The 57,671-nt window shown below is 33.8% G+C and carries 52 protein-coding genes and 1 other RNA gene (2 of these 53 only partly in view); 28 read left to right on the forward strand and 25 right to left on the reverse strand.

The genetic code is table 11. The annotated features are described in order from the left end of the window. The 3 genes in view from BTM29_RS09685 to mvk are tightly spaced (at most 25 nt apart) and all read right to left on the reverse strand, a layout consistent with a single transcriptional unit that may run on beyond the window. Window positions 1-23, reverse strand: the start of a protein-coding gene (locus BTM29_RS09685; RefSeq protein WP_076616783.1) for a phosphomevalonate kinase. It extends 1,057 nt beyond the left edge of the window; 23 of the gene's 1,080 nt are visible here — the first part of the coding sequence; its start codon is at window positions 21-23; its stop codon lies off the left edge, out of view. A gap of 25 nt (window positions 24-48) precedes the next feature. Further along, window positions 49-1,014 (reverse strand): diphosphomevalonate decarboxylase, encoded by a 966-nt coding sequence (gene mvaD / locus BTM29_RS09690; RefSeq protein WP_076616787.1) that lies wholly within the window; start codon window positions 1,012-1,014, stop codon window positions 49-51. Next, window positions 1,007-1,957: a mevalonate kinase gene (mvk, locus tag BTM29_RS09695; RefSeq protein ID WP_076616790.1), complete on the reverse strand. Its 951-nt coding sequence runs from the start codon at window positions 1,955-1,957 to the stop codon at window positions 1,007-1,009. The genes mvaD and mvk overlap by 8 nt, the downstream gene beginning before the upstream one ends. A gap of 113 nt (window positions 1,958-2,070) precedes the next feature. Between mvk and BTM29_RS09700 the strand changes: the two genes are divergently transcribed. The 7 genes from BTM29_RS09700 (at window position 2,071) to BTM29_RS09730 (ending at window position 15,410) form a co-directional block, all read left to right on the forward strand. Continuing rightward, window positions 2,071-5,583 (forward strand): PD-(D/E)XK nuclease family protein, encoded by a 3,513-nt coding sequence (locus BTM29_RS09700; protein WP_076616793.1) that lies wholly within the window; start codon window positions 2,071-2,073, stop codon window positions 5,581-5,583. Further along, the gene (gene addA / locus BTM29_RS09705; protein ID WP_076616797.1) at window positions 5,576-9,202 is read left to right on the forward strand and encodes a helicase-exonuclease AddAB subunit AddA; all 3,627 of its coding nucleotides are present in this window, start codon (window positions 5,576-5,578) and stop codon (window positions 9,200-9,202) included. The genes BTM29_RS09700 and addA overlap by 8 nt, the downstream gene beginning before the upstream one ends. A 17-nt stretch (window positions 9,203-9,219) precedes the next feature. Then, on the forward strand, window positions 9,220-12,024 hold the full coding sequence (locus tag BTM29_RS09710; protein ID WP_076616802.1) for a helicase C-terminal domain-containing protein: 2,805 nt from the start codon (window positions 9,220-9,222) through the stop codon (window positions 12,022-12,024). Between the two features lie 62 nt (window positions 12,025-12,086). Next, the gene (locus BTM29_RS09715; RefSeq protein WP_076616805.1) at window positions 12,087-12,566 is read left to right on the forward strand and encodes a cell wall elongation regulator TseB-like domain-containing protein; all 480 of its coding nucleotides are present in this window, start codon (window positions 12,087-12,089) and stop codon (window positions 12,564-12,566) included. Window positions 12,567-12,586: 20 nt separating this feature from the next. After that, on the forward strand, window positions 12,587-13,885 hold the full coding sequence (asnS, locus tag BTM29_RS09720; RefSeq protein ID WP_076616809.1) for an asparagine--tRNA ligase: 1,299 nt from the start codon (window positions 12,587-12,589) through the stop codon (window positions 13,883-13,885). A gap of 251 nt (window positions 13,886-14,136) precedes the next feature. Next, window positions 14,137-14,760 (forward strand): DnaD domain protein, encoded by a 624-nt coding sequence (locus BTM29_RS09725; RefSeq protein WP_076616812.1) that lies wholly within the window; start codon window positions 14,137-14,139, stop codon window positions 14,758-14,760. Continuing rightward, window positions 14,760-15,410 carry an endonuclease III domain-containing protein gene (locus BTM29_RS09730; RefSeq protein ID WP_076616815.1) on the forward strand — a complete coding sequence of 217 codons (651 nt, stop codon included), beginning with the start codon at window positions 14,760-14,762 and terminating at the stop codon, window positions 15,408-15,410. The genes BTM29_RS09725 and BTM29_RS09730 overlap by 1 nt, the downstream gene beginning before the upstream one ends. A gap of 56 nt (window positions 15,411-15,466) precedes the next feature. Here the strand turns inward: BTM29_RS09730 and BTM29_RS09735 are convergent, their stop codons facing one another. Continuing rightward, entirely contained in the window at window positions 15,467-17,908 is a 2,442-nt protein-coding gene (locus BTM29_RS09735; RefSeq protein ID WP_076616818.1) for a transglycosylase domain-containing protein, read from the reverse strand. Then, window positions 17,905-18,534: a Holliday junction resolvase RecU gene (gene recU, locus BTM29_RS09740; RefSeq protein ID WP_076616822.1), complete on the reverse strand. Its 630-nt coding sequence runs from the start codon at window positions 18,532-18,534 to the stop codon at window positions 17,905-17,907. Before recU ends, BTM29_RS09735 begins: the two co-directional genes overlap by 4 nt. A 140-nt stretch (window positions 18,535-18,674) precedes the next feature. On the opposite strand from recU, the gene BTM29_RS09745 reads away from it, so the two are divergent. From BTM29_RS09745 to BTM29_RS09760, 4 genes are all read left to right on the forward strand, one after another. Beyond that, entirely contained in the window at window positions 18,675-19,226 is a 552-nt protein-coding gene (locus tag BTM29_RS09745) for an SLOG family protein (protein WP_076616825.1), read from the forward strand. Window positions 19,227-19,280: 54 nt separating this feature from the next. Continuing rightward, a complete protein-coding gene (gene gpsB / locus BTM29_RS09750) occupies window positions 19,281-19,976 on the forward strand; it encodes a cell division regulator GpsB (protein ID WP_076616828.1) in 696 nt (231 codons plus the stop codon). A gap of 21 nt (window positions 19,977-19,997) precedes the next feature. Then, window positions 19,998-20,353: RNase P RNA component class B (gene rnpB, locus BTM29_RS09755), an RNA gene on the forward strand. A gap of 72 nt (window positions 20,354-20,425) precedes the next feature. Next, window positions 20,426-21,544: a THUMP domain-containing class I SAM-dependent RNA methyltransferase gene (locus BTM29_RS09760; RefSeq protein WP_076616832.1), complete on the forward strand. Its 1,119-nt coding sequence runs from the start codon at window positions 20,426-20,428 to the stop codon at window positions 21,542-21,544. Here BTM29_RS09760 and BTM29_RS09765 read toward each other — a convergent pair whose 3' ends face one another. The 3 genes from BTM29_RS09765 to BTM29_RS09775 form a co-directional block, all read right to left on the reverse strand. Next, window positions 21,545-22,489, reverse strand: a complete 945-nt coding sequence (locus BTM29_RS09765) for a magnesium transporter CorA family protein (RefSeq protein WP_076616835.1) — start codon at window positions 22,487-22,489, stop codon at window positions 21,545-21,547. A gap of 95 nt (window positions 22,490-22,584) precedes the next feature. Further along, a complete protein-coding gene (locus tag BTM29_RS09770) occupies window positions 22,585-23,598 on the reverse strand; it encodes a lipoate--protein ligase (RefSeq protein WP_076616838.1) in 1,014 nt (337 codons plus the stop codon). 75 nt (window positions 23,599-23,673) lie between these two features. Continuing rightward, window positions 23,674-24,066, reverse strand: coding sequence for a reverse transcriptase-like protein (locus BTM29_RS09775; protein ID WP_076616841.1), 393 nt, complete (start codon window positions 24,064-24,066; stop codon window positions 23,674-23,676). A gap of 27 nt (window positions 24,067-24,093) precedes the next feature. Between BTM29_RS09775 and BTM29_RS09780 the strand changes: the two genes are divergently transcribed. From BTM29_RS09780 to BTM29_RS09810, 7 genes are all read left to right on the forward strand, one after another. Continuing rightward, a complete protein-coding gene (locus tag BTM29_RS09780; RefSeq protein ID WP_076616845.1) occupies window positions 24,094-24,495 on the forward strand; it encodes an EbsA family protein in 402 nt (133 codons plus the stop codon). Then, entirely contained in the window at window positions 24,479-26,161 is a 1,683-nt protein-coding gene (locus BTM29_RS09785) for a formate--tetrahydrofolate ligase (protein WP_076616849.1), read from the forward strand. Before BTM29_RS09780 ends, BTM29_RS09785 begins: the two co-directional genes overlap by 17 nt. Then, complete coding sequence (gene lspA, locus BTM29_RS09790) at window positions 26,161-26,622, forward strand: signal peptidase II (protein ID WP_083685977.1); 462 nt, start codon at window positions 26,161-26,163, stop codon at window positions 26,620-26,622. The genes BTM29_RS09785 and lspA overlap by 1 nt, the downstream gene beginning before the upstream one ends. Then, on the forward strand, window positions 26,606-27,520 hold the full coding sequence (locus tag BTM29_RS09795; RefSeq protein WP_083685978.1) for an RluA family pseudouridine synthase: 915 nt from the start codon (window positions 26,606-26,608) through the stop codon (window positions 27,518-27,520). The genes lspA and BTM29_RS09795 overlap by 17 nt, the downstream gene beginning before the upstream one ends. A 108-nt stretch (window positions 27,521-27,628) precedes the next feature. Continuing rightward, on the forward strand, window positions 27,629-28,156 hold the full coding sequence (pyrR, locus tag BTM29_RS09800; RefSeq protein ID WP_076616852.1) for a bifunctional pyr operon transcriptional regulator/uracil phosphoribosyltransferase PyrR: 528 nt from the start codon (window positions 27,629-27,631) through the stop codon (window positions 28,154-28,156). Window positions 28,157-28,181: 25 nt separating this feature from the next. Continuing rightward, window positions 28,182-29,270 (forward strand): carbamoyl phosphate synthase small subunit, encoded by a 1,089-nt coding sequence (locus BTM29_RS09805; RefSeq protein ID WP_076616855.1) that lies wholly within the window; start codon window positions 28,182-28,184, stop codon window positions 29,268-29,270. Beyond that, the gene (locus BTM29_RS09810; RefSeq protein WP_076616858.1) at window positions 29,264-31,666 is read left to right on the forward strand and encodes an ATP-binding protein; all 2,403 of its coding nucleotides are present in this window, start codon (window positions 29,264-29,266) and stop codon (window positions 31,664-31,666) included. The genes BTM29_RS09805 and BTM29_RS09810 overlap by 7 nt, the downstream gene beginning before the upstream one ends. 7 nt (window positions 31,667-31,673) lie before the next feature. Here BTM29_RS09810 and BTM29_RS09815 read toward each other — a convergent pair whose 3' ends face one another. Then, a complete protein-coding gene (locus tag BTM29_RS09815; RefSeq protein WP_076616861.1) occupies window positions 31,674-33,326 on the reverse strand; it encodes an Rqc2 family fibronectin-binding protein in 1,653 nt (550 codons plus the stop codon). 192 nt (window positions 33,327-33,518) lie between these two features. Between BTM29_RS09815 and BTM29_RS09820 the strand changes: the two genes are divergently transcribed. Beyond that, window positions 33,519-34,385, forward strand: a complete 867-nt coding sequence (locus BTM29_RS09820) for a DegV family protein (RefSeq protein ID WP_076618887.1) — start codon at window positions 33,519-33,521, stop codon at window positions 34,383-34,385. A 126-nt stretch (window positions 34,386-34,511) separates the two neighbouring features. Continuing rightward, window positions 34,512-35,714 (forward strand): CAP domain-containing protein, encoded by a 1,203-nt coding sequence (locus BTM29_RS09825; protein ID WP_076616864.1) that lies wholly within the window; start codon window positions 34,512-34,514, stop codon window positions 35,712-35,714. 676 nt (window positions 35,715-36,390) lie between these two features. Here BTM29_RS09825 and BTM29_RS09830 read toward each other — a convergent pair. The 5 genes from BTM29_RS09830 to BTM29_RS09850 all read right to left on the reverse strand — a co-directional run bounded on the left by BTM29_RS09830 (window position 36,391) and on the right by BTM29_RS09850 (window position 41,490). Next, entirely contained in the window at window positions 36,391-37,251 is an 861-nt protein-coding gene (locus BTM29_RS09830; RefSeq protein ID WP_076616867.1) for a metallophosphoesterase family protein, read from the reverse strand. Between the two features lie 141 nt (window positions 37,252-37,392). Further along, window positions 37,393-39,201: a DNA helicase RecQ gene (gene recQ / locus BTM29_RS09835; RefSeq protein ID WP_083685979.1), complete on the reverse strand. Its 1,809-nt coding sequence runs from the start codon at window positions 39,199-39,201 to the stop codon at window positions 37,393-37,395. 227 nt (window positions 39,202-39,428) lie between these two features. Then, window positions 39,429-40,079, reverse strand: a complete 651-nt coding sequence (locus BTM29_RS09840; protein WP_076616873.1) for a TetR/AcrR family transcriptional regulator — start codon at window positions 40,077-40,079, stop codon at window positions 39,429-39,431. 135 nt (window positions 40,080-40,214) lie between these two features. Continuing rightward, a complete protein-coding gene (locus BTM29_RS09845; protein WP_076616877.1) occupies window positions 40,215-40,991 on the reverse strand; it encodes a Cof-type HAD-IIB family hydrolase in 777 nt (258 codons plus the stop codon). Beyond that, on the reverse strand, window positions 40,978-41,490 hold the full coding sequence (locus tag BTM29_RS09850; RefSeq protein ID WP_076616880.1) for a methylated-DNA--[protein]-cysteine S-methyltransferase: 513 nt from the start codon (window positions 41,488-41,490) through the stop codon (window positions 40,978-40,980). Before BTM29_RS09850 ends, BTM29_RS09845 begins: the two co-directional genes overlap by 14 nt. 77 nt (window positions 41,491-41,567) lie before the next feature. Between BTM29_RS09850 and BTM29_RS09855 the strand changes: the two genes are divergently transcribed. The 7 genes from BTM29_RS09855 (at window position 41,568) to BTM29_RS09885 (ending at window position 46,292) form a co-directional block, all read left to right on the forward strand. Further along, window positions 41,568-42,128: an Ada metal-binding domain-containing protein gene (locus tag BTM29_RS09855; RefSeq protein WP_076616884.1), complete on the forward strand. Its 561-nt coding sequence runs from the start codon at window positions 41,568-41,570 to the stop codon at window positions 42,126-42,128. Between the two features lie 85 nt (window positions 42,129-42,213). Then, window positions 42,214-43,242 (forward strand): MupG family TIM beta-alpha barrel fold protein, encoded by a 1,029-nt coding sequence (locus tag BTM29_RS09860; RefSeq protein WP_076616888.1) that lies wholly within the window; start codon window positions 42,214-42,216, stop codon window positions 43,240-43,242. Window positions 43,243-43,263: 21 nt separating this feature from the next. After that, window positions 43,264-43,740 (forward strand): PTS sugar transporter subunit IIA, encoded by a 477-nt coding sequence (locus BTM29_RS09865; RefSeq protein ID WP_076616892.1) that lies wholly within the window; start codon window positions 43,264-43,266, stop codon window positions 43,738-43,740. A 68-nt stretch (window positions 43,741-43,808) separates the two neighbouring features. Continuing rightward, complete coding sequence (locus BTM29_RS09870) at window positions 43,809-44,648, forward strand: phage integrase N-terminal SAM-like domain-containing protein (protein ID WP_076616896.1); 840 nt, start codon at window positions 43,809-43,811, stop codon at window positions 44,646-44,648. Then, complete coding sequence (locus BTM29_RS09875; RefSeq protein ID WP_335582994.1) at window positions 44,641-45,216, forward strand: LOG family protein; 576 nt, start codon at window positions 44,641-44,643, stop codon at window positions 45,214-45,216. The genes BTM29_RS09870 and BTM29_RS09875 overlap by 8 nt, the downstream gene beginning before the upstream one ends. 268 nt (window positions 45,217-45,484) lie before the next feature. Next, window positions 45,485-45,850 (forward strand): MarR family winged helix-turn-helix transcriptional regulator, encoded by a 366-nt coding sequence (locus BTM29_RS09880; protein WP_125673040.1) that lies wholly within the window; start codon window positions 45,485-45,487, stop codon window positions 45,848-45,850. Beyond that, a complete protein-coding gene (locus BTM29_RS09885) occupies window positions 45,837-46,292 on the forward strand; it encodes a GNAT family N-acetyltransferase (RefSeq protein WP_418236006.1) in 456 nt (151 codons plus the stop codon). Before BTM29_RS09880 ends, BTM29_RS09885 begins: the two co-directional genes overlap by 14 nt. 266 nt (window positions 46,293-46,558) lie before the next feature. On the opposite strand, the gene rbsU is transcribed toward BTM29_RS09885, so the two are convergent. The 5 genes from rbsU to parE all read right to left on the reverse strand — a co-directional run bounded on the left by rbsU (window position 46,559) and on the right by parE (window position 54,096). After that, window positions 46,559-47,452 (reverse strand): ribose/proton symporter RbsU, encoded by an 894-nt coding sequence (rbsU, locus tag BTM29_RS09890; protein WP_076616907.1) that lies wholly within the window; start codon window positions 47,450-47,452, stop codon window positions 46,559-46,561. Between the two features lie 182 nt (window positions 47,453-47,634). Beyond that, complete coding sequence (locus BTM29_RS09895) at window positions 47,635-48,570, reverse strand: manganese-dependent inorganic pyrophosphatase (RefSeq protein ID WP_076616911.1); 936 nt, start codon at window positions 48,568-48,570, stop codon at window positions 47,635-47,637. A 22-nt stretch (window positions 48,571-48,592) separates the two neighbouring features. Next, window positions 48,593-49,552, reverse strand: coding sequence for a LysR family transcriptional regulator (locus BTM29_RS09900; RefSeq protein WP_076616915.1), 960 nt, complete (start codon window positions 49,550-49,552; stop codon window positions 48,593-48,595). A gap of 91 nt (window positions 49,553-49,643) precedes the next feature. Next, entirely contained in the window at window positions 49,644-52,085 is a 2,442-nt protein-coding gene (gene parC, locus BTM29_RS09905; RefSeq protein ID WP_120270393.1) for a DNA topoisomerase IV subunit A, read from the reverse strand. A gap of 10 nt (window positions 52,086-52,095) precedes the next feature. After that, window positions 52,096-54,096, reverse strand: a complete 2,001-nt coding sequence (gene parE, locus BTM29_RS09910) for a DNA topoisomerase IV subunit B (protein WP_076616922.1) — start codon at window positions 54,094-54,096, stop codon at window positions 52,096-52,098. A 220-nt stretch (window positions 54,097-54,316) separates the two neighbouring features. Here parE and plsY point away from each other — a divergent pair, with 220 nt between their 5' ends. Further along, window positions 54,317-54,934 carry a glycerol-3-phosphate 1-O-acyltransferase PlsY gene (plsY, locus tag BTM29_RS09915; RefSeq protein ID WP_076616925.1) on the forward strand — a complete coding sequence of 206 codons (618 nt, stop codon included), beginning with the start codon at window positions 54,317-54,319 and terminating at the stop codon, window positions 54,932-54,934. Between the two features lie 185 nt (window positions 54,935-55,119). Here plsY and BTM29_RS09920 read toward each other — a convergent pair whose 3' ends face one another. The 6 genes in view from BTM29_RS09920 to BTM29_RS09945 are tightly spaced (at most 37 nt apart) and all read right to left on the reverse strand, a layout consistent with a single transcriptional unit that may run on beyond the window. Beyond that, window positions 55,120-56,139 carry a GH25 family lysozyme gene (locus BTM29_RS09920; RefSeq protein ID WP_076616929.1) on the reverse strand — a complete coding sequence of 340 codons (1,020 nt, stop codon included), beginning with the start codon at window positions 56,137-56,139 and terminating at the stop codon, window positions 55,120-55,122. A 1-nt stretch (window position 56,140) separates the two neighbouring features. Next, window positions 56,141-56,503, reverse strand: a complete 363-nt coding sequence (locus BTM29_RS09925; RefSeq protein WP_076616933.1) for a phage holin family protein — start codon at window positions 56,501-56,503, stop codon at window positions 56,141-56,143. Then, window positions 56,503-56,817, reverse strand: a complete 315-nt coding sequence (locus BTM29_RS09930) for a hypothetical protein (protein WP_076616937.1) — start codon at window positions 56,815-56,817, stop codon at window positions 56,503-56,505. The genes BTM29_RS09925 and BTM29_RS09930 overlap by 1 nt, the downstream gene beginning before the upstream one ends. After that, the gene (locus tag BTM29_RS09935; RefSeq protein WP_076616942.1) at window positions 56,814-57,197 is read right to left on the reverse strand and encodes a hypothetical protein; all 384 of its coding nucleotides are present in this window, start codon (window positions 57,195-57,197) and stop codon (window positions 56,814-56,816) included. The genes BTM29_RS09930 and BTM29_RS09935 overlap by 4 nt, the downstream gene beginning before the upstream one ends. Before the next feature lie 37 nt (window positions 57,198-57,234). Beyond that, window positions 57,235-57,366, reverse strand: coding sequence for an XkdX family protein (locus tag BTM29_RS12730; RefSeq protein WP_120270396.1), 132 nt, complete (start codon window positions 57,364-57,366; stop codon window positions 57,235-57,237). 12 nt (window positions 57,367-57,378) lie between these two features. Beyond that, window positions 57,379-57,671, reverse strand: partial view of a hypothetical protein gene (locus BTM29_RS09945; RefSeq protein ID WP_076616946.1) — the 3' portion only. The gene runs 145 nt beyond the window's last position; the window shows 293 of its 438 coding nt (coding positions 146-438); its start codon lies beyond the right edge, outside the window; it ends in the stop codon at window positions 57,379-57,381.

Below are 57,671 nucleotides of genomic sequence, written 5' to 3' on the forward strand. Positions count from 1 at the left end.
CCAGGTGCTTTTCCCGTAGACAAAATATCATACCTTTCAATATAAATATCAGATGTATTGTATACCATTACCGATGTTTGCGACAACTGTGGTGACGGTTGGTAAATTATTTTTAATATACTTTTGAACAATAGGTGCTGATTCTTTTGTACAAATAACTTTTACGTTTGGACCGGCGTCAATCGTTGCATAGGCAAATATGCCTTTGGAACGAAGTTCTTTGATCAATTGAACAACAACCAGTGTTTCAGGAGCAAAATAAGTAAATGATGGATTAGCTGAAAGTGTTAATGCGTGCATACTCATGGCGTTGTGTTCTGACAATTCACCGATCTTTTCTACATCTTTTTTAGCAATTGCTTGCTTAATTTCGTTTATCTCTGAAGACACCAGTGTAACCCAATTTGAATAAAAAGGGGAGGTTTTCACGCTAATTTCCATTCCAGAAGTCGATGAAACCTTTTTCATATCTTGACTGATGACAACCGATAATAATGATAAATCAATATTGGGGTGTTCTTCAATAGGAATAGCATAAGAATTTTTATTATTGTCACCAGCAATCCATTCGACAAAGCCACCATAGATAGATCGACTCGCTGATCCAGAACCATTTCTAGCTAATATTGATAAATGTTTGTTGTCTAAATTTAAATTCATTGTTTGATTAATTGAGGCAGCTAAGGCAGCAAATCCCGATGCACTTGATGCAAATCCGGCAGAAGTAGGTACATGATTTATCGATTTGACCGATAAATGTTCTGAAAAGCCGTAATTCTTTCTTATAAAGTCTAGGTAATTTGTAATTCTTTTACTTTCATTATCATTGAGTAGTTTGCCATTCAGATGAATTTCATCTGAATCTTTATCAATGATTTCTGTTTTTGTATCAGTGTAGAATTTGTCCAATGTTAATGAAAGACTATTTGTATATGGGATTTTTAATTTCGTATCTTTCTTACCCCAATATTTAATTAGTGCAATATTGGTATAAGCACGTGTCGTTTTAGTCAATATCAGGTTCCTCCGAATAAATTGAAAGTGGTTGTAGCCAGGTCTGTTCTGCACCAGATTTAATTAGTGAACGTTGGATCATTTCTGCATTAGTTAAATTTCTAGCAAGGCAGATAATACATCCCCCACGACCACCACCAGTGATCTTACTTCCCAGTGCACCAGAATTGTTCGCAGATTGAATCAGTTTGTCAGTTTTAGGAATAGACAAATTTAATTCTGATAAGAGATTGTTTGCGGTATTAAAGATCTTACCTAATGTTTTTAGGTGATTATCATTCAATGCCATTTTGGTTTGTTTTGTACATTGTCCTAGTTGTTTAAGTATTTCTCCAATATAGTGCGGGTCTTTATCGTACATTTTTTTAACGTCTGAAACAGTTTCCTTCGTTTTTCCTTTAACCCCAGAATCGGCAATTACCAAAAATCCGTCTGAATTAAAATTGAAGTAATTCACTTGCTCTTTTTTGCTATAGTTAACAGGAAAATCAGATATAACTGTCAATGCATCTAGTCCACTAGCTTTTCCATGTGTAACTGTTTCTGATTTGTTTACGTAATGTATTAACGTATCATCATCAAGTGGTTTATCGAAGAAATCAAAAAATGCCCTGGTTAGTGCGCTACCAATAGCAGCAGATGAACCAAGACCTCGTTCTATTGGTAAACTACTATCGATACTGATAGCGTAATTAATATGTTCAGTATTTAGTTTTTCATCTAGTAAATTGATCAAGTATTTAACACCTGATAGTGAATCAGGCAGATTGGATAATTTTCCAACGAAGTATTTTGATGATAAAGTGCTTTCTGGATTGACTTTGATACGAACTATCACAGGTATACTTACAAGAGGGATGGCAATGGCTGGATATCCATAAACTACCGCATGTTCTCCCATGATAATTGTTTTACCATGACTTTTTCCAATTCCTTTAAGCATTATTTTCCACCTATCTTTCTCTATTTATATATTTTATACATCTAATGGCTGGATTTCCACTGTCATCAATTAACTTATGATAGAATTTTTTCATCAGGAGGGATAAATAACATATGACTTTAAACTTTGTGCTCGGCAAAAATCAATTTGATCATCAAAAAAAAATAATGGACTTATTCCAAAAGGATTATAAAAAAAATCCCAATGGACAATTTTTCTTCCTCGTTCCCAATCATATTAAGTTTGAATCTGAAATTAATACACTGAGAAGCTTAGGCAATGATGATGATGAATTGATTGCCACAAGTAATGTTCAGAGCTTTTCATTTTCACGTTTGGCTTGGTACTTTTTACGTGATCAAAGTATTTATAACACTGAATCCTTAACTGAGACTAAATCAGCGATGTTATTACGCAATATTATTTTACAACATGAGTCTGAATTGAAGATATTTTCAGGCATGGTGGGTAAATCGGGATTCATAGACCAGTTGTCTAGTCAGTTCACTGAATTATTAAATGGTAAAGTGCAGCCTGATGATCTTGAATCAGTATTGAATCAAAACAATCCTGATTTATTCATTGATAAGATTGAAGAGTTAAATATTATCTATAGTGATTATTTCAAACAAATTTCAGGATTAGCTACTAATAATTTTGAGCTTGATGCTTTGAGTCAATACTTTGATGAAGATATACATTCAAAAAATTACTATTTCTATATTTCAGGATTTTCTTCATTTACTGCTCAAGAATTGAATTTAGTGAGATCAATGATCATTAATTGTTCAATCGTGGATATTTCATTTTCTATGGATATACAAGCCTCAAATGAAGATGATGAGACTGAATTTTATCAGAGACCATTGAGAACATATAATCAATTAAGTGAAATTGCTAAAACAAATCATATCAATCATCATGATGAATTGGCCGATTCTTTACGAGTTCTTCCAGATATTGCTAATCTTGAAGATTATTGGATTCAATCCAGCGGATATGGAAAGAAACCTGCGGCAAAGTTGGATAATAAAAACTCTGTTCAAATTTGGAAATGTACTAATAAGCAAACAGAAGTATCTTCGACAAGTACTTACATAAGAAATTTGGTGGCAACACAAGGCTATAGGTATAAGGACTTTTTGATTTTAACTAGAGATCTTGGACAATATGGTTCGTTCATTGAATCATTTATGGAAAATAGTGAAGTACCATATTTTGTTGATCTTCAGAATAAAATGGTAGATCATCCTTTTAAAAAGATGATAGATTTGTTATTTGCTATTGTTAACCATGGATTGCAAAGTTCTGATGTGATAGCACTTTTGAGAACAGAACTATTGATACCTGAGGAATTTGTCGATATTGATATTAGTGAATTTCGTTCAGCTATTGATTTGCTTGAGAATTTCGTATTAGCCAATGGATTAACTAAGCGTAATTGGTTGGGTGAAGATTTTGTACCTAATGCAAAACTTGATGAGGAAGTAGACCAGGTCATAATCAACAATTTTCAGGTAATGAATATTGTTAAAAATTATATTGTTAAGCTATATAAAAAATTAGATGCTTTCTTTAAACAAACACATACTAGTATCGAAAGTGTGACATTTTTATATTCATTTTTGAGTAAGTGTGGTGTTTTTGAAAGATTAATAAATTGGCAAAAGCAAGCTATGGAACAAAATGATTTGGCCTTTGCTAATCAACCAGATCAAGTCGTAAGTAAATTCAATGAAATACTAGATGAATATGTTTCAGTTTTCAGTGAAGAAACATTTGATTCAGATGCATTTATTGAAATACTTGATGCAGCCTTTGAAAGTGCTAATTATTCTCAAGTTCCATCGACACTTGATGCGGTCAGTATCTCTGAAATAGGGATGATTCAACCAGAAGATAGAAAAATCGTTATCATCCTTGGTGCGACGGTTAATAATATGCCAGGAAGTTCTGTATCTAATGATATTATCAGTGATGATGAACGACAGATTATTTCAAATGGTCTAGAAGATGGAAAATTTCTAAAGGATACAGATGAAGTCATTAATAATTCTGAACCATTTTTACACGACATTATTTTTACCACTCCCAAACAAAGGTTGATTTTTACGTACCCCAATTTTACAGATGATAATAAGCAACAAGAATTATCTAGTTATGTGACTAGAATCATGAAGTACTTTGATTTAACGGAACAAGTCGTCTTATTAAATCCTGACACTGGAGCTGTTAAAGAGAGTCAAATATTACCGTATATAGGATCTAAGACATCCAGTTTGAATTACTTGATTCGTATTTCTAGATCAGCTAAGGATGAAAAATTAGAGTTATCAGCACCTTGGAAATACGTTCGTAGTGTTTTATTAGATGAAAATAATGATCAAACCAAATTTGCGTTAAATTCACTAGATTATAAGAATGTACCAACTAAATTAGATGGGAACACTGTTGAACAATTGTATGGCGATAATATGAATGTTTCGATCTCCAGATTAGAGACGTTTTATAAGAATGAATATGAGTATTTCTTGAAGTATGGATTGCGTTTACAACCGAGAAAGGTATTTGAAATATCTTCATCTCAAACAGGGTCGTTATTCCATGCTGTACTCGATGGATTAGTAAAATTCACCAATCAGCAACAAGTTAAAATACAGAACCTAACTGATGAACAGATCAACAAAATTGTTGGCGATATTTTCAAAGAGAAAATCACTTATCCCGAGAATAAAATATTCTTATCTTCAGCCAGGATGGAATTTATTGCTCAGCAGATCGAAAAGACATTAAAACAGCTAGTCACAGCAATCAAACGACAACTTTCAAGAAATGACTTCGTGCCACGGGCTAGTGAAGTAACTTTTGGTCGTATTAATGGAGAAGGTAATTTACCTGGAATAGCACTTAAAGTACTAGGTAAACATTGGATAAATGTCCGTGGTAAGATTGATCGAATTGATGAATTGAAATTAGATAATAAGGACTATTTGGCTGTTGTTGACTATAAGTCTAGTGATCGTGACTTTGTTTTTTCTGACTTCTTAGAGGGAATCACAATGCAGATGCCAACATATCTGCAAAGTTTAGTCGAAAATAAAGACTTATTGACGACAGATAATGATGCAAAAATTGCCGGAGCATTTTATTCTCATATTCAAAATCCAAAATTGATCCTAACTAAAAAAGGCTTTACTGATGAGGATTTATTAGGCAAATTCAAGCTTAAGGGATTAGTTTTAGACGATGAAACTTTACTTAAAAACCTTGATACTGAGTTAGTAAATGGACCTTCACCAATTTTGCCAATTAAGATAACTAAAGCACATGGATTAGAGGCAGCTCCTGAGAGTGTGGTTAGTGAGAGTGACTTGTTTAAAATTCTTAATTATAATCGTCACTTAATTACTAAGGCTGGAGAAAAAATCTACTCTGGACAATTGGAACTTAACCCATTTCGAGACCATGAAATGAAGACTGGATTAGAATTCAGCGATTATCGTCCAATTTTTGAATTTGATGCGATGTTACCGGAGAATGATTACCACGAAATAATAAATTATAAAAAAATTGATGTTTTGAAACAAATTGAAGACGTTTTAGAGGGAGGAAATGAGGATGCCTGAATGGACAAATGATCAAAAAAAGGCCATTTTCCATAGTGGTCACGACATATTAGTGTCAGCTGCGGCCGGTTCCGGTAAAACAACAATTCTGATTGAACGTATTGTTGAGATGTTGAAACAAAACAAAAGTATCGACAATTTGCTTGTAGCTACCTTTACAGATGCTGCAGCAAAAGAGATGAAGGATCGACTGGTAGCCAGAATTAAAGAAATAATTAATGATGAAGAAATTGACCATGAATTAAAACGTCATCTTCAGGAACAGATCTTTAAGATTCCCTCAGCTAATATAAGTACGTTGCATGCGTTTTGTTTAAGTATTATTAAGAAGTTTTACTATGTGATCGACCTTGATCCTAATTTCAGATTATTAAGTGATGATACTGAGAGATCAATGATCCAGGAACAAGCTTTTGATAATGTCAGGAACTATTATTATGAAAAAGATGACGAAGATTTTTTAAACTTAACAGAGAATTTTTCTAATGATCGTAGTGACGATGGATTAGTTGAAGTTGTTTTTAATCTGTATAATTTTGCAATTACAAACTCAAAGACGGATGAATGGTTAGATGGATTAAGTTCTAATTATCGAGTAAATAAGCCATTTAGTGAGTCCAAATTTTATCAGAACTACTTTATTCCGCAATTATCAAAATCGTTGCAACAGATAATAGATGAGTCTAAAGGTGCAATCAATATAGCTAATGATGATCAATTGGCAGTTAACTATGTTGTGGTGTTTAAGGATTTAATTGAACAGTTGACTAATATCGAGCTGAATATAAATAAAGTATCATACGATGAGCTTCGTCAAAGTATTTTAGATATTAAGTTAAAACGGGCTAAAGCAATTAAAAAGGCTGATAAGGAGGGGGTCGATACTGATATCCTTGAATCAGTCAAAGCAACTCGTGGACTAATAAGTAAACAATTAACAACAGATCTGATCAATGATTTCTTTTTGCAAAATGAAGATGGAACTATTGAAACAATGAATCTATCAGTCAAATTGATTGAGAAGCTAGTTGAAGTTGAACATCGTTTTATGAAAGAATTTTCAAAACTAAAACTTGATAATCACTCTCTTGATTTCAATGATCTAGAACATAAGGCGGTTTTGATCTTGACCTCAAGTGTTGATGATAAAAAAGTTGCCTTGAACTATTATCAGAATAAATTTTCTGAGATCATGATCGATGAATATCAAGATGTTAATGCGATGCAAGAAGATATTATCCAATTGTTGTCTAATGATGACAATCATATATTCATGGTTGGAGATATTAAGCAATCTATATACGGTTTCCGTCAAGCAGCACCATACATTTTTGCTCAAAAATATGCAGAATTTCAAAAAGATGAGAATCCTAATGAATTGATCAATTTATCGATGAACTTTAGATCTTCAGGATCAGTTGATGATTTTATTAACGCTATATTTATGAAGATTTTTGATAAAAGTATTGGTGATATTGATTATGATGATAATTCAAAGCTGATTGAAGGTACGAATTTTTCAAAAGATGTTGATTCTAATAATGAGATGTATATTGTTAGTCGTGATAAAAATGTCAATGCTGTTACCAAGCGACAAAGTCAAATAGAGTTTGCCGCAACAAGAATTAAAGAATTAGTAGATTCAAAATTTCAAATTTTTGATAACAAACATCAAACAACTCGTGATATTAAGTACTCTGATATTGCTATTTTGTCTAGGACTAAGAATAATAATACTGACTTGATTTCATATTTTGCCAAAGCAGAAATACCACTGATGGTCACTGATGCTCAAAATTATTTTCAAACGACTGAGCTACAAATTATGATGTCAATGCTTCAAATAGTTGATAATCCTAGACAAGATATTCCACTAGTGGCTGTTTTACGATCTCCAATCGTGGGATTAAATGAAGAAGATCTGGCCGAAATAAGACTAGTTGATAAATCTGATGATTATTTAACGGCGATGAAATCCTATCTTGTTAAAAATACTGATGATAATTTGAAAAATAAGATCAAGACATTTTTTATTCAGTTAGAGACATATCGTGATTTTGCTAATAAGAGCAGTATTGCTAGATTGATCTGGAAGATATATCAAGAAACTGGACTTTTGGAGTATGTTTCAGGGATGCCTGGTGGTAAACAGCGTTCAGCTAATTTACATGCGCTATATCAGCGAGCAAGTTCTTATGAAGAAACTAATTTAAAAGGACTTCATCAGTTCATTGATTTTATTCAACGTATGGAAAAGATGAATAAAGATTTAGCGCAACCAAATAGTGTGGAAGCGGTCGATGATACAGTAAAAGTTATGACAGTTCATGCTAGTAAGGGATTGGAATTTCCAGTTGTATTATTTTTAGATGTTAGTCATGGTTTTAACACTTCAGATTACATCGGGGACACGTTATTTGACGTTGATCTTGGAATGGGAGTTACGGTATTAGATACAAATAGCCGGATCGCAATCCATTCTATGCAACGCTCATTGATTGCGGCCAAGAAGAAAGTTTCCACGATATCTGAGGAAATGAGATTATTGTATGTTGCCTTGACTCGTGCTAAACAAAAAATAATTATGATTGGATTTGAAAAAGATCCAGAAAAATTAATGAATAGCTGGGATCAAGCAACTGTTCAAGAAAATGGCGTACTGGATGAAGCCTCAAGACTGAGTTCTAAAAATTATCAAAATTTAGTCGGAATGAGTGTTCTGGATTATAGAGATAGAGTTAATAATGACAGTAAATACGTTAACGAATCAGCTCACGTTACACTGGAAATTATGAATGAAGAGAGTAATTCGATAGAGTCTGTTAAAAGTGATATAGAATCTAGCGCTCCACAAGAAGTTTCAAAGAAATTTAAGGATACAGTAAATAAGCTTATTAATTTCAATTACAAGTATCAAGAATCCGTTGAAACTACAGCTTATCAATCCGTATCTGATATTAAGGGACTGTTCGCTGATCCAGATGATGATAATATGGGCGATGATCTATTATCGGAAAATGGTAAGTATATTAAAGAAAGCTTTTCAAAACCAAAATTTCTCAATGATACTAATAAGGTGTCGTCAGCAGAAGTAGGTAGTGCCACTCATTTACTATTGCAGAAAATAAACATTGAAAGTATTCCAAATGAACAAGCATTCAAAACATTATTGGATACTTCTATAGCTGAGGGTACAATCTCTGATCAAGTAGCAAAAAGAATTGATTTGAATAGTCTGGTGAAGTTTTATCAGAGCGACTTGGGTGAGATCATCTTAAAGAATCATGACGATGTTTCTCGTGAATTTCCATTTTCAGTTTTGATGCCAGCAAAAATGTTATTCAAAAATTCAAGAAATAGTGATTATGATGATGAAAGGATTTTGGTTCATGGTATTATTGATGTAGTGATTGAATTAGAAGACAGTATAATTCTCTTTGACTATAAAACTGACAATGTTAATTCCAAAAGTATTCATCAAGCGATTGATAATTACTCTGGTCAGTTGAATTTATATGCTCAAGCAATTTCGGCCATTCGTCATAAACCCGTTAAAGAAAAATATTTATACTTTTTGAAGATTAATCAGGCAGTAAATTTAAGTAAAAATAATAATTAGATTAGTGGTGAACTATATTGAAAAATTCCTACGCTGTTGTCGACCTTGAGACGACTAATGCCAATTGGCATGACAACGGGCGTATTATTCAATTTGGCTGTGCACTTATTGAGAATGGTGAAATTGTTAAAATTTATAACCAGAAAATCAATCCCGAAGTACCAATTCCAAGCAGAATTACAGCTTTAACTGGATTGAGCGATGGGGATGTTAAGGATTCACCGACTTTTGAAGAAATGGCACCAAAAATTTTTAAGTTACTCAAAAACAAAGTATTTATTGCACATAATGTTAATTTTGATTTAACGTTTTTAAATCGTGAATTCAAACGAATTGGTATGAATGAACTTAATATTAAGGCAATTGATACTGTTGAACTATCACAGATCCTATTTCCAACTATTAGTAGTTATAAGCTACAGGATTTAACGGGATATTTAAGTATTGAACATGACAATCCACATAGTGCAGATAGTGATGCCTTAGTTACAGCCAAGTTGTTTTTGATAATTATTAAGCGTCTGCAAGAACTACCATTACAGACCTTAAAACTTTTGGCTATTTTTGGAAAAGATACTATCCGTGATACTAACTTAGTTTTTAAGTTAGTTGAGCAAGAGGTAGAAAGTAAGAACAACACTTTGCCAGATTATTTGTATGAGAAAAATGGTTTGATATTACGCAAGAAAGATTTCCATGTAGCAGAAGAAATCGATCATAATTCTAAATACCCCAAAACTAAAAAAGAAAAGCAGAATAAGTTAAGTGGAATTTTGGATTATCGTAAGAATCAAGCTTTATTAATGGATGATATTTATCAGACTAGTCAGCATCAAAATAATCATAAAAAATGGAATTTGATCGAAGCACCAACTGGCTCTGGTAAGACACTAGGTTATTTGTTACCACTGTCATATGCAGTGAATAGTGATCAAAAACTAGTTATTGCTACAACTACCAAGGTTCTTCAGCAACAGATCATTGAACAATCCATTCCTTTGCTTAGCCAAGTTACTGGCAATAATTATCATGCAGAAGTTGTTAAAAGTAGTTATAACTTTATCGACTTGGATAGATTTTATGAAGCTTTGGATAATTATAAAATGCATAGTCATACAGCTATATTAAAAATGAAGATTATTGTCTGGCTAACTATGACTACGACTGGTGATTTAAGTGAATTACATTTAACTAATTACAACAGTCCACTATTTACGATAATTAGGCATCGAGGAGAACAAAAAAATAACACTTTATTTAGTGACGATGACTTTTGGAATTATCAACAAAATCGCTATCATGAATCATTGATTTTAGTGACTAATCAATCTTTTCTAGCCAGAAATTTAGATAGTAATATATGGGGAGACAGTTCTTTTCTTGTAGTTGACGAGGCTAATCACTTTGCTGACAGTTTAAGGGATGTAGCTTCACCTAATGTAGATTTCTTGCGATTGAATGAATATGTCAAAAAGATTAGCGATATTTTGTACCAAAATCGAGTTACACTACGTTATGCATTTACTGAAGTAACGACTCAACTTTGGAATTATCAGGATCTTCAGGATATGGAGAGCCATTTTCAAGCAGTTGGTGAGTTAATGCAACGACTTGAATTTAATATTTTTGAAAATTATATTCAAAATAATGTCTCATTAAAAAATAGAGAACAATTCGTTTCAATTATTGATAGTCAACAAAATTTTGGTAAGGATAATTCTGAATTGATAGATTTGTTTTCTGATCTGATTATTGAACTATCATTGATCGTTAATCGAATTGATACATTATTTGATCAATATAATTTTCAGAAGAATTTTATTTCGGTTGAACTATCAAAAGTTATTTCAAATTTAATAATTGAAAATAGTAAGTTACGTGGCACACTTAGTAATTTGGATGAGTTGTTGCAATCGTTACAAGGTAATAAAAAAGAATTTGGACTTCAAATTGAAATGCGTGACTATTATGAACCTAATACCTTAAAGGTAAGTTGGAGACAATTTGATATTAAGGATTTGGTCGATCAAGTTACTGATAGGTTCAATCAAATAATTGCTATTGGTGCTGCTATTACGATTCAAAAAGATTTTTCACATTTCATAATGGATCTGCAATTAGATGAGGAACAAATCAACCAAATGAAGATTCTTCCAGATTCTAACAATATGTCAAAAAATGCTAAAATCTATTTACCATCAGACATTCCAGATATCGGTACACTTAATAATGATGAATATTTTGATATGATAACTAGATATATAGTTGAAGTACTTGATAATATGGATCGTCAAACAATGATCTTGTTCAATTCATTAAATACCTTGAGTAAAGTCTATGAACGGTTGATGGGCACCGATGTTAAGGAAAAATGGGAGATACTTGCCCAAGGTGTGACTGGAACTAATGAAAAAATCAAGAAGCGTTTTGCAATCGGACAAAGATCTGTGCTATTAGGTGCCAATTCTTTTTGGGAGGGTGTAGATTTTCCTAATAAGATGTTGGAAATACTAATTGTCACAAGAATTCCTTTTGAATCGCCTGAACAACCAGATGTAAAAATCAGACAGGATATTTTACGCGAACGTGGTTTGAATATCTTTAAGGCTGATGCATTGCCAAAAGCAATACTTCAGTTGCGCCAAGGATTGGGACGTCTAGTTAGGAGTCCTAATGATAAAGGTGTGATATTATTATTGGATAATCGTATTTTAACTAAAAATTACGGAAAAGAAATTTTGAATTCATTACCAAAAGAATTACCAGTTATTAGTGAAAATATCGATTTAATTAAAAAAGATATAAATGAATTTTTGAATTAGACAAAAAGTTGATATACTATTGTTGCTGTACTATTTAAGTTGACTAAGGTAAAGGAAAAATTATGAATAGAAGCACAAAAATTTTGTTAGCTATATCACTTGTTGCACTAGTAATTGTTTCGGCATTGACTTTTGTTAACATCTCATCGTCTCCTAATACGAGTGCCAGATCTCAAGCAGATGAAATTGCAAAAGAAAAGGCCGGTATAGTCAAAGATGATTACTTTGGAAATTATACTCGTGAGAAACAGTATTATTCTGTTGGTGGTTTAACAAAGAATAATAAATACCGTTACGTGATCATCAATGCCAAAAGTGGTAAAGCAAAAACTATAGATTTGAATAATGCACCTGTTCGTAAGGATGTCGTAAAAGGAGTTGCCGATAGGTATGATGCGGTTAAAATACTGCATATAAACCTTGGGATGTACAAAGGTAAGCCTACTTGGGAAGTTGCCTTTAAGAACAAGGCGGGTAATATCGGTTACAACTTAGTTGATTTTCGCTCGGGCAAGAGTGTTCAGATTATTAATAATATTTAGATAACAAAGGGGAATTATTCATGGTAAAACAGATCAACATTGCTGATGCAAAAAACTATGTAGATCAAGAAGTAAAAATTGGTGTATGGCTTACAGATAAGCGTTCATCAGGTAAAATTGCTTTCTTGCAATTAAGAGATGGGACTGCCTTTTTCCAAGGTGTTGTATTGAAGAATGAAGTTAGTGAAGAAACATTCACTACAGCTAAAGGCCTTCATCAAGAAGCTAGTTTTTGGATAACAGGTACGATTCATAAAGATGATCGTTCACACTTTGGTTATGAAATACAAGTTTCAGATATCGAAGTTATTGACGACAGTGAAGGATATCCAATTGGTAATAAGGAACATGGAATTGATTTCTTGCTTGATGAACGTCATCTTTGGTTAAGATCACGTCGTCCTTTTGCAATTATGCATATTAGAAATGAAATTATTAAAGCAAGTTATGATTTCTTCAATGATAATGGCTTCATTAAAATGGATTCACCAATATTCACAGGTACTGCTCCAGAAGGAACTACAGAATTGTTCCATACAGAATACTTTGATACAGATGCATACTTGTCACAAAGTGGTCAATTATACGCTGAGGCCGGTGCTATGGCGTATGGTAAGGTGTTTACCTTTGGACCAACATTCCGTGCTGAAAAATCAAAGACACGTCGTCATTTAACTGAGTTTTGGATGATTGAACCGGAAATGGCATTCATGCACCAAGAACAAAGTCTTGAAGTTCAAGAAAATTATGTAGCATACTTAGTTCAACGTGTTATTGACAATTGTGCTTATGATTTGAAGTTAATTGATCGTGATATTGAAACACTAAAGAAGTATACTAAGACACCATATCCTAAGATTACTTATGATAAGGCAATTGAGATGCTTCAAGGTGCAGGTATGGATGTTAAATGGGGAGATGACTTTGGTTCTCCTGAGGAATCATATCTATCAGAACAATTTGAACAACCAGTATTTATCTTGAATTATCCTAAAGAAATCAAGTCATTTTATATGTTGCCAGATCCAGATGATGATCGATTGTTTGTCTGCGCTGACTTATTAGCACCAGAAGGATATGGAGAAATAATCGGTGGTTCAGAACGTGAAACAGACTATGATAAGCTTGAAGAAGTTGTTAAAGCAAAGGGATTAAATCCAGAAGATTATTCATGGTACCTAGACCTTAGAAAATACGGTTCAGTTCCTCATTCCGGTTTTGGTATGGGACTAGAACGTGCTATTACTTGGATCTGTCACCTAGATCATTTACGTGAAGCAATTCCATTCCCACGTATGATCAATCGTTTAAGACCATAATTTAATCAAAGAAAGAGAGCGTGGTAGAACACGTTCAGTTTTCGTTTATAAATCTAAAAAGCCGGTATTTACGTAAGTAAATATCGGATTTTTGGACTTATAAGGAGAAAATTGTATTTTGACACGCGTTTTCACTGCAAGTTTGAGTAGAAAAATAGTTATGTCACAACTCCTTCTAAAATTTTAATCAAAAAAAGCATGTTTTGTCATAACTATTTGTAAGTAACGCAATATTGAAAGAAGTGAAATAAATGGACGAATCTATCTTTGAACAGTTTTTATCTAGTGGTAATACTAGTGTTAGTAACTTGATTTTAAGGAATTATAGTAAATTAGGGATGACGGAAAAAGATTTAATAATTTATATGGAATTATCTATGTATGCACAAAAGGGGATACAATTTCCTATGGCACAAACTCTCGGTGAGGACACTGGTATGGATGAATCAACCATTTATACAATTATCCAAGGACTGATAAAATTGGGAATAATAGACTTAGAGACAATAATAGATCATCATCAACAACGTGATATCTATGTATTAACTCCAATTTTCAAAAGATTGGAAGTTTTGTTAAATCAAAAGTCAGAGTCTGATCAAAAATCCAAACTAATGTCAGATACTGAAGAACTGTTTAAAAAGATTGAGGTTGAATTCGGACGTCCAATTTCTCCAATTGAACAAGATCAGGTCCATCAATGGATTGATGATGATCATTACCCAATTAAATTAATTGAGTTAGCACTACGAGAAGCTATTTTGAATCAAGCATATTCCATGAAGTATATGGATCGGATTTTAATAAGTTGGGAAAAGAGTAATATTAAGACAGCTGAGCAACTCCAAGAAAGACGAAAGAAGTTGGGTTATTAATGTTAAAAGATGAGCAGATCGTATGGGCAATTGAGCAAATGGAAGAAGATATTGGACCTGTAGGACCATCACTGGATTCCAGGACGCCATTTCAATATCTTGTATCGGTTATTTTGAGCGCACAAGCCACAGACGTTTCGGTAAATAAAGTTACACCAATTCTATTTTCAAAGTATCCTAATCCACTAGATTTGATGAATGCGGACGTTTCAGATGTTGAACAGATAATTAAGAGTGTTGGTTTGTTTCATAATAAAGCTAGAAATATTATTAAAACTGCAAGAATTGTTCATGAAGAATTGAACGATGTTGTTCCAACGACTAGAAGCGGGATTATGGCTTTGCCAGGGGCTGGTAGAAAAACTGCCAATGTAGTTTTAAGTGATGTATTCAATGAGCCAACTTTTGCCGTAGATACACACGTTTCAGCAATTTCAAAGAGACTACATTTTATTGATGAAAAAGCATCTCCATTACAGGTAGAAAACAAAATTGTTAGTGTAATGAAACCTGATGAGTTGCATAGAGCTCATCATACAATGATTGAATATGGTAGAAAGTATTCAATGAAGTTAACTCCTGATAAGGAAGTTTGCCAGTTGATCATTGATTGCGATAAATTAAATGAAGAAAATGAAGCTCTTATTTAACTAAAAAAAGATTCCAAAACCGATTAATTTCGATTTTGGAATCTTTTTAGTTTAAATTAATTCGATACATTAGTAGAACCACTTTGGGTAGTAGAGCCACCTTGAGTCGTTGAACCTTGGTTGCTGGTATCTCCAGTTGAACCTGTATCTGTATTAGTATTTGTATCAGTGTTACCAGAATTACTTGTGTCACCAGTATTAGTACTTCCACCGTTATTGGTATTTCCAGTGTTGTTGTTAGACGAAGTATTTCCACTGTTATTAGTATTAGTGTTATCTGTGGAAGTATTATTATCAGTTGAAGTATTACCAGTACTACCGGTTCCAGTAGTCGTTGAGTCATCTGTAGTTGTGTCATTATCTGTATCAGTTGATTCAGACGAGCTACTTGATGGTCTTGTTGTAGTGGCATCATTACTACTTGATTCCGAAGTACTGTTAGAAGTTGATGAAGAGCTCTCAGTTCCTTTATAAGGGTTATTAGGTGCATATCCCTTAACGAACAATTCACTAGTTGCACCACTAGATGAAGAGGCTACAGTTGGTGTAGTCGATCCATTATTTAAAATGTTTAGTTTTACAACAGAACTAGGTTTCTTCCAGTTTGGATTAGTACTATTTGACTTACTTTGTAAATATTCCATTTCAGCCTTATAGACTTTACCAGCTACACTTTGATAACTCATTGCGATACCACTCGAATTAGGAGAGTCATAACCGGTCCAAACACTCATTGAATAATTCTTCGTATAGCCATTGTACCAAGCATCTTTAGCAGTGCCACTAAGTGCTGAATTAGTTGCGATTGCATCGGAAGAATAATTAGTAGTACCAGTTTTACCTGCTTGATGTAATCCTGAGATGTTTGCGTATGTAGCATAACTAGTTGGAACACCTTTAAGTACATCTGTGATCATATAGGCTGTTGATGCCTTCATAACACGTTTTCCTTTGGAACTATACTTATGAGTGATCCCGTCAGCTGTCTCAATTTTTGAGATATAAGTTGGCTTGTAGTAAGTACCACCATTTGAGAATGCGGCATAAGCAGATGCGCCTTGAACACTAGATGCTTCAGCACCGATACCAACGCTTAAAGGATCACTTGATTTAAGATTCATACCAAGTTTATTGGCGAATCCCTTTGCTTTAGTGAGTCCAACGTCTGATAGGGTACGAATGGCAGGTATATTTCTTGAATTGACAAGGGCATCACGCATACTTATTTGTCCCTCGTATTGTTCGTCCCAATCTTTTAATTCAATATCTGTTCCGGCATAAGTATAAGCTGTATCTTCAACTTGATGATAAGTTGACCAATTTAAATATTCAATTGCTGGACCATAGTCTAGAATAGGTTTCATAGTTGATCCGTTACTACGTGATGTTTGAACAGCACGATTTAGACCAAATTGAATATTAGATAGGTTTCTACCGCCAATCATAGCAACCACTTTACCGTTATTTGGATTAACTATAGTTGCACCAACTTGTTCTTTGGCATCTTGGAAGGCCACTGTACCGGAATTTACGATGCTATAAAGTTTCTTTTGTGCTCCGTAATCCATATTTACAGTGATTTTTAAATTGTCACGGTATGGATCAAATCCTTTTTTCTTAACTTCAGTAATTGCTTCTTTTATATATGGATCAGATACAATACGTTTTGTATCATTACTATTACTTACTTTTTTGTAAGGTTCCAATCCATCGTCGATCGGTGTATCAAGTGCTTCATTTTCTTGTGCTTTGGTTATTTTGTTATTGTTGTACATAGCAGTGATAACTAAGTCTCTACGTGACTTTGCTGCATCAGGGTGAACGTAGGGGTCATAATTACTTGGGGCATTTGGAATACCAGCTAGAAGTGCTGCTTGTGCTACGGTAAGTTTATTCAATGATTTACCATAGTAATACTTTGAGGCAGTTTTAATACCACCGATACCGTTGTTGAAGTATTCCTTATTTAAGTAAAATTCAAGAATTTGTTGCTTGGAGAATTTTTGACTTACTCGCATTGCAAGATATGCTTCTTGCATTTTACGCTTAAAGGTTTGATCTTTAGCATCAGTGGAGAAGACAGTTAATTTAATTAATTGCTGTGTTAAAGTACTTGCACCTTGTAAAGTTCCTTTGGTTACGTTGGTAATTGCTGATTTAACAATTCTTATTGGATCAATACCTAATGGTTCGTTATAGAAGTTTTTGTCCTCAATTGATATAACAGCATCTTGAACCCTTTGAGGAACTTTATCGATTGTTACGTAATTTCTTTTGTTGGCTCCTAAAGTAGCAATGGTTTTCCCATTAGTGTCAACAATTGTTGACGAACCACCACTTTGTAAATTTTCTTGGCTTACGGTAGGAGCACTCAACGCGTAATAAACAAAAACGGCGATAAATGCTACTGCTAACACTCCAATAAGGGCTAATAGCCATTTGAATATAGATTTCAAAATAGCTTTAGATGAAGGAGTGTTATTTTTATTTTTACTCATTTTTTCTCCCTCCCACTTTCTATAAGCGATTGAACTGCTTTAATATAGGGTAAAGTAGGGTTATAGTCAGGACTAACTTCAACTGAACAATCAATAATTTGTTTTAGTTGAATTGATTTTGGACCGTTGTTTCTTTGTCCATTCCAATATTCAAAGAGGTTGTCAACTGGCATTATGAAATAACGCTTCAAGGAAACATATTTGATAATTACAAAACATATTCCTCCCTGTTTTTGACAAGCTCTCAAATGGTCAATTTGGTGTTGATGAAAGTTCTTTAGTGGAAATGTGTTCTTGTGTGTTGTTTCTTTTGCCTCAAAATCAATATAGTAACCATTATAAATTCCATTGTAGTCAGTTGTAGAGGCTTGTGCGAAATAAGCTTCTTTGATAACTGCACGACTACGCTTAGGATAGTCTACTTTAACAATCTGGATAGGCGTTGGTTTCTTATAAATAACAGCAATATCGTGGCTACGGTAATATTTATTGCTTTCATTTATTTCTTCCTCCAGTGTCATACCACGGTCACCAAAAATCATTTTCTTTTTAGCTGAGGTATTAACTGGAGATTTTTTTGATGGGGGAGTATTAAACGCTCTTCCATCAGGATAATTAATTTTCAAAATATCAACTCCTACTTGTGCATTATACCATGGCGATGTGAATTATAGAGAGAGTGAGTAATTCACAAATATTAAACATTGTTTATAGTATTATAGAATAAAAGCTTGTTAGTTTAAAATTTTTTAAGGAGATTTTTTCAATGATCAAAAATTTATGGGTAACTGGCTATCGATCATATGAAATCGGATTATTTAAACCTGACGATCCAAAGGCCAAAGTCATACAAAAGTTCTTTACTGAACGATTAATAAATTATGCAGAAGATGGAATGCAATGGGTATTAACAGGTGCTCAACTTGGAACGGAACAAATAATTGGAAAGTCCATACAAGATGTAAAATCTCAAGGATATGAAATAAAACATGCTGTAATATTGCCATTTGCACAATTTGGAGACAAATGGAACGAAAATAATCGTCAATTACTAAATATTTTTTTAAGAAATGCCGACTATGTTAATAAATTGACGAATATGGGGTATCATTCAAGTGAACAATTAAGAGCTTGGCAAAGTTTCATGTTAAAACACACTGATGGAGCCATGATATTTTATGATCCGGATAGTGAAGGAAAACCAAAGTTTGACTATAAGTCTATTGAAAACTACCGAAATAACGGGAATAATTACGAATTAGAACTAGTTGATTTTGATACTATGCAGGATTTTGCTAATATAATGTTTGATAACTAGCTTAAAGGTAAGTTCTTTTGTTATAATTAACTAACATAAATTGGGGTGTTCAAAATGAATAATATGAATCAGATGAATGGATTTAATCCACAACCAAATAACGATAATGAATTTGTTTTAAATTTCCAACCAAATGATATTTTGCAAAAGGAATTTAAAACAAAGATGAGAGGATACGATCCTACAGAAGTTGATCAATTCCTAGATGGAATCATCAAGGATTATGAAGCTTACTCAAATGAGTTGAATCGTATTCAATCAGAAAATGAAAATCTCAAGAATCAATTGGGATCAAAAGGACAACGTCCCCAGCAAGCACAACCTATGAAAAACCGTGCCGTTGGACCTAGACCACAGATGAAGAATCAACAAAAATCTGCAAGTGCTATTGCTGCAGAGGCTGAATCTTCTACTAATTTTGATATTCTAAAAAGAATATCGAATTTAGAGAATCGTGTTTTCGGACACGACTTTTCGAATGGATTGCCTGAAGAAAATGGTCATGACGCAAATGTTAAACAATTTGCATCAGCTGCTGTTCCTAATAATATGAATGGTGTTGAAAGTGGTCATAATGAAATCAATCCTCGTATGAACCAGCAAAATGCTGATCACGGAACACAACAACCTCAGATGAATAATCAACAAGGATTCAATGATCAGAATCATTTTCAATCTAACCGTCAAGGACAGAATATGAATGGTTTTAATGGAAATATTAATAATAATGGTAATTTTAACCAATATTAGTGTATAATGAACTCATCGGTAAATTTTGAGTAATCGCGGCCTAGTTATCTAGGCTGAGGAAAGTCCACGCCCGCACGAGCTGAGATGCTTGTAGTGTCCGTGCTTGGCCCAATAAGCCAAGGTACCTTCGGGTAACGGCAGCGAACGCACTAAAGCTTTTGCCATGTGTTACTAGCTTGAAAGTGCCACAGAGACGTAGTATTACGGGAAACCGTAATAGTGGAACGAGGTAAACCCCGCGAGCGGGCAACCCAAACTTTGGTAGGGGCGCTTCATAACGAGAAATGAATCTACTGTGAAGGCGTAATTGTAGATAGATGATTACTAACTGTATCGGAGTGCCTAGCCGGTACATGAACAGAACGTGGCTTATAGAAATTTACTATGGTAAGGGACGACTTGTTCGTCCTTTTTTTGTATGAAAAATTAAAACTCATGAAGAGGTAGAAATGAAATTAATTGCGACAATGTCAAGCGGTTTTGAAGCTATAACCGCACGTGAATTACAGGATTTAGGTTATGAGACTCAAACGGAGAATGGCAAAGTATATTTTGATGGTGAATATGAAGATATCGCCAAAGCTAATCTTTGGTTACGTAGTGCTGATCGTATTAAGATTATTGTTGGAACTTTTGAAGCAACTTCATTTGAAGAATTGTTTGATAAAGTATACGCAATAGCTTGGGATAAATGGTTGCCATTAAATGCAGCATTTCCCATCAAAGCGAGAACCGTTAAGTCAGAGCTTCATTCAGAACGCGATATTCAAGCAATTACTAAAAAGGCCATTGTTAATAAAATGGCTGATGTTTATATGCGTCGAGGTCGTTTACCAGAATCTGGAGCAACTTTCCAAATTGAAACGCGTATTCATAAAGATCAAGTAGAAGTAACCATTGATACAACGGGGGCATCATTATATAAACGTGGATACCGTGTTGAGCACGGTGTGGCTCCTCTAAAAGAGAATTTTGCTGCCGCAATGATTTTATTGACAGTTTGGCATCCTGATATGCCCTTTATCGATCCAACAACTGGTTCAGGAACAATTGCAATTGAAGCTGCACGATTGGCTAGAAACATTGCGCCGGGTATTCAGCGTAACTTCGCATTTGAAGATTTCGATTGGTTTGATTCTAAAATAATTACTAATTTAAAAGAAGAAGCTAGAGCTAACGAAAAAGATATTGATCTTGATATATTTGCTAGTGATATTGATGGTTCAATGATTGATCTTGCTAAGTTAAATGCTCACGATGCTGGTGTTTTACATGACATTCAATTTAAGCAAGTTGCTGTAAAGGATTTGAAAATTGAAGGTGATGATGGTGTTATCATTACCAACCCTCCATATGGTCAACGTATGAGTGATATGGAAACTGTTAGAAAATTGTATAAAGAAATGGGAACGGTATTTTCAACCGCTCCCACATGGAGTAAATATATTCTTACTAGTGATTTGGAATTTGAGAAATACTATGGACAAAGAGCTACTAAGAAACGTAAGTTATATAATGGTTCGATTAGAGCCGATTATTATCAATATTGGGCAAAACGTCGTCATTAATTATAAACTGTCACGACGGTGAAGGTCCCATAAAATCATAAGAATCAACGCACCAGTGACAAGTAGTGAAAAGAACCATGACCACCATTTGTCCGCAACGGGAAGTTTCATATTCATACCATAAAAACCTGATACGATCGTGGGAATACTTAAGACAATTGTGTAAACTGTCAGTATTTTCATGGTCGTATTTGTTTGATTATTCAAAATATTATTGTATGTATTAGCAACTCGGTCAATAATATCAGAAGTTAAATTGGCTTGATCTCTAATTTGCTCAATTTCAATGATCGAATCATGAAGATGCTCTTTAGATTTCTTCGTTAGATTTATATCTTGGATTTTACCAGTAGAAATGATTTCAATCTGTTTGACAACATTAAAATTACCATTGATAGCTGTACTGATATATGTAATCAAATCTTCCAACTCAGCCAATTCTAAAATTTGGTTCTTAGAAGAACGGCTACGTTTTATGTGATTTTGAATTCGATTGCGGTCTTGGTTAATGTCACTCATACGGTCATTGTAATCGCTTGTTATTTGATCAAAAGTGTTGAATATGATCTCCCATATACGATCCTCTATACTACTTTCGAAGTGATGATGCGCATTTATTACGTAATCCTTTATGTAATGAGTCGAATTATTTGTGAATAAGAATAGTTGATCGCCTTTAATTGCAAAAGAAATGGGTAAGGTACTTCCAGAAAGCGTGTCATCATCAACATTTTCATTTTGTACATTAAAGACAATTAAAAAAGTACTTGCTTGTTCATCGTATTCTAAACGAGCACGTTCATTTGTATCATCAGCGTAATCTAAAATTTCATTAGTAATATTATATTTTTCAATTAATATATTACGATCTTTGTCACTGAGATTTTCCTTAGAGTTAATATCTACTAACGTCAAATCTTGGCCTATTGGTTGTGAATTTATCATTATTGTTCTCCCTCAAAAATAATAATATCATAAAAAAGCAGGTTGATTATTCGATAATTGAATAATCAACCTGCTTTAAATTTAAGTAAATAAAATTATGGAGTAAATAATGTAGTTAATTGATCTTGTGGGATACCCTTGAAATAATCATCCAAGTTGAATCCTTTTAGTACTGAAAGGATTTCATCACGATCAAACTTAGTATTGACCAACTTTTCTTTAATCTCAGTAACATCTTTCATACCGAAGTAATCACCATATATTTCTGCGGTGTCGATTTTTCCATCTTCAACATTGTAACGTACATCAACAGTACCCATGTCAAAGTGCTTTCTTTGTTTAGCAGTGAATTTAGGTGATTTTCCATAAACCCAATCCCAATTGTAGTAATATTGTTCCTTCAGCTTATCAATTTCTTTTTGATCTTCTGGAGTAACGATATACTCGTGATCTTTGATCTCGTCTAAGGAGTTAGCGTGGAATAGTTCCAACAGTAATTTGTCACGGAATTGTTCAGTAGTTAAATCTTGATATTCTTTAGCAAGGTAGGGACGTACATTTGTAACACGACTTCTGATCGATTTGATGCCTTTAGAAGCAATCTTATCCTTTTGAACGTGTAGTGCCTTAGTCAAGACATCAAGGTCAACATCAAGTGAAAGTGTACCGTGTGAGAATGTTTTCCCGTTTCTTGAGTACATTGCATTACCGGAGAATTTCTTACCATCTACTAGTAGATCGTTTCTACCAGATACTTCGGCACTAGTTGCACCCATTTGATGCAATGCATCGATAATAGGTTGAGTAAATGATTTAAAATCGCCAAAGTTACTGTCATCTGAATCAACCATGAAACTGAAACAAAGATTACCAAGATCTTGATATACAGCACCGCCTCCAGATAAACGACGTGTAACTGTAATATTATTATCCTTTATATAATCAGGGTTAATCTCTTCCATTGTGTTTTGATTTCGCCCAACGATGATACATGGTCCTTCGATATAAAATAAAACTAATGGTTCGTCAAATTCAACATTGTTCATTAAATATTGTTCAGTTGCCAAATTATCACGAATGTCACGATCTTTCATTACAACATAGTACATAAAAGTGCCCCCTTAAGTAATTTTGTAAGCGATTTAATAGTATCACAAATTTCACAAAGGGAACATTAAAAACATTTACTTTCGGAGTTTAATTAGTTCTTGATGAATTAGACTATGTGCAGTGTTATTATCTTTATCGGAAATATGTTTAACAAAGTAAGATGGAAATTTGGTTAGACTTTCTAGAATTGGATCTAAGATAGCTTGGTAATGTTTAGAATAAAGTTTATCAATACTATCTGTTAAAATTTTACTATCAGAGTGAATGAATAAGATATCGTCATTGATATGTTGTCTGTTCATATCGTCTAAGGCCAGTTTCAAGGCTAAGAATTCTAGATAGTGATTATCGAGTGGTTGTTGCTGTTCAACGTGCTTGATAATTTGGTCATTATATTTTATTACGTATGAAGTGGCAGCAAGATTTAAATTAGTATTTAAACCAGCGTCGGTGTACAATTTAATCATCTTATTAAAAACCTTTCAGGAGTAGATATGTCAAAGAAATTTTTTGTTCAACCCACGGGCTCATGGGGAATTATTGTGTGGTCACTTGCGTTTAGTATTCTGTGTTTGGGAGTGATTTTACAGCTAGAAATATTTAGTTTTAGCTTCATTCCATTTCTTGTATGGATTTTGGGAATAGTTTTCGTAATTTATATTGTAACTAATTCCTGGGTGAAGTTTGATGATGGCAAGATCATAATTAAGGAACCTAATTATTATAAAGCACGTGTGTTTAATCGAACAGATGTCAAAATAGAAACAATTAATAAATTGACTATCGAATTTTTATTTGATAATCGTGATTATTTTCCGTTGAGGGTCACTTCAACTACGAAAATTTTAAAGGGAATTAAGAAAGAAGCGGGTGGAGATAATGGCATTTCCAAGTGATATTGAAATAGCTCAAATTAATGAACATGAAAATATGAAAAATATTGAAGAAATAGCTCAAAGTGTTGGACTTGATTCTAGTGATATAGAACCATATGGACATTATAAGGCTAAGATTTCTGCTAGTGGGATCAAAAAGGCTACTGAGCAAGATAATGGCAAACTGATTTTAGTTACATCTATTAATCCGACACCAGCTGGAGAAGGCAAATCTACGGTTGCTATAGGACTTGCGGATTCATTACGTGCAATTGGTAAGAAGTCAATTCTAGCATTACGTGAGCCATCTTTGGGCCCAGTTATGGGTATGAAGGGTGGTGCTACTGGTGGTGGATACGCTCAAGTAGTTCCAATGGAAGATATTAATTTACATTTTACGGGTGATATGCACGCTTTAACTAGTGCCACCAATACTTTGGCGGCTTTAATCGATAATCATTTGCATCAAGGCAATGAATTAAAGATTGATCCTAGAAGAATTATTTGGAAAAGAGCATTAGATATAAATGATCGTGCCTTGCGTAATATCACAATAGGCCTTGGTGGTCCAGCTAACTCTATTCCACGTGAGGATCATTTTGATATTACTGTAGCCAGTGAATTAATGGCTGTGTTGTGCTTGTCACAAGATATTGATGATTTAAAGGAACGTATTTCAAATATTTTGATTGCCTTTACATATGACAAAAAGCCGATATTTGTTCGTGATTTGCATGTTGAAGGCGCCATTACGATGTTGCTAAAAGATGCTTTGAAACCAAATTTAGTGCAAACACTAGAAAATACTCCAGCAATTGTCCACGGTGGTCCTTTTGCTAATATTGCTCATGGATGTAATAGTATCCTTGCTACTAAATTAGCTATGAAATTAGGCGATTATACAATCACTGAAGCTGGTTTTGGTGCTGATCTTGGTGGTGAGAAGTTTATGGATATCGTTACTCCAAAGCTTGATCATGCACCTAATTTAATCGTTGTCGTTGCGACTATAAGAGCTCTCAAATACAATGGTGGTCAGAAGTTAGCAGATTTACAAGATGAAAATTTAAATGCTTTAAACCTTGGATTTAAGAATCTTAAGCGTCATGTTAAAAATATGAGATATTATCATATACCTGTTGTTGTAGCAATCAATAAATTTGAAACTGATACTGATAATGAGATAAAGCTTTTACAATCACTTTGTGATGAGCTTGGAGTTGAAGTGTCAGTCGCTGACATTCATCACAAGGGTTCTAAGGGTGGTATTAATCTAGCTAAGATGGTAGTTAGAACTGCTGATAAAGAATCAACTTATAATCGCTTATATGAAGATGCTCAGCCTACTGTTGAAAAAATAGATACTATTGCTTCTGAAGTATACGGAGCTAATAATGTCGAATACAGTGCTAAGGCAACACGACAATTACAGTCATTAAAAGATAACGCTTGGGATGATTTACCAATATGTATTGCCAAAACGCAATACTCATTGAGTGATGATCCAAAGAAATTGGGTTCTCCTCGTGACTTTACTTTACATGTTAAAGAAATTGTTCCTAAACTTGGAGCAGGATTTATAGTTGTATTAACTGGTAATGTCTTGACAATGCCAGGCTTACCAAAGAAACCGGCCGCATTAAATATGGATGTTGACAATGACGGCAGAATTAGCGGGTTATTCTAGTGCCGATCGTTTATATTGTTTTGTTCATTGGATTAATCGTTGGTGATCAGTCATTGAAGTATTATGTTGCTACTAACATCCCCACATTGTCGTTTCATGAATTCATTCCGGGTATTTTGTCTCTAACTCATATTACAAACACCGGAGCAGCATGGAGCATGTTAGAGGGAAAAATGATTTTCTTCTACATAGTTACCATTGTGGCAGTAATAATTTTACTTTATTTATTTATTAAGTCTGATAAAAAAGATTATGTATACCGTTTTTCATTGTTATTCTTATTATCTGGTACAATAGGGAATGCAATAGATAGATTTACACATCATTATGTAATAGATATGTTCAGTTTAGATTTCATCAATTTTCCAATTTTTAATCTAGCTGATACGTATATTACAATAGGAGTTATATTGATTATTATTTCTTTAATATTTATGACAGAAGGTGACAAAAATAACTGATGAACCAATAGAATTAGTATTTAACGATACTAAAAAAGCTAGATTAGATAATTTTGCGAGTGAGAATCTAGAAGATTTCACTCGTTCACAAATTCAAAAGTTTATTAAAGACGAAAATATCTTAGTAAATGGAGAAACTGCTACCAAAGCTGGTATGAAGCTTAAACACGGTGATAAGATAACATTGGTTATTCCTGAAGAAAAACCAATGAAGGCAGTTCCACAAGATATACCACTAGATGTCATTTACGAAGATGAAGATGTTTTGGTGGTTAATAAGCCACAAGGGATGGTAGTTCACCCAGCAGCTGGACATCGTGATGGTACTTTAGTTAATGCCATTTTGTATCACAGTAAAATTAACGATGATGATATGGTTCGTCCAGGTATTGTGCATCGGATCGATAAAGATACATCAGGTTTATTGATGGTTGCAAAAAATGATTTGGCTAAGAGATCATTGATGAAACAACTAAAGGAAAAGACTAATCTCAGAGAGTATGTCGCAATCGTCCATGGTGGTTTTGAAGAGTCTAAGGGGAAGATAAATGCTCCATTAGGCCGTTCAAAGTATGATCGTAAGAAACAAGCCGTTGTTGACGATGGTCGTAATGCAGTTACTCATTTTGAGGTTTTGGAACAATTCGAAAATTACTCACTACTTAAATTAAAATTAGAAACAGGTCGTACTCATCAAATTAGAGTACATATGCAATACATCGGACATCCAGTAGCTGGAGATCCATTGTATGGACCTAAGAACACACTAGAGGGGAATGGACAATTTCTTCATGCGAAAACACTTGGATTTGAACATCCAAGAACACATGAGTGGATGCAATTCTCAGTTGAGCCACCTAAAATATTCCTTGATACCTTAAAGGAATTACGCGGTTGACACACTAGTAGTTGTGCTATAATCTGAATTTAGTTATGTGAGGATCATATTTAAAACACTCACACTAATCAAAATGTGGGTGTTTTTTTAAAGAAGAGGAGAATAATTATGGCTAAAGAGATAATTGATGGGCAAACAATGACACGTGCACTAACTCGTATTACTTATGAAATTATTGAACGAAATAAGGGAATTGATGATTTAGTATTAGTGGGAATAAAAACTCGAGGAGTTTATGTGGCGCATAGAATTGAATCTCGTTTAAAACAATTGGAGAATATCAGTATCCCGGTTGCTGAATTAGATATAACGCCATATAGGGATGATGTTACTAATGAGGAAAAGAATCCTCTTGAAGTAACACCACAACCACTTGATGTAGACATTAATGATAAACATGTTATTCTGACAGATGATGTTTTGTATACAGGTAGAACAATTCGTGCGGCAATGGATGCACTCATGACAGTTGGTCGTCCTAAGAAAATATCTTTGGCAGTATTGGTAGATCGTGGACATCGTGAGTTGCCAATTCGTGCTGACTTTGTTGGCAAAAATATTCCTACTTCTCAAAAAGAAAAAATAAAAGTTTCCATGAAAGAAATCGATGGAGAAGATAAAATCGAAATCGAGTAATTTAGTTTAGGGGAGTTGCTTTTTAATGAAGCGTTATTTAATTTTAGAAGATGGAACCGTCTTCCCCGGTGTGGGATTTGGATCCTCTGTTATAACTACTGGACAATTAATAATATCTAATAATCGTACCGGAATTGAGCAATCAGTAACTGATCCAGATGCTGAGGGCCAAATTCTGGCTTTTACGATACCCTCAATCGGTAGTTCTGGTATCAATCGTGATTTTTATGAGTCAATCAATTCACAATGCAAAGGTGTTGTTATTGGGTCTTCCAGCCATACAACAATCGATGGTTCAATCTCTTTTGGTGATTGGATCACAGGATTAGGTATTCCTGGTATTAAAAACGTTGATGTCCGTGCTTTAGCCAAGCATATTGCTGAATATGGAGAAATGAAAGCTAGCATTATGGATACTCACGATGAACATGCAATTGATCAAATAAAAGCACTAGTTTTGCCTCCTGACCTTGTTAAACGTGTTTCGACAAGACAGTCATATCCTAATCCCAACATGGGAATAAAGATTGTTGTGGTAGATTTAGGATTAAAATATTCAATTCTTCGTCAATTGTCGTATCGTGACTGTAATTCTGTGATCGTTAACTATAATTCCACACCAGAAGAGATTGAAAATCTACATCCAGATGGAATTATTTTTTCAAACGGACCAGGATCACCTAGTGATATCCCACAAACCATTGAAACAATAAAGATTTTACAAAAAAAATACCCAATTTTAGGTATCGGACTGGGGAACTTATTAATTGCACTTGCTAATGACTGTAAGATAGTCAAATTGGATCAACCACATCATGAATCGTCACTAGCAGTTAAAGAAGTTGCCAGTGGCAAGATTGATTTTGTTAATCATAATCATTCGTATACTATAGATCAAAAGTACATTGGTTCTTCTGATTTCATCGTAACGAATATTTGTGTTGCCGACGGTAGCATTGAAGGTATTAGACATGAATATCTACCAATCATGTGTGTGTTATTTGAACCAGAAGCCGCACCTGGACCTAATGATGGATATTATGTTTTTGATGAATTCATTGATTTGATAGATTCAATTAAATTTCAAGATGATGGGAGTAGAGATCAATGGTAGAAAATGAGCCTCACAGTATACTAATTATCGGCCCAACAACTAGTGATAAGAATGTTGATCTATCAACGGCCGTTTATGATACCGTCGAAATCTTGCATCAACTCGGCTACAAAATATCTGTAATTGTTGAAGACCCAACGTCGCTTCTTTCGTCAGGTAAGTTTTTCGATAGGATAGTGGTTGAACGTGTAACTGGCGAACACGTGTTGAATTTTATCAATGAATATCACCCCGATGCTGTATTACCTACAGTTGGTGATCGTAATGCCTTAGGTATTGTTTCAAGTTTGAATGGCAAGATCGGTAATGTAAAAATTCTTGGTTCGAATTATATGGCATCCTTAGCAACCTTTAAACGAGAATTATTCATTAAGAAATTAACTGAAAATAAGTTACCGGTAATTAATTTTATTTCATCAGATGATGAAAAAGAGATCTATAGTTTTATTCGGTCGATTGGTTTTCCAATTATTGCAAGAAGAAGATATTCAAATCGTCATTCTAGTGGTTGGACTAATATAAATAATCTATTTGAACTAGATAATTTTATGGCCATAGGTGATGTTGATGATACTAGGATTGAAATCGAACGTAGTATTAGAGGATTTAGTGAGTATTCATTTACAGTCGTACGCGATATGTTTGATAATACTGCTTTGATCGGTACGATCGAGGATATTGAGCCTATTGGTATTCATCATTTGGATTCGAATTTGATCTCACCTGCAATATCGTTGAATGATTCTAAATTACAACGGATGCGTTCGGCATCTTTGAAGCTTGCTAGAGCGTTTGATATCGTTGGGATATGTACAGTGCATTTTGCATATAATCATAAGACAAATGAGTACTTTATTACTGAGTTTATTCCAAGACTTAGTGAAGAGACAAAATTTCTAGAATATGCGACAAGTTATCCAATTGCCACAAGTGTTGTAGAACTTGCACTTGGATATCATTTGGATAAACTGCAACTTGACGGAGGACGTGTTTTTAATGGTGCATCTGAGCCATTTGTTGATCATATAACATCACGCTTTCCTCAATGGGGTACTGATAAACAAGAGTATTTAGGACCCAGTAAGACCTCTAATTCTAGTATTGTTGTCAATGGATTTAGTGTTGAAGAGGTATTCAATAAAGGTGCCTTAAATGATAAGTTGAATAATAATTCGAAGCGACATGATATATTGGAGAAATTGGATGATGATGAACTTTTTGAAAAAATAATTCATCCAACCAATTGGATGTTAGACGTCTTGCTTGAAGCGTTGAGAAGAAAATTTGAGATGCCAGTACTTTCAGAGATAACTGGAATTACTATGCCGTATTTGAGTGTATTAAATAATATTAGAAAAACGTTTGAAGTTATCGATAACGACGAAGTTACCAAAGATAATGTAGAACGACTAGTTGAGATGGGAATTAAAAATATTGGCCAGAGTAAGGTTTTACTTGATACAGACGATATAGTTACAAAGTCTGTAGTTAAGAGTAAACGTTCAATATCAGTCTCAAATAGAAACTATAATAATCAGAATTTTTTTGTTACTTCGGGAATAGATTCTGATTTGGAATTGAACGATAAGAATAAGATCATTGTTAGATCTCCGATAATAACTTCGAAGACAGATATTTTAGTTAGACAGTTTGTTTTAACGCAGTTGATTAAGTCTATTGATCAAAATGGACTAGAGGCGGTAGTGATTGGACGTGAACCTTGGACAGCACCGTTATCTATGCGTGAAAAAGTCATTGAAATAGATGATCCTTATATGGAAATGAAAGAATTAGGCTTAATTCCTGAAGACAGTATTTTTAAAATAATTGATTTCTCAAGGCATTTGAGTGATGTAGATGATAATTCAAATGTTTTCCAAATTAGTTCTAAAAAGTTAAAAGATATTGCTATTTCAACTAGTATTTCCATTAGGGCGATGGTAGTTACAGATGGCAATAATTACTTAGTACCTTCATTAATTTATCGTGAAGATCAAGATAAGCATTCTTTTGAAGTCAGTTCATATAATAACTTTCTGTCTATAGAGGATCGTAGTGCTTTATCTGAATTAATAGAGCGAGAACTAGAAAATCAAAATGATGTTAATGTCTTTAATTTTGAGTTCTCTAAAAGTAATGGGCATTGGATTGTTACTAGGTTATATCAAGGGATGACTAACGATATTATTAGACATGAATTGGCAAGTTCAGTTCATGTGATTGATACGCTAGTCAAATTGATCCTTGGTAATAAGATAGATGATAATAAAACACTTCAAGAGGTGTTTCAAAATTGTGATGACCGCTATTTACTTACTATTGATGATAAGAAGTACAATTTACTAGCTTATGATGATATGAAGGAACAATTGAATAAACTAAAAAAAGAAGATTAGCCATTGGCTAATCTTCTTTTAGATTACTAACTAGTTCTCTATTGGGGTCGACTAAGATAGTCTTTTGACCTTCAAAGATAACGTAACCCGGTTTTGCACCATTTGGCTTACGAATATTTCTGATTTGAACATAGTCAACTGGGACCTTTGATGAATCACGAGCTTTTGAATAGTATGCGGCAATAGTTGCGGCTTCTACTATTGATTGTTCATCTGGATCACTAGTTTTTAGTATAACGTGTGAACCTGGAATATCTTTAACGTGGAACCAATAATGATTTTTTTGTGATAACTTCATTGTTAACTGATCGTTTTCCAAATTATTCTTACCAACTAAAATATCAATTCCATTTGAGGACTTAAATGATTCACCGATCTTTTTCTTACGCTTTTTACGTCCATTACGCTTACGCTTTTTGATATATCCAGAATCGATCAGTTCTTCAATTATACCGTCCACATCTTCTATATCTACATATTCTAGGGATGCAAGAACAGATTCAAGATAATTAACTTCACCAGTCGTGATTTCCAATTGCTCGTTAATATGAGGAATTGAGTTTTGAAGTTTACGATACTTCTTATAATACCTTTGAGCATTGTCAGATGGAGAAAGTTCTGGATTAAGTTTTATAGTAACTTCTTCATTGTTGTAGTAGTTAGTCAGAGTTATTGACTTTGTACCACGCTTGACCTGTGACATATAAGTAGTGAGTAATTCACCATATAACTTGTACTCATCCATTATATTAGTCTGCTCTAATTGTTTATTGAGCTTTTTGACCTTAGACTTATCTTTTTTCAAAATAATATCTAATCGATTGGTAATTGACTTTGTCTGTTGCTCAATACGATCAATTCTAGCACGATCAATATAATAACTATCCAACAAGTCACTAAGGGTAGGGTAGGTATTTACGACTTCTGATGTGTTAGGGAATAAGATAGGTAGAAAATTCAACTTTTTGTTAGATATCATGTTGGCGGTATTAGGATCAACATTGTTGTATTCGGTGATGAATTCAGGGATGTTGTCTAATTTAGCCATTTCGTTTGAAGTATCTATTCCGATTCCTTCAAATTTTTGTCGGATATCTTTAGCATCATTCATTCCTGAGAAATCGCTTGAAGAAGCTGTAAATGGATTAATCTTATTTTGTGCAGGTGGTAATTTGTAATCGTCTCCTGGTAGTAGCCCACGGAAACTATTATTTTCAGGTGAGACACGTTTAACAAGATCAATGATTTTTCCTGTTTCCTTGTTGATCAAGAAAATATTGCTGTGTCGAGCCATTATTTCGATAGTCATAGTGAATTCGTGTATGTCTCCAAGTTCATTTTTTGCACTTAGATCAATCATTACAACACGATCGTTATTTAACTGACGGATATCTTGAACAATTGCACTAGTGATATATTTTCTTAACGACATTACAAAAGTCGCCGGTTTTGCTGGATTAGCAAAGGGCTGTTTTGTTATTTGAATTCTAGCGTAGCTAGGGTGAGCTGAAAGAAGTAGCTGTTGGTTTTTACGGTTGCTTCTAACGGTCAAAATCAATTCGTTAGCAAACGGTTGTTGAATTTTAGCAATCCGTCCACCTTGTAGATTATCTTTTAATTCGTTTACCATTGCGTGAGTAAACATTCCATCAAATGACATGTAATTAGTTCCTTTCTATAATTCTTTAATATGGTTCAGAGATAAATTTGGCAAAATTAATATTATGAAAAATATTAATTTCTGAAACAGATATCGATTTTTTCAGTGTAAATAAAAATTCCTTAACGAATATGATATAATCTAATGGTTGTACAATCATTAAACGTAAGCAAACAAGGAATTGATAAATTTATGAAAATAGCCATTGTAACAGACAGCACATCTTATTTACCAAAAAACATCGTCGATAAATATCATATAACAGTAGTGCCGATAGAAGTAGTATTTGATACTAAAACTTATCGCGAAGATATTGATATTACTACATCACAATTTTATGAATTGCTGCAAAACTCGCCTGAATTACCATCAACAGCACAACCATCAGTTGGTGAAATGATGAATCTTTATAGAAGTCTGGCCAAAGAAGGCTATGATACCGTAATTTCTATACATTTGGCAAGTACTATATCTGGATTCGTCAATAATCTCAAAGCGGCAGCTGATACTATAGAGGATATTAATGTAGTTGTGTATGACTCATGGATTACTGTACGCCTAATGGGCTACATGGTTCAAGAGGCAGCACGTATGGCACAAGAAAATATAGATTTAAAAGCAATTATGGAAAGATTGAACACTTTACGTGATTCTATTGGAGAATCTTTCGTTGTTAATGATTTGAAGAATTTAGTCAAGGGTGGTAGATTGTCAAATACTTCAGCAGTAATTGGTACAATGTTGAATATTAAGCCACTTTTAGAGTTTGATGATGAATCACATAAAATAGTTGCTTATGATAAGGTAAGATCTTTAAAAAAAGCTAAATCAAAAGCCGAGGATAAATTGAATCAAGCAATCGAAGATTCTGAATATCCATTACGCTTGTTGGTTATTGATGCTGATGATCCTGAGTCGGGGGATGAGTGGGCAAAACAGCTTAAAGAAGAACACCCTAGTCTAACTGTAGATCGTTCTTATTTTGGACCAGTCATTGGAGCACACCTTGGAAAAGATGCATTAGCAATTGCTTGGATACGGGATTTTGATAAATCTTAATATAAAGCCCTTAAGGCTTTTTTATTTTATCTCAATAGTTTAAAATAATTGTATCGAATAAGTCTTTATTTAATTTTTATTTAATGTAGAATTAATATAGCTATACATTAAGAAAAGGGGATTATTATGTTTTCTAACACGAAAAAAGTAGCCTTACTATTGGCAGCAGGTGTGTTGATGAGTACCAGCTTTGGCGGAACAATTGCTTTGGCTGATACAGCATCAACTGATACAAGCACCGCAGTTGCCACAGCCACTAATGCACAAGATGATAGTGATAATCAGGTCGTATCAAGTTCTGATGATTCTACTACGGCAGCACAGACAAATACAGCTACTGCTGCAACTATTCAATCTGCACAAGATATTAACGTTCAAGCTGTTAAGAACGCTATGCTTTCTGAATTGAATAATTTACGTGCACAAAATGGATTGAGTAATCTAGCATCTGTAAGTGTGCTAGATAGCTACGCTCAAGCTAGAACTGATAGTTTCACTTCTTCTGGTGTAGATGATCATGCAGGGTGGAATTCATCAAGTATGTATCCTTATAACTTGGATGCAGAAGAAAATATTGCACAAATGCCATATACTATGCTTGGTACAACTGATGCAACTACAATCGCCCAAAAAATAACAGCTGAATTCTATAGTGAGAATTATGACCCACAGCCTAATTACGGTCATAGAAAGAACATGCTGAATCCATACATTAATTATGTAGGTATTGGTGTTAGTGTTGGATCTAACGGTATGGTTTACTTCTCACAAGAAATGGGTAATGATCAAGCTGCTCATAGTAGATATAGTACAAGTGATTTATATAGTTATTATTTGACTAATGAAAACGATTATTCAAATGCATCCAATTATGATCTTGTAGATTCAAAGAAAAAAAGTGCAGATTATACCGATAGAGATGGATATACAACATTAGATCTACGTGGTGGGGTAACAACTAATAATGCTGATACTCCAGTTTATGATAGATATGGAAACAAAACGAGTGTTACTTTATCACCTAATAGTTCATGGGCCGCAGATATGATTGCTGTTATGAATAATACTTTCTATTATCATGTAAGTAATAATGGCTTTGTGGTCGCAGATGATGTCACACCTTGGGCAAGGTTTTTGTCAGGAACAGTAATCACTGCAACTAAAGATACAGTGATTTATGGTGATGATGGTAATGCAACATCTAGAACCGTAGCTAAAGGTTCGCAATGGATAACCGATAGACGCTCAACAAACGCCGTAACAGGTGTTAAAATGTATCGTATCGGAACTAATGCATGGTTAACTAAAGCAGACCTTACAGGTGCTTAAATCAACTTTTAATTTAATATTATTACAAAAGATGCCTATTGGTGTCTTTTTTTTGTGGCTATTTATAAAAATTCACTAAATTAAATCAAGAATAAAAAATAATCGATCGTAGGAAAACGTTTTTTAGTTATAATATATGTTTTACGAAAACATAACAATAAAAAATCAAAAACAGAAAATAAGCATACCCCAGACCTCGAAACAACTCAAGCAGAATATCAAACTACCTAGAATCGTAAAAAATAGTATGGAATACCTGATGCGTATACACCTGCTTATAAAGACAAGGACAGATTCTAAATGGATATAAGAATCTGTCCTTGTGAGACGAAATTATAAAAACTAATACTGTTAAACATTCGATAATACACTAATCCACATTTACTGATCAAGGATTTAACCATAAACATTAGCAACTCAACTTTATTTATTCAATAAAGTTTTACTCAGTAGCAAATCTAAACATAATTTAAGAACCAATGAATATTTATAAATAATTACTAGACTAAACAATTAAAGGGTTTAATTTGCTAATGTAAGAAGAGAAGGGCAAATCTAATGACTCGCTATAAATTCTTATTATCTGATCGAAATTCGAGATTGTTGAAGTAAAAGCTATTTTCAAATCTAAGGTTACATAATATATATTATACGAAGCTATTATTTTAAGATAAATCTAAATAGATTTACCGTTTTTAAGTTCATCATAAAATTTCATTGCAATATCTCTATATCCATACATATCCATATACTTTTTTAAAGCTGGTTGATTGTGTGTATATGCAATTCCTTCAGTAAACAGCTTCTCATACAGTTCATAATATGGCAGTTTCATCTGTCTAGCTAAATGAAGCTCATGTCTAATATCATATGAGACCTTTTTAAATTCAATACTAGAATAACCATACTCATCAATATCAATGATTGCGTACTGAGCACGTCTATCTGTTCTAAACCTAAGACGTTCAGTATATGGCTGCCCAATTGAACCAGGATTAATTATCAATTGATCTTTGCTACTAGTACGCATTATCTGATGGTGTGTATGGCCATAAATGGACAAGTCATAGTCTTTATTGGCGAACAGGTCGTCAAAATGCGCCTGTTCCTGATATGGAAGTAATTCATGACCATAATTCTTATGAATTAGATTATGTGTCAGCAAAATTCTAGATCCATTAACAACGGCACTGGTTGATATGGGTGCGTCTTTAAGTCTTCTTAAATTGGTTTTGCTGGTATTTTCAAGTGTATACTTCATCAACATAAGAATATAAGGCGTCACAGGGTCATCTAAATCACGTTTTGTTAACTTGCTGACATCATCAAATATAAAGTCGTCCCAATTACCACGCAATAATATAGTGGTATTTGCTGAATCTAATAGATCAAATAGTTCATTTGTTCCAGGGCCTGGCATTAATAGGTCTCCTAAATACCAAGATTCTTCGATATTTTCTTTTTTTAAATCATTAATTACCGCTTTAAGAGCGGTAATATTACCATGGATATCTGATAATAGTGCTATTTTTGTCATTTTTTCATCTCTTTTCAGTTGTGAAAAGTATAGTGGTAGGGTCACGTTTGGTCAAATTGTTGATTTTTGTTTTTATGTTTTCGTAAAACATTTAATTTTACGTTTAATTCAAATAAAAAAGATTGGCTTTTTTACCAATCTTTAATTTTTGACTTCTTCATTTTTTTCATTTTCATATTCTTTTATTGTTTCGATAAATCTTTGACCGTATCGTTCAAGTTTTGCGTTACCAACACCATTAACAGCCAAGAATTCGTTTGAATTTTGAGGCATTTTTTGTGACATATCACGTAATGATTTATCAGAAAAAATAACAAATGGTGGTACATCTTGTGCATGTGCAATATCAATACGCAATTTACGTAATTTTTCAAACAAGTTAGTATCATAGGTTCCATCATTTGCAATTTCTTTAACCGGACCAGAGGCTACAACTACCAATCTTCTAGCTACAGTAGCCTCACCCTTTAATACCAAAACACCCTTCTTAGTCAACCTAAGTAGCGGATATTGACCACCTGTCGTCATCAAATATCCATTTGCGGTTAAATATTCAATAAATTCATTAATAGATTTTAATGTCCAATCGTGCATTAATCCAAATGTTGATAGTTTACCAAAATTACGCCAATCATTCGCAACGTCAGCCTTTCCAGCTAAAACGCGGCCTAAGACCTTTTTACCATACTTCTGATCCATTCTTACTACACAACTCAATACCTTTTGAGAATCATGTGTAACATCAGTGGTCTCCCTATTATCTAGGCAGTTGGAACAATGACCACAATTCTTATCTGTGATTTCACCAAAGTATCTTAAAATATAGCGCATCAAACATACTTCCGTCATCGCATATTGATTCATTTCTCGTAATTTTTCATTCAAACTTTGTTTATAATCATCATCGGCTTCAGATTGATCAATGAAGAACCTATGAAGTCCCAGATCCGCTGGTGTATATAGCAAGATAGCTTCCGCTGGTAGTCCATCTCGCCCTGCCCTACCCACTTCTTGGTAGTAACTTTCAATTGTACCTGGAATAGTAAAATGAATCACATAACGCACGTTGGTCTTATTTATACCCATTCCAAATGCATTTGTGGCAACAATAATATTTACTTCATCAAATAAAAAGTCTTCTTGCTGCCGATGTCTTTCTTCATCATCAAGACCAGCATGATATCTACCGGCCTTTACACCATGAGAATTAAGATATTCATAAATTGTATCAACATCTTTGCGTCTTCCAGCATAAATAATTCCAGACTCATTAATGTGAGATTTAACATAATTTAAGACATATGATAATTTACTTACACCACGCTCTATTTTTAAAGCAATATTATCTCTAGCAAAACCAGTCTTCACAATATTTTCTTCTGGAATATTCAATATATCGACTAAATCATCTTGAACACGACTTGTTGCTGTTGCAGTCAATGCCAACCATGATGGATTACTAGGTAATTTATTCAAGGATTCAATGATATTTAAATAACTAGGGCGAAAATCATGGCCCCAGGCAGACAAAACATGAGCTTCGTCAATAGATACTAAATCAATAGGTAATTGCACTAACCAACTGTAAAATTCAGGATTCTCGATACGCTCAGGAGCAGCATACAATAATTTTACGGCTCCTGATTCAATGTAACGCATACGTTCCTCTTGATCACGGTAATCGAGAGTACTGTTAATAAAGGTAGCTGGGATATTCATTTCGTTCAAACTATCAACTTGATCCTTCATTAACGATATTAATGGCGAAACTACTAATGTTAAACCATCAAACATAATTGCTGGAAGTTGGTAGCAAACAGATTTTCCACCACCTGTTGGCATAATACCCAAAGTACGATCACCATTTAAAACATGATTAATTATTTTCCCTTGTCCTGGTCGAAAATTGTCATAACCAAAGACATCTTTTAAGACTGATTGCGGATCCAATTTAATTACTCCTCATTTAAAAAGTACATTTACTAGCATATCACGAGTCATACTTTCATACATAATTTGATGCAAAAAAAGAGTGTGAAAATACGCGTTCAACTTTCGAGTATAATGCAAAATAAGTAGATATTCACGTAAGTGGATGTCTACTTATTTTTATTAAGCGGAAAAATTTGGAGAAATGAAGCTTGTCACAGCCTTTTGTCATTTAAAATCTAATAATACTATTTTTTAACTGCTCTAAAAACCATTTGTACAATATTATCTAAATCTTTTTCTATTTGTTCTTTATCATTAAGATTTGAAAATTTTTGAGTTTGTAAAAAATAAAATGCTAGTTGTCCCATCGCTAGTCTAACAAACGCAATAAAGTCGATATCATCCCTTATTTCACCAGTGTTTTTAATTGATGTCCATGCAATATTTATAAACTTATTTATTTTAACTAATAAGCTACTAACAATCATATCCTTTACCTTAGGATTCACTAATACCTCTGAAAGTAAAATCAATATTGCATCTTTATTATTGACCATAAAACTATAGCGATCAAATATTGCAAAATGGATCATTTCTTTTAAACTTGTACTACTTGTAGAAAATTCGTTAAAAAAGTTTTCGCCATAGGTTGGAATTATCCTTTCGATAATAGGCGTGATAATCGCCAACAATAAATCATCTTTAGATTTAAAATACTTAAAAATGGTAGCTTGACTCATTCCTGATTCCTTAGCAATTTCAGACGTTGAAGTACCATTGAATCCCTGAATTGAAAATAGTTTAATTGCTGCTTGTAAAACTTTACGTTTACCATTTGGCATATCACTGTTCTCTATCCAATCGTTCAAATCTTTAAATACTATATCATTAGACATTTTTATACCTTTCTAATCCAAACTATCAAAAAATTAATACAGCAGATACAGTAAGTGACCAATCACTCATGTTATCAAATATAATACTTCAAATTTATCCAAAAGTAAATAATAACTAACGAACACATCAGACTATTAAATTAGGCCAAGATGTTTACAGGCATTAAATATACCGTCGTCATAAACACCACTGGTAACATAACTTGCTACTTTTTGTACCTTTGGATTGCCATCTCCCATGGCTACTGAATACCCCACTTCTTCAAACATTGCCAAATCATTGATCTCATCCCCAAAAGCTATAGCATCTTTTGATTCTATATTCATATTGGAGAGGACCTTCTTTATACCAATTGCCTTACTAGACTCATCCATCGTAATATCAAACACATTAGGTGCGACTTTTAACATCTTCACTCCATCAATGGGCACTGACTCGCCAATTTCTTTATCATTCATAACAATCAATTGAATAACCTTCTCAGGGAAAGTTCCACGCTCAATTCTTTCTAATTGCATTGACCCGTCACCTAAAAAATTAGAGTCCTCATATACATATAATTTATTAACCGTTTCAAAACAATATTCGATTTTTTTAGAATCAAAATAGTTAACTACTTTTTCAAGGTATTCATTAGTGAACGTATCATGAAAGATCACTTCATCATCGAATACGACATATCTGCCATTATTAGCAATAAAGCTTTTTACGTCAAGCTCTGACAAAATATCTTTGACCATTCCAACGTTTCTTCCTGTAGCAATTACTGGTTCAATTTTTTCTTCACGTAATCTTTTTAAAGCCAATTTAGCTGAATCTGGTATTCTATCTAAAATTGATGTATTTTCTTTAGTTCTATGTCCAGCCAAGGTACCATCTATATCAAAAAAGGCAACTTTATATTTTCCCATTATTAACTTCACACCTCTCTAATTCCAAAAGATCACGTTTCATATTCAATCCTCCACGATAACCACCTAGCTTACCATCTTTAGTTAGTACTCTGTGGCAAGGAATGACCATTAACACCGGGTTTCTTCCGACTGCTGTACCTATTGCACGAACTGCCTTAGGATTACCTATATTATTAGCTATATCGGTATATGAGCAAATATGACCATAATCAATACTTTTAACTTCTCGCCAAACTATTCTTTGAAATTTTGTTCCTACTAAATCTAATTTCAAATCAAATTTTGTCCGTTCACCAGACAAATACTCACTTAATTGTTTAGAATATTCACTACAAATATCCTCATCTTCAATTATTTTAGTATTGGGATAAAAGGATATCAATTCCGTTAGATTACTATCCCTTGATCCAACAAAAGATAATCCATTCTTTGTAGCACCAATCATATATGAATGATCCTTGATAATTATCTTTTGATAATAAATTGTTTTATTCATATTCACACCTACTTTTCGATATCCCAATTATAAGCTATAATTCATTTAAAAATGTTGCCATTACATTAGGAGGTTATATGAAAAAATATCCTTTAACCAAAAACAGATGGAATTCTATTATAAATAATAATCAGAAAGCCGACAAAACATTTTACTATGGTGTTAAAACCACAAAAATATTTTGTAAACCATCTTGTCCTTCAAAAAATCCTTCAAAAGGAAATGTCTGTATATTCAAGACATCCCTTGAAGCAATAAATCAGGGATTTAGACCTTGTAAAAGATGTCAACCAACTGGCAGTGTTCCAAATGATGCTTGGGTACATGAGATTAAAACCTTTATAGATAATAATTACCAAAAAAAACTTACTTTAAACATTATCGCGGAGGAATGTCACGGTAGTCCCTTTCATCTCCAAAAAACATTTAAAAAGGAATGCTTACAATCACCCTCACAATATCTTACCCAAATAAGACTTGTTCATGCAAAAAAATTACTGGTTGAATCAAACTTGACTATTAAATCCATTGCCATAAGAATTGGATTCTCCAGTGATACTTACTTCAGTACTGTCTTTAAACATAATTTTTTCATAACTCCTGATCAATATAGACTAAATAAACTATCAAACCTTTAAACTGATAATAAAAGGAATAACTTATATGATATTATTTTAAACATAATATCATATAACAATTAAGTCTTTTCAAAGAGGGGTACTTATGCTCGGATTCTCATTTTATTTAAATCAAAATATCAATAGTCAAACTGAAGAATACTTCAATAACATGAAAAAAGCAGGATTCTCTGAGATCTTCACTGCTGTGCCTATGCACCTTGAAGATAGTGAATCTGAATACGAAAATAAATTACAGGATTTATTTGAATTAGCTAACAAGTATGACTTGCATTTAATGATCGATGTCAATAAATATTCTATACACAAAATTCCTGACCATTTAATACCTCATGTTTCATTAAGATTGAGTGAAGGTTTTAATCCTGAGGAAATATTTGAGTTGACTAAAAAAACTAGCATAGCTCTAAATGCTAGTACGATAACTAGAGAAACGATCCAAAAATTAAATTCATTACATGTTAATTTCAACAAATTAGAAGCCTGGAATAATTATTATCCTCATCCCGAAACTGGACTGGACTTAACCTGGTTTGCTCAAAAGAACCGTTGGTTGAAAAATATTGGTTTAACTACTCAAGCCTTCATACCTGGAACTAACACTTCTAATACTAACTATAAGGGATTACCAACTCTGGAACGTCACCGTACAATTGATCCATTGATTTCAGCTATTGAATTAGATAAACTCAAAACTGATAAAGTCTTTGTCGGTGATCCATATCTAGATACTAAACATCAAGAATTGTTTTACAGTTACTTTAACGACAAAGTCATCCCACTACACATGACCAATACCAAAATTGGTATCCCACCTTATTTAATAAGCACTCTTTTTCATAATCGATTAGATCCTGCTCGAGATGTAATCCGTTTAGTTGAAAGTAGAACATTAAACAATAAAGATATAAAACCAACGAATAATACTAAACGCTCCTTTGGAACCGTTACGATCGACAATAACCAATATGGTGAATATATGGGAGAGATACAAATCACTACACGTACACTACCAGCTAATAAAAATGTTAATGTTCTGGGCCAAATAGCTACAAGTGACTTAAAATTACTATCTTATATTGATGCTGGTACTGCATTTAAAATAATAAATTAAACAACAAAAGGAATATGATATATGAGATTCTTTTCAAAAGAGAAATCTGAGAAATTAGTATCACCTATCGATGGACAGTTACTTCAATTAGCTGATGTAAGCGATCCGGTATTCTCAGAGAAAATGATTGGCGATGGATTCGCAGTTGAACCTAGTGATGGTCAGATTGTTTCACCAGTCAATGGAATAATTGGAACTATCTTCCCCACTAAACACGCCATAACTATTAAAAGTAAACATGGGTTAAATATAATGCTCCATCTTGGTATTGATACCGTTGAACTAAAAGGAGCTCCATTTAATATATTAGCTAAAGATGGTGAAAAAATAACTGCTGGTCAATCAATAGCAACTATGGATCTAAATAAATTGAAATTAGCAAACAAGTCTGCCACAGTTATGACTATAATTACCAATATGAAACTGGTTAAAGACATATCAACTTTTGATTCAAGACAAATCAATTCTAGTGACTACGTCCTAACTGTCAACTTGTAGTGAGGCCTACTTATATTATTAATTTATCGTGTCTTTAGGGTATAATTTAATAATATAGGAGGTACCATATGTCTAAAATTCCTTATCTAACCGGTTTTAATGCGTATTTAAAAACACGTCATATTTCAAAACGTGCACATGTTGAATACATGAATTCTTTAAATGACTTCTTCTCATACACTATTCAACATAATGATGACTATAAAATATCAGAAGATATTAAAGATGTTCATGAAATGGATGTCCGCTTATTCAAGACTTTCATGTTGGAAAATCTAAAGTTAAGTCCAAGTACTGTAAATAAAGTAATCAGTAATTTAAATGTCTATTTCAAATACCTATTTGGTATAAAAAAGACACCAGAAATACCCACATTATATGTTAATAGTGTCGTGGTACCTAAGCAATCTGACTTCCCAGTTGATGTCTTTCAAAATCTGCCAAAATACTTGAATTCGGATTTGAGTATTTATACTCGACTAATGATATTAATTATATCTAAAGGCTTTAACTATAAGGAAGCTCTGGAACCAGATTTTTATAAGGAATTTGAAGAACTTAAATTCACGACTATAGAAAAAAAGTTCCTTGAAATTTATCAAGCGTTCATTACCCCACTACGTAGTTATTGGGGTAATCAGAATCTATTTCTTAGTCGTAACAAAGGCGCAAACTCACCTCTACTTTCAGTGTCCGCACTACATCGAGACTTAAAGCGAGACAGTGAAGCTACTAATCTTGATTTATCACCTAAGAAACTTTATACGACCTTCATTTTGTTGGCACTAAGTACCAATGATTTATCAGATAATCAAGATCGTGCTTTAGAGGCACTTGAAACTGCCTCATTATTGTATTATCGTCGTTTAAAACGAGAAGTTAATTTTATGAATGATGGACGTGAATAACTTGAAAAATATTGCTGTATACTGTGGTGCTGCCACTGGAAATAATCAGATATTTATTGATGGAACTAAAGAATTAGGCCACTGGATAGTAGAAAATGACTATGGCTTAACTTATGGTGGTGGTGTTTTTGGACTTATGGGAGTGATTGCTGACTCTGTAATGGAGAATAATGGTTACGTACATGGAATCATTACTGAGCAATTGAATAACCGCAACTTAGCTCATCCAAATTTATCTAAGTTAGATATTGTTGAAACAATGGATATAAGAAAAAAAGAGATGCTCAATAACTCTATCGCAAGTATCGCCTTGCCTGGAGGACCTGGAACTTTAGAAGAGATCTCTGAAGCCTTCTCATGGGCTAAACTCGGTGATAATGACAATCCTTGTATCTTCTATAATATCGGACACTACTATGATCCACTAAAGGATTTTTTTGATAATATGGTAGACAAGGGTTTCCTTGAACAAAGTGGTCGAAAAAAAGTACTTTTCTCAAATTCATTACCTGAAATAAAGAGATTTATCGATAATTACACTCCACCAGCATTACGTACTTATAAATAAGCTGAAAGAAAACAGTGTGAAAATACGAGTTCAACTTTCGAGTATAATGCAAAATAAGTAGATATTCACGTAAGTGGATGTCTACTTATTTTTTATTAAACGGAAAAAGTCATGTCATATACTTATTTTGAAATCTAATGGACAAAAGCCATCATTTAGAATATAATAGCCATAATCCATTAAAATCAGAGGACAATCAACATTGAATAATGACCAAATAAATTTAATACGTCAATTTAATAGACAGTATACTAATACATTAGGATTGATGAATAAACAAGTTTTTAATACCAATCTAAGCTTTCCAGAAGCACGTGTTCTGATGGCCATAAGCCACGAAACGACTCCAATGAATGTATCACATCAATTGAATCTAGATGCAAGTTACACAAGTAGAGTAATTAAGAAATTAACCAATTTGAAATATGTTCAAAAAATACAATCAACTATCGATGCCCGTTCAAAAAATATTTCCTTAACCGAGTCAGGTAAACAGCTTTTATCGATAATCGATTCTGACTCTAATGATCAAATTCAAAATTTAATTTCTAACCTTACCAAATCACAACAAAAAGATCTATATAAGGCCTTTGAGACAATTAACAATATTTTATTTAAAGATGATGGTGAATAATATGTGGGAAATAAAAGAATTTTCAGAACTAACTACTCAAGAACTATTCGATCTAATGTATATTAGAGTTAAAACATTTGTCGTCGAACAAGAAAGAATATATCAAGAAGTCGACGATAATGATCTAACATCCATTCATATATTTAAATATGAGGGCAAAAAAATCATTGCCTATGCTCGTGTATTCCGTGAAGATGGACATATTACATTTGGCCGCATTGTAGCAGCGAAGGATCATCGTGGTACTGGACTGGGGGCAAAACTCGTCGAAGAAGTTCTACGTGTTATAAATGATAAGTTTCCTGATCAAAACATTGAAATTGAAGCACAGACATACGTAGAAGGATTCTATAAGAAATTTGGATTTAAGAGTGTTGGTGACGTCTTTTTATTTAACCACACACCACATATTAAAATGATTAAGAATCATATAATAATTTAAATAGCTTATTCAAGGCATTTATCTTTAATTCCATCGAAAAAGATACTATATTTGTGGTGTCAGATAGGAAAGAAACTATCTGGCAATCATTTCCTTCGATTATCATTTTAATTAATTGTGGTTTCCCACTAATAGATATTAATAATGATACCTCTCCCAATTTTTAAAATTAAATCTATTTTTAATAGATTAGCCATAAATTCCATCAATTCCCTGATATAAAAAAAGCACGCCAGACAAAATCTGACGTGTTTTTATTATTTATATTACTTAATAAATGCTGTGATAACACCAGCAACAACAACCAACAGTAAACCTGCTGATACGGATACCATTTCTTTATGTGTTTTACGTTCGTGTAAGATATAAACTCCACCCAATGTAGCGATAATTACGTTCATTTGTGAAAGCGTAAATCCCGTTGCTAAACCATTAACATCTGGTCGAGCTGAGATCAAATATGTTAAAGCAGCAAATGCGAAGAAAAATCCACTAATAATATTTGTATATGAACTCTTTGTAGCAAATGGTTTTGATTCTCTATTACTTTTTGTAGCAATTGCAAATATTGTTGCAACCACAGCCATACCTAATGCTTGTGGTAGAAAAGCTTGAAATCCATCTACAGTGATAGCTTGAGGGAAAGCAGAATAACCTAGGTATCCTGCTTCAGCGAATAGAACTAGTAAAACACCCTTAATGGCATTTGAACCACTCTCTGACTTAGTAGCACTCTTCTCACTATATGTTGTTAACCAAACACCAAAAATGATTAAAACGATTGAAAAGAATCCAATCATTTTTGCGCTTCCTGAAGACCATTCACCTAGTACTAAAACACCCCATAGTGATGCTCCAATCAACTGAAATCCAGTTGAAATTGGCATTGTCCTTGAGACACCCATTTCAGAAAAAGCGTAGAATACAAGAATTTGTCCTAATGACCAACATGCACCGGATAAGAATGTGAATAGAAATTCTTTACCGCCAATCATAGGTGTTTGACGAGCCAATGCCACAACTATTGCGGCAATCAATGTACCATACGTAGCTCCAAGAATCTGATTAACTGGTTTTCCACCAAATTTACCTGTTAGAATTGGGAAGAATCCCCATCCTATCATTGGCATAAGACCAATTAGTATGTTTATTGCACTCATCGAAAAAACTCCCTTTTGTAAAATAAAAAACACCAACATAAAAACTGCTAGATCAAAAATCCAGCAGTTTTGATGATGTAAAGTATTATACATGTTAGAGATAACGTTTTCAACAAAATAAATTCGTTTTTCACAAATTATTATTTTGATTTCACAAGTCATCCGTTTTCATAAATTATTTTTTAAAACTTTTCATTTAGTGGTGGAACAACTTGTTTCTTACGTGAAACAACACCAGGTAAGGAAGCTTTATTATCTTCAACCTTAGTATTTAGGGCATTTTCGAAAACAGATACAGCGTTTTCATCACCTAATACTAGTCCAGTAGTATCGCTTGTTAAAATGTTTGTGATTAGTAATACGAATAAGTTGTAACCTTCTGATTTGTTTTCTGATTTAATATCAGCAGTGAATTCTGCTTCTCTCTTTAATGTTTCATCAATATCAACAGTATTTACTTGAGCAATACGAACGTTTTTACCGTTCATTTCAAAGCTCTTAGCATCCATGTCGATTAGTTCTTTAGTTGATTTACTATCAAGGTTTGTTCCTGCTTTAAGCATGTCCAATCCATATGATTCGTAATCAATTCCAGCTGTCTTAGAAAGGCTCTTCAAGGCTGCTTTGTCTTCATCAGTAGTTGTTGGTGATTTCAATAGAAGTGTATCTGAGATAATTGCTGAAGCCATCAAAGCGGCAAGATTGCCAGGTACTTCAACATCTTCTTCATTGTACATTTCCCAAAGAATTGTACTTGTACAACCAACTGGTTGAGCACGGTAATACAAAGGACTAGTAGTTTCAAAGTTAGCGATTCTGTGGTGATCAACCACATGTGTAACCTGAAGGTCACCAATATCGTCTAAACTTTGTTGGCTTTCGTTGTGATCAACAAGCATAACTGACTTAACTTCACCATTAGCAGCTGTAACGATACGTGGGTATTTGTAATCAAACTTGTCAAAAACATATTTTGTTTCTTCGTTAGGTTCACCCAAAGCAACAGCCTCAGTATTAAAACCTAATTCATTTTGTAGATGTGAATATGAGATGGCTGCAACAACAGCATCTGTATCAGGATTCTTGTGTCCAAAAACTAATTCTTTTTCCTTAGTCATTCTATATTTCCCCTTTTTTAATTTATCTTGAAGACTTCAAACGGTCAATATAATTTCTTTCATCCAAGAAATTATCCCATTCGCCAAGAAATTCCTTTATCCGAGGAATCTTCTCTTTATCTTCCCGATATACAAATGATAATTCACTTGATACCGAAGGTTCAAGTGGAGTTTGATAAAGTTTAAACATTGAGGCATGTGCTATGCAAAAACTCAATGGTAAAACCGTGTAAACATCGTCTGAACCTTGTGCAAATTTCAATAATTGATATGGCGATGAAAATCTAGCGATCACTTGTGGCTGATCCACCAATGCATTCCTAAATCTCTCCTGTAAAAGATCAGATAGATAATAATCTTTTACATAGGCTGCCCATGGTTTCTCAATAGCATCCCTATAACTAGCAATACCTTTTTTATAAATTTTTTCGTTATTGTGTACTAGAACAATATTATCATTAATGATTTTCTTTGATTTGTAGATTTTCCAATTTTTAATATTTTTATCGGGTAAATACATGATAGCCAAATCAATTCGATTATTTTCAATATAATCCCAAATTTCTTTTCTAGTTAAAAGATTCAGGTCAATTTCAACATTTGGATTAATTCGGTTATATGCAACAATGAAATCCTCAATAACTACTGATTCGGCTGTCGATAATAATCCTATACTGATGGTCCCAGATTTATCAGATGATTCTTGTTGAATCTGATCAGTCACAGAATTTATTACATCAAAAATCTCATGTGTAGCCTTTAATAATGAAATTCCAGCATCAGTAAGATATATCTTCTTACCCATACTATAAAACAATGGAACACCAACGACTCTTTCAATTTTCTTGATTTGTTGAGTCAAAGCAGGTTGAGTTATTCCTAAAGATTGAGCTGTTTTTGTATAACTCATATTCTTTGTTAATTCGTCAAAATAGTTCAGTGCTTTTGAACTAAATACGCGTCTTGATTTTTCGTCTAACAATAAGACGTCCTCCTAATCATTGTGAAAAGATATTACTAATAGTATGCGTTAATAATACTATATAAACATGAAAATATGTTGATATTTCTAATTACTTTTCAATTATATTCTTCACAAATCTGATTGGATTGCCATCTACGGTTGGATCCATGACAAATGAGCCATTTGAATATCTATCGGCATTTTGATGTGTCTTTTCATCCAAGTCAATTACCTTATTAGTATCCGTGACAATGGACAATTGTTCATTTCCAGTAATATTAGTTACTAGTGATATACGGTGTGGCGCACGTTTCAATTCGCGCAACGTTAATACACCACGTCTAGCTCGACTAGTTAACGGTATTTCAGACAGTTTCATTTGCTTATAAGACCCACGTTGTGTAAGTACCGCAATTTTCTCGCTCTCATCAAGCGTTAAGAAATAACCGACTAGTTTATCGTCATCTTTTAAACTAACGAATTTAACTCCAACTGCCTTACTTCCAACAATTGGAACTTCATCTAGTGGAAATGCTGAAGCATATGAATGCTCTGTAAATACATATACTTGACCCATAATTCCATTTGGTACAAAGTAAACATCCATGACCTTGGCATCTGGAGTCTTCAATTTACTATAGCGACTGGCTCTTGACTTATATGTTCTACCTGGAAGCAGATCACTAAAATCAACTTGCTTAATATAATTCTCACTCGTACCGATCAAAAAGCTGCCTTTTTCATCTAGTGACTTGAATACAAACGCTTTTAGAATAGTCTCGTCATTCGCTAGACCAATCTCTTGTGACAAGTGAGACCCGGTATCTTTCCACTTGTTATCGTCAACTTCAAAAATTTGTCGATATATCATATTACCTTTATCAGTAAAAATGAATAAGTGGTCCAACGTATTAACTTCTTGGTCTAAGACTGGATAATCCTCATCTTTTAATCCATTTGCACCAGCATCAGATGCTTGATATGAGCGTAGACTACTACGTTTTACATAACCATCGTGGCTGACCAACAAACGAACGTCTTCACTAGCAACTAATACACTAGTATCCACTTCAATATCTGATATCTTTGCCTCAATTTTTGTACGACGCTTATCGGCATAAGTATCACGAACATGTTCTAATTCGCTCTTGATTACATTCATCAAGGTATCATGATTGTTAATAATTCGATTTAATGATTCAATTTGCCCAGTTAATTGTTTGTCCTCAGCTTGTAATTCTGTCACATCTGTATTAGTTAAACGATAAAGTTGAAGTGAAACGATTGCTTCTGCCTGTGGCTCAGTGAATTGATATTCCTTAACCAAATTATTCTTAGCATCCGATTTATTTTTACTTCCACGAATCGTACTAATAACCTTATCCAGAATCGACAAAGCCTTAATAAGGCCTTCTACAATATGTAGACGTGTCTTAGCCTTTGCAACATCAAATTTACTACGACGAAGTATGACGTCTTCTTGATGTTTAACATATTCGGTTAATATTTGAACCAATCCTACTTGTTGTGGACGCATATCTGCAATGGCAACCATATTGAAATTATAAGATATTTGTAAGTCTGTATTCTTGAACAAGTAATTCAAAATACCTTGGGCATCAACATCCCGCTTTAATTCAACAACAATCGAAAGGCCCTGACGATCACTCTCATCACGAACTTCAGCAATTCCATCTACCCTTTTTAGAACACGCATGTCGTCCATTTTCTTAACTAATACAGCCTTATTTACTTCATAAGGTATCTCAGTAATGACGATTTGTGATTTATGCCCACGAATTTCTTGAATAGAAGTCTTAGAACGTAAATAAACTTTCCCACGTCCTGTTTTATAGGCTTCTTTAATGCCCTGAGCTCCTTGTAAAATACCACCAGTTGGAAAATCAGGTCCCTTAACGATCTTCATTAAATCTTCAAGTGTAGAATCTGGGTTATCGATCAACTTGATAGTTGCATCAATAACTTCACCTAAATTATGTGGTGGTATTTCAGTAGCATAACCAGCAGAAATACCAGTTGCACCATTCACTAATAAATTGGGAAAACGCGCTGGTAAAACCTTAGGTTCCTTTTCGGTATCATCAAAATTCCACTCCATATCAACGGTCTCTTTAGTGATATCCCTTAACATTTCAGTAGAAATTTTGCTTAATCTTGCTTCTGTATAACGCATAGCAGCAGGTGGATCGCCATCCATTGAACCATTGTTACCGTGCATTTCTATTAATGGGTTTCTCAATTTCCAATCTTGAGATAAACGTACCATGGCTTCATAGATCGATGAATCACCATGCGGATGGAAGTTACCCATTACATTACCGACACCTTTAGCAGACTTTCTAAAACCCTTATCAAAAGTATTTCCATCAACAAACATTGAATACAAAATTCTTCGTTGTACAGGTTTTAAACCATCTCGAATATCAGGTAACGCTCTTTCTTGAATAATTGATTTTGAATATCTCTCAAAACGATCTCCCATTATTTTTTCTAATGGTAAGTCTTGAATTTTAGGAGAATTGTTAGCCAAAATTTATCACCTATTCCTTGTTCAATAAATCGTCAACGATTTTATTATCTACTGGATCTGTATCATCAACTTTTTCCAAAATATTGTCACCCTCTTCAGTACCATTAAAGCGAACGTTTTTTTCGATCCATTCACGTCTTGGCTTAACCTTGTCACCCATAAGAGTAGTTACACGTCTTTCAGCAAGAGCTGTATCGTCAATATTTACACGAATCAATATTCTTGACTCTGGATCCATAGTTGTATTCCACAACTGATCAGCATTCATCTCACCAAGCCCCTTGAATCTTTGTAGTTCATATCCTTTACCCATCTTCTTGATAGCTTCTTGAAGTTCATCAGGAGTCCAACAATACTGCATCTTTGTCTTATCTCCTTTACCTTTTTGAAGTTTATATAAAGGTGGTAATGCAATATAAACATGTCCAGCATCAACTAAAGGTCTCATATAACGATAAAAGAACGTCAAAAGTAATATTTGAATATGTGACCCATCATCATCAGCATCGGTCATAATAATGATTTTGTCGTAGTTTCTGTCTTCCAGTTTGAAATCAGCACCAACTCCGGCACCAATTGTATAAATCATTGTATTGATTTCTTCATTTTTATAAATCTCATCTAATTTTGCTTTTTGTGTATTAAGTACTTTACCTCGTAAGGGTAAGATAGCTTGGAATTTACGATCTCTACCTTGTTTAGCAGAACCACCGGCTGAATCACCCTCAACTAAGAAGAGTTCATTCTTTTTGGCGTTTTTAGACTGGGCTGGAGTTAACTTACCAGACAATAATCCATCAGTCTTTTTATTTTTTTTGCCATTTCTAGTAGTTTCACGAGCTTTTCTAGCCGCCTCACGTGCCTCACGTGCCTTCAGAGCCTTTTTAACAAGAGTTTGGGCCTGTTCCCCATTTTCCATCAAATAAAAGCTCATCTGCTCATAAACTAGCTGATCAACTGCTGATCTAGCTTGAGCTGTTCCAAGTTTACCTTTAGTTTGACCTTCAAACTGAAGGATTTCCTCCGGAATACGTACCGAGATGATTGCAGACAATCCTTCACGGACATCACTACCTTCAAGATTTTTACTGCTTTCCTTTAATAATCCCACTTTTCTAGCGTAATCATTAAAGGCCTTAGTTAATCCTGATTTCATTCCTGATTCATGAGTACCACCATCAGTGGTTCTAACATTATTTACAAATGAAATAATGTTCTCGGAATACCCATCATTATATTGACCTGAGAATTCGATTTCGATATCCGAATTTTCACCTTCAATATAAAAGATTCCACCGATCGTATCTTTGCCTTCATTCAAATATTTAACAAATGATTGAATCCCATCTTCATAATGGAAAACATCGCCATGTTCTTCATCACCACGTAAATCAGTGATAGTAAACTTAACTCCTTTTAACAAAAAGGCTGATTCTCGTAGTCTTTCAGCTAACGTATCATAATTAAATTTAGTTGTTTGAAAGATCGATGCGTCTGGCTTAAAACTAATTGTAGTTCCATTTTCTTCTTTGGTAGTTCCAGTTTTCCTTAACGTACCCACTGGATGCCCACCATTTTCAAAACGTTCTTCGTAAACTTTATGATCACGTACAACACGAACCGTCATCCATTCAGATAAAGCATTAACAACTGACGAACCTACACCGTGCAAACCACCAGACGTTTTGTAGCTATTTTCTGAGAACTTACCACCAGCGTGAAGAACCGTTAGGATAACTTCAATAGTGGGTTTCCCACTAGCATGCATCCCTGTTGGCATTCCACGTCCATGGTCAACAACAGTAATACTGTTATCATGGTTAATTGACACATTTATTTCTTTTCCATATCCTGATAGAGCTTCGTCAACTGCATTATCAACAATTTCGTATACCAAGTGGTGCAGTCCACGTGAATCAGTTGATCCAATGTACATACCTGGTCTCTTACGAACGGCCTCTAAGCCTTCCAAGATCTGGATTGACGAATCATCATAAGATGATTTTGGCATTTATATCATTCCTTTTTTATTAATTACGATCTCAACATTTTACTATTATATCACTATAAACATACATTTCATTATATTTTTGAACGTGTGTTCGCTTTTTATTGCTTTTACTTTTTAGTGGTTTTATTAGATAATGTCTGAGTTGGTATTTTTATTAGCTATAAAAATACCATAGAGTTACAATATACCAAAAAATATAACTAAGAGAGTGATTTTTATAATGAAACTTCTCGTTTGTGCAATTTTAGCATATTTAATAGGCTCATTTCCGACCGCTTATATCGTTGGTAAAGTATTTTTCCATAAAAATATCTTTCAATACGGTAGTGGTAATGTGGGGACGACAAACGCCTATCGAGTATTTGGACCTTTTGCGGGTACCGTAGTTTTAATATTTGATATTTTAAAGGGGACTTTAGGAGCATTGATGCCAGTGTTCTTTGGGCTTGATCGTCATTGGATTTTATTCATTGGGATTTTTGCCGTAGTGGGACATGTATTCTCAATCTTTTTAAAATTTCGGGGAGGTAAAGCTGTTGCAACTAGTGCCGGAATTTTACTAGCTTACAATCCTCTACTATTTACACTCTGCTTCATTTTTCTAGCATTGATTGTCTATCTAACCAGTATGGTCAGTGTAGCAAGCCTTACAACAGTTCTACTATTCACCATTGCCTCATTATTCATGCATGACTGGATTTTAACTGCAGCAGCGGTGATAGTAACTATAATCGTATTTGTTCGTCACATACCCAATATCAAGCGTTTACTGAAAGGTAAGGAAAATCTTGTTCCAATTGGATTAGCCTATAAACGCCAACAAAAAAACGACCATTAATGGTCGCTTTTTTTGTCTAATTATTTAATTGAGATTGAGAAGTATGCTTCAAAAACAGTGTTGTATCAATGGCTTATATGATTTTATTTCATAAGCAACTACATATGCGACTACATAAAATGATTTATAACCAATTTCTACCTATCGTACATTAAGTATGATAAGAATATTATTTTTTAACTTTGTTATTTGAAATCCGATCCGGACGTATACTGCATAGGCAAATATTCATTAGTTGCTATTTTAGCCATCGAAATACCATTGATAGTATCAATTGATGAATATTTAAATGCTTTACCACTTATTACGTCGTCGTTTGATACCCGATTACCTTTTTTATCAAATATCGGAGTTAGCTTATCATCGATATATTTAACAATTACCACATCATTAAATGTTGTCTTGCTAATTGGTACATAGATGTTCGTAGCAATTTTATAATGTGGTTGCCCTTTGATCATAACTATCGAAGAAGACTTCCAAACGGAATTCTTCTTATATAATGTTGGACGTCCAACACCTAAGTTGTCAACACCGTGAGTATCTTCATTTAGCTTGATTACATCTTCAACTTTTGATTTAACAGGTTTCACAGGCGTGTCCTGAGGCTTCGTTTCAGCTTTCTTGTTGAAGATACCACAATCGTAGCTCATATCTTGACTACCTCCACCCCAAGTTGAAGTATACTGCCATCCTATTACATCACCAGATACTCCGACAGCATTAACACCGTAATTTGCTACCCAAGTTGGATGTTTTGAAGCGTTCAAATACCCGTTCCAAAACCAGGATCCCATTGAATATTGGATAATATTAGTATATCCATTTTCTGCCAAATAATTGATAAATGTATCTACATAACCTGCAACCTGGTTCTTATTTAACGAAGAATCTTCAACGTCAACGCAAAGTGGTGTATCCTTAACGAATCCCAAATTAACAACTGATTGTTCAAAGAATTGAGCCTCATTAATTGCATCGGCAATACTTGTTGCCAAAAAGTAATGATAGAATCCTACATTCATGCCAGCAGATAAAGCATTTTTAGCCTGCTCTTTTGATTTAGGATTAACGTAATTTGTTCCAGTTGCACTTCCTTGCGTTGTTTTAATAAATACACTGGAAACTCCAGAATTGATGAAATCTTGAAAGAATCCCAAATCTGAACGTTGATAACTTGAAATATCCGCAAAATATTCGGTCATATTAGTCTCTCCTTATATTGACATTAGACTCATATTTTGGAGGTGTGACCTCTGTTAATTTTGTCGACGAACTAGTGTCGTTGTCTAAGTCGTAGCCCCCGAATGTTGCCTTAATCCCAGTGAATAGTCCAGCGGTCCAACCACCGACTAGGAAACCGGCTAATCCAGCTTTAACAATATCATTATCGTGATATGCTAAAGCAACAATGATTCCAATCAAAATGCCCACAGCCATTGAAATAAACGGCATATAGGCATTTTTGATTTTTGTTTTTTTAATTCCACTTGTTAAAACATAACAACATAATGCTATCAGCGCCAATTCACTAGCATTGATTAAATCTAAATTTTGAATTATATTCATTAACTTTCCTCCCACAAATCAAATTTATTGTTAAGTTCACCCATTTGCTTGTTTAATGCATCAATTGTTTTACCTTGATTTTCAATAATATTGCTTTGATAATCAATTTTTAATTGCAAATCGTTAACTTGGTCCTTTAGGTCATCTCGCTCTTGAGTTATCTGATCTAATCTTTCAAATAATTCTTTTGTATGATCAGCATATACGCTCTCATTTGAACCTTGATTTTTAAGTTTAGCTTGCCAAACGTTAAAGAATCCTGTCATGACACCACCACCGATTGCCGAGACAACTGCTACCATGATATTCGTCATCGATGATTACTCCAAGCTGATTCGAAAGTGATTCGCGTGGCCACAAATATAATTAATATCGTATCTAAATGTGGCATGAACATTGGCGCATAATAATCGTGAATCAAGAATATTATCGAATAAAAGACCCAAACTAATGACAGCAAAAATATGATTATTAATCTCATCTTTCCATCAACTGGACCATTCGACATTATGCTTACAAATATTCCAATCAGAATTAGAACAATCGCAAAAAATGGTTTATTAACTATATCAATTATTTCAGGTGCGTGTGGTGGTCTGTCAACGAAGTTATCTGACATTGCGAAACAAATGCCCAGTGCCAGAGTTTCAAGCCCGGTGAAGAACCATAAGCGATTCTGTCTTATGTATCTCAATTTAATCACCTCTTTAAATTAAAAAGGCTAGCTTACGCTAGTCGTCAGTAAATTCGTCACCTGTAATGGCTTTAAAATCTTCCTTTGATATGACAGAAGGAATATATCCAGTAATATCTTCCTTCTTTAAAGTTCCCCATCCAAATTCCATTTTTAGTAAGTTAATCATATTCTGTTCCTCCTATTTAGTTGTAGTTTCTGTTGTTGATGCTGGTGTTGATAATGTAATAACTTGTTTTGTTAATTCAGTGATAGCGGACTGCATGTCTGTCTTATCTTGTTTAAGTTGAATATTATCTCGAGCCAAATCCAAATTCTGCTTGGTAACTTCTGTAACTGCTGATTGAAGTTGTCCAACTGTCAAGGTTTGATTTAAACCTTGCTTTGTCAATTCAGTGATTGCATTCTGATTTTCTTCATCGGGTGTTTGATTACTTGAGATATGAACTAACTTGTTATCAGATTCTCGAATTG

Origin of the sequence: Companilactobacillus allii (assembly GCF_001971585.1) — a bacterium.
GTDB classification, from domain to species: domain Bacteria; phylum Bacillota; class Bacilli; order Lactobacillales; family Lactobacillaceae; genus Companilactobacillus; species Companilactobacillus allii.

Excerpts from the sequence above, each read along its gene's own strand:
- mvk (WP_076616790.1), bottom strand. The coding sequence starts at position 1,957 with ATGCTTAAAGGAATTGGAAAAAGTCATGGTAAAACAATTATCATGGGA.
- BTM29_RS09700 (WP_076616793.1), top strand. The coding sequence starts at position 2,071 with ATGACTTTAAACTTTGTGCTCGGCAAAAATCAATTTGATCATCAAAAA.
- addA (WP_076616797.1), top strand. The coding sequence starts at position 5,576 with ATGCCTGAATGGACAAATGATCAAAAAAAGGCCATTTTCCATAGTGGT.
- BTM29_RS09715 (WP_076616805.1), top strand. The coding sequence starts at position 12,087 with ATGAATAGAAGCACAAAAATTTTGTTAGCTATATCACTTGTTGCACTA.
- asnS (WP_076616809.1), top strand. The coding sequence starts at position 12,587 with ATGGTAAAACAGATCAACATTGCTGATGCAAAAAACTATGTAGATCAA.
- BTM29_RS09725 (WP_076616812.1), top strand. The coding sequence starts at position 14,137 with ATGGACGAATCTATCTTTGAACAGTTTTTATCTAGTGGTAATACTAGT.
- BTM29_RS09730 (WP_076616815.1), top strand. The coding sequence starts at position 14,760 with ATGTTAAAAGATGAGCAGATCGTATGGGCAATTGAGCAAATGGAAGAA.
- BTM29_RS09735 (WP_076616818.1), bottom strand. The coding sequence starts at position 17,908 with ATGAGTAAAAATAAAAATAACACTCCTTCATCTAAAGCTATTTTGAAA.
- BTM29_RS09745 (WP_076616825.1), top strand. The coding sequence starts at position 18,675 with ATGATCAAAAATTTATGGGTAACTGGCTATCGATCATATGAAATCGGA.
- gpsB (WP_076616828.1), top strand. The coding sequence starts at position 19,281 with ATGAATAATATGAATCAGATGAATGGATTTAATCCACAACCAAATAAC.
- BTM29_RS09760 (WP_076616832.1), top strand. The coding sequence starts at position 20,426 with ATGAAATTAATTGCGACAATGTCAAGCGGTTTTGAAGCTATAACCGCA.
- BTM29_RS09765 (WP_076616835.1), bottom strand. The coding sequence starts at position 22,489 with ATGATAAATTCACAACCAATAGGCCAAGATTTGACGTTAGTAGATATT.
- BTM29_RS09770 (WP_076616838.1), bottom strand. The coding sequence starts at position 23,598 with ATGTACTATGTTGTAATGAAAGATCGTGACATTCGTGATAATTTGGCA.
- BTM29_RS09775 (WP_076616841.1), bottom strand. The coding sequence starts at position 24,066 with ATGATTAAATTGTACACCGACGCTGGTTTAAATACTAATTTAAATCTT.
- BTM29_RS09780 (WP_076616845.1), top strand. The coding sequence starts at position 24,094 with ATGTCAAAGAAATTTTTTGTTCAACCCACGGGCTCATGGGGAATTATT.
- BTM29_RS09785 (WP_076616849.1), top strand. The coding sequence starts at position 24,479 with ATGGCATTTCCAAGTGATATTGAAATAGCTCAAATTAATGAACATGAA.
- pyrR (WP_076616852.1), top strand. The coding sequence starts at position 27,629 with ATGGCTAAAGAGATAATTGATGGGCAAACAATGACACGTGCACTAACT.
- BTM29_RS09805 (WP_076616855.1), top strand. The coding sequence starts at position 28,182 with ATGAAGCGTTATTTAATTTTAGAAGATGGAACCGTCTTCCCCGGTGTG.
- BTM29_RS09810 (WP_076616858.1), top strand. The coding sequence starts at position 29,264 with ATGGTAGAAAATGAGCCTCACAGTATACTAATTATCGGCCCAACAACT.
- BTM29_RS09815 (WP_076616861.1), bottom strand. The coding sequence starts at position 33,326 with ATGTCATTTGATGGAATGTTTACTCACGCAATGGTAAACGAATTAAAA.
- BTM29_RS09820 (WP_076618887.1), top strand. The coding sequence starts at position 33,519 with ATGAAAATAGCCATTGTAACAGACAGCACATCTTATTTACCAAAAAAC.
- BTM29_RS09825 (WP_076616864.1), top strand. The coding sequence starts at position 34,512 with ATGTTTTCTAACACGAAAAAAGTAGCCTTACTATTGGCAGCAGGTGTG.
- BTM29_RS09830 (WP_076616867.1), bottom strand. The coding sequence starts at position 37,251 with ATGACAAAAATAGCACTATTATCAGATATCCATGGTAATATTACCGCT.
- BTM29_RS09840 (WP_076616873.1), bottom strand. The coding sequence starts at position 40,079 with ATGTCTAATGATATAGTATTTAAAGATTTGAACGATTGGATAGAGAAC.
- BTM29_RS09845 (WP_076616877.1), bottom strand. The coding sequence starts at position 40,991 with ATGGGAAAATATAAAGTTGCCTTTTTTGATATAGATGGTACCTTGGCT.
- BTM29_RS09850 (WP_076616880.1), bottom strand. The coding sequence starts at position 41,490 with ATGAATAAAACAATTTATTATCAAAAGATAATTATCAAGGATCATTCA.
- BTM29_RS09855 (WP_076616884.1), top strand. The coding sequence starts at position 41,568 with ATGAAAAAATATCCTTTAACCAAAAACAGATGGAATTCTATTATAAAT.
- BTM29_RS09860 (WP_076616888.1), top strand. The coding sequence starts at position 42,214 with ATGCTCGGATTCTCATTTTATTTAAATCAAAATATCAATAGTCAAACT.
- BTM29_RS09865 (WP_076616892.1), top strand. The coding sequence starts at position 43,264 with ATGAGATTCTTTTCAAAAGAGAAATCTGAGAAATTAGTATCACCTATC.
- BTM29_RS09870 (WP_076616896.1), top strand. The coding sequence starts at position 43,809 with ATGTCTAAAATTCCTTATCTAACCGGTTTTAATGCGTATTTAAAAACA.
- BTM29_RS09880 (WP_125673040.1), top strand. The coding sequence starts at position 45,485 with ATGAATAAACAAGTTTTTAATACCAATCTAAGCTTTCCAGAAGCACGT.
- BTM29_RS09885 (WP_418236006.1), top strand. The coding sequence starts at position 45,837 with ATGATGGTGAATAATATGTGGGAAATAAAAGAATTTTCAGAACTAACT.
- rbsU (WP_076616907.1), bottom strand. The coding sequence starts at position 47,452 with ATGAGTGCAATAAACATACTAATTGGTCTTATGCCAATGATAGGATGG.
- BTM29_RS09895 (WP_076616911.1), bottom strand. The coding sequence starts at position 48,570 with ATGACTAAGGAAAAAGAATTAGTTTTTGGACACAAGAATCCTGATACA.
- parE (WP_076616922.1), bottom strand. The coding sequence starts at position 54,096 with ATGCCAAAATCATCTTATGATGATTCGTCAATCCAGATCTTGGAAGGC.
- plsY (WP_076616925.1), top strand. The coding sequence starts at position 54,317 with ATGAAACTTCTCGTTTGTGCAATTTTAGCATATTTAATAGGCTCATTT.
- BTM29_RS09920 (WP_076616929.1), bottom strand. The coding sequence starts at position 56,139 with ATGACCGAATATTTTGCGGATATTTCAAGTTATCAACGTTCAGATTTG.
- BTM29_RS09925 (WP_076616933.1), bottom strand. The coding sequence starts at position 56,503 with ATGAATATAATTCAAAATTTAGATTTAATCAATGCTAGTGAATTGGCG.
- BTM29_RS09930 (WP_076616937.1), bottom strand. The coding sequence starts at position 56,817 with ATGACGAATATCATGGTAGCAGTTGTCTCGGCAATCGGTGGTGGTGTC.
- BTM29_RS12730 (WP_120270396.1), bottom strand. The coding sequence starts at position 57,366 with ATGATTAACTTACTAAAAATGGAATTTGGATGGGGAACTTTAAAGAAG.